The 40,447-nt window shown below is 49.2% G+C and carries 33 protein-coding genes and 1 riboswitch; of the genes, 6 read left to right on the top strand and 27 right to left on the bottom strand.

Annotation, left to right across the window (positions count from 1 at the left end; all coding sequences use genetic code 11):
• Window positions 1–177: 177 nt before the first annotated feature.
• The 8 genes from ABID13_RS26315 to ABID13_RS26280 all read right to left on the bottom strand — a co-directional run bounded on the left by ABID13_RS26315 (window position 178) and on the right by ABID13_RS26280 (window position 10,767).
• A complete protein-coding gene (locus ABID13_RS26315; RefSeq protein WP_007862526.1) occupies window positions 178–1,056 on the bottom strand; it encodes a branched-chain amino acid ABC transporter permease in 879 nt (292 codons plus the stop codon).
• 107 nt (window positions 1,057–1,163) lie between these two features.
• Window positions 1,164–2,435 (bottom strand): ABC transporter substrate-binding protein, encoded by a 1,272-nt coding sequence (locus tag ABID13_RS26310; protein ID WP_048929215.1) that lies wholly within the window; start codon window positions 2,433–2,435, stop codon window positions 1,164–1,166.
• A 49-nt stretch (window positions 2,436–2,484) separates the two neighbouring features.
• The gene (locus ABID13_RS26305) at window positions 2,485–3,495 is read right to left on the bottom strand and encodes an NHL repeat-containing protein (RefSeq protein WP_007862528.1); all 1,011 of its coding nucleotides are present in this window, start codon (window positions 3,493–3,495) and stop codon (window positions 2,485–2,487) included.
• Between the two features lie 32 nt (window positions 3,496–3,527).
• Window positions 3,528–4,901: an allantoinase AllB gene (gene allB / locus ABID13_RS26300; RefSeq protein ID WP_007862530.1), complete on the bottom strand. Its 1,374-nt coding sequence runs from the start codon at window positions 4,899–4,901 to the stop codon at window positions 3,528–3,530.
• Window positions 4,902–5,030: 129 nt separating this feature from the next.
• On the bottom strand, window positions 5,031–5,828 hold the full coding sequence (locus ABID13_RS26295) for a DeoR/GlpR family DNA-binding transcription regulator (protein ID WP_007862531.1): 798 nt from the start codon (window positions 5,826–5,828) through the stop codon (window positions 5,031–5,033).
• Between the two features lie 504 nt (window positions 5,829–6,332).
• The gene (gene gdhA / locus ABID13_RS26290) at window positions 6,333–7,667 is read right to left on the bottom strand and encodes an NADP-specific glutamate dehydrogenase (RefSeq protein ID WP_007862532.1); all 1,335 of its coding nucleotides are present in this window, start codon (window positions 7,665–7,667) and stop codon (window positions 6,333–6,335) included.
• A gap of 174 nt (window positions 7,668–7,841) precedes the next feature.
• Window positions 7,842–8,966 (bottom strand): slipin family protein, encoded by a 1,125-nt coding sequence (locus tag ABID13_RS26285; RefSeq protein ID WP_007862533.1) that lies wholly within the window; start codon window positions 8,964–8,966, stop codon window positions 7,842–7,844.
• 565 nt (window positions 8,967–9,531) lie between these two features.
• Window positions 9,532–10,767: an RtcB family protein gene (locus ABID13_RS26280; protein ID WP_048929216.1), complete on the bottom strand. Its 1,236-nt coding sequence runs from the start codon at window positions 10,765–10,767 to the stop codon at window positions 9,532–9,534.
• 182 nt (window positions 10,768–10,949) lie between these two features.
• Here ABID13_RS26280 and ABID13_RS26275 point away from each other — a divergent pair, with 182 nt between their 5' ends.
• The gene (locus ABID13_RS26275) at window positions 10,950–12,269 is read left to right on the top strand and encodes a WYL domain-containing protein (RefSeq protein WP_045091585.1); all 1,320 of its coding nucleotides are present in this window, start codon (window positions 10,950–10,952) and stop codon (window positions 12,267–12,269) included.
• Entirely contained in the window at window positions 12,256–13,287 is a 1,032-nt protein-coding gene (locus tag ABID13_RS26270) for a WYL domain-containing protein (protein WP_048929217.1), read from the top strand. The genes ABID13_RS26275 and ABID13_RS26270 overlap by 14 nt, the downstream gene beginning before the upstream one ends.
• Window positions 13,288–13,362: 75 nt before the next feature.
• Here ABID13_RS26270 and ABID13_RS26265 read toward each other — a convergent pair whose 3' ends face one another.
• Window positions 13,363–13,620: a hypothetical protein gene (locus ABID13_RS26265; protein WP_007862537.1), complete on the bottom strand. Its 258-nt coding sequence runs from the start codon at window positions 13,618–13,620 to the stop codon at window positions 13,363–13,365.
• A 132-nt stretch (window positions 13,621–13,752) separates the two neighbouring features.
• Here ABID13_RS26265 and ABID13_RS26260 point away from each other — a divergent pair, with 132 nt between their 5' ends.
• Complete coding sequence (locus ABID13_RS26260) at window positions 13,753–14,010, top strand: helix-turn-helix domain-containing protein (protein ID WP_007862538.1); 258 nt, start codon at window positions 13,753–13,755, stop codon at window positions 14,008–14,010.
• Window positions 14,011–14,102: 92 nt separating this feature from the next.
• Here ABID13_RS26260 and adhE read toward each other — a convergent pair whose 3' ends face one another.
• The 11 genes from adhE to ABID13_RS26205 all read right to left on the bottom strand — a co-directional run bounded on the left by adhE (window position 14,103) and on the right by ABID13_RS26205 (window position 28,820).
• Entirely contained in the window at window positions 14,103–16,715 is a 2,613-nt protein-coding gene (gene adhE, locus ABID13_RS26255; protein ID WP_007862540.1) for a bifunctional acetaldehyde-CoA/alcohol dehydrogenase, read from the bottom strand.
• 326 nt (window positions 16,716–17,041) lie between these two features.
• Window positions 17,042–18,529 (bottom strand): aldehyde dehydrogenase family protein, encoded by a 1,488-nt coding sequence (locus ABID13_RS26250; protein ID WP_048929218.1) that lies wholly within the window; start codon window positions 18,527–18,529, stop codon window positions 17,042–17,044.
• Between the two features lie 288 nt (window positions 18,530–18,817).
• The gene (locus ABID13_RS26245) at window positions 18,818–19,975 is read right to left on the bottom strand and encodes an iron-containing alcohol dehydrogenase (RefSeq protein ID WP_007862543.1); all 1,158 of its coding nucleotides are present in this window, start codon (window positions 19,973–19,975) and stop codon (window positions 18,818–18,820) included.
• A gap of 588 nt (window positions 19,976–20,563) precedes the next feature.
• Entirely contained in the window at window positions 20,564–21,931 is a 1,368-nt protein-coding gene (locus tag ABID13_RS26240; RefSeq protein WP_242849218.1) for an AGE family epimerase/isomerase, read from the bottom strand.
• A gap of 5 nt (window positions 21,932–21,936) precedes the next feature.
• The gene (gene nagA, locus ABID13_RS26235) at window positions 21,937–23,133 is read right to left on the bottom strand and encodes an N-acetylglucosamine-6-phosphate deacetylase (RefSeq protein ID WP_048929220.1); all 1,197 of its coding nucleotides are present in this window, start codon (window positions 23,131–23,133) and stop codon (window positions 21,937–21,939) included.
• A 24-nt stretch (window positions 23,134–23,157) separates the two neighbouring features.
• Entirely contained in the window at window positions 23,158–23,928 is a 771-nt protein-coding gene (locus ABID13_RS26230; protein WP_048929221.1) for a glucosamine-6-phosphate deaminase, read from the bottom strand.
• A 15-nt stretch (window positions 23,929–23,943) separates the two neighbouring features.
• Window positions 23,944–25,218 (bottom strand): nickel-dependent lactate racemase family protein, encoded by a 1,275-nt coding sequence (locus tag ABID13_RS26225; RefSeq protein ID WP_007862553.1) that lies wholly within the window; start codon window positions 25,216–25,218, stop codon window positions 23,944–23,946.
• Window positions 25,215–25,670: an HIT family protein gene (locus tag ABID13_RS26220; protein WP_048929222.1), complete on the bottom strand. Its 456-nt coding sequence runs from the start codon at window positions 25,668–25,670 to the stop codon at window positions 25,215–25,217. Before ABID13_RS26220 ends, ABID13_RS26225 begins: the two co-directional genes overlap by 4 nt.
• 17 nt (window positions 25,671–25,687) lie before the next feature.
• The gene (locus tag ABID13_RS26215) at window positions 25,688–26,536 is read right to left on the bottom strand and encodes a carbohydrate ABC transporter permease (RefSeq protein WP_048929223.1); all 849 of its coding nucleotides are present in this window, start codon (window positions 26,534–26,536) and stop codon (window positions 25,688–25,690) included.
• A complete protein-coding gene (locus tag ABID13_RS26210; protein WP_227884317.1) occupies window positions 26,529–27,272 on the bottom strand; it encodes a carbohydrate ABC transporter permease in 744 nt (247 codons plus the stop codon). The genes ABID13_RS26215 and ABID13_RS26210 overlap by 8 nt, the downstream gene beginning before the upstream one ends.
• 210 nt (window positions 27,273–27,482) lie before the next feature.
• Window positions 27,483–28,820, bottom strand: a complete 1,338-nt coding sequence (locus ABID13_RS26205; RefSeq protein WP_007862561.1) for an ABC transporter substrate-binding protein — start codon at window positions 28,818–28,820, stop codon at window positions 27,483–27,485.
• 232 nt (window positions 28,821–29,052) lie between these two features.
• On the opposite strand from ABID13_RS26205, the gene ABID13_RS26200 reads away from it, so the two are divergent.
• Window positions 29,053–29,769 carry a FadR/GntR family transcriptional regulator gene (locus ABID13_RS26200; RefSeq protein WP_007862563.1) on the top strand — a complete coding sequence of 239 codons (717 nt, stop codon included), beginning with the start codon at window positions 29,053–29,055 and terminating at the stop codon, window positions 29,767–29,769.
• Window positions 29,766–30,566 (top strand): helix-turn-helix transcriptional regulator, encoded by an 801-nt coding sequence (locus ABID13_RS26195; protein ID WP_007862564.1) that lies wholly within the window; start codon window positions 29,766–29,768, stop codon window positions 30,564–30,566. The genes ABID13_RS26200 and ABID13_RS26195 overlap by 4 nt, the downstream gene beginning before the upstream one ends.
• A 134-nt stretch (window positions 30,567–30,700) precedes the next feature.
• Here ABID13_RS26195 and metK read toward each other — a convergent pair whose 3' ends face one another.
• The 7 genes from metK to ABID13_RS26160 all read right to left on the bottom strand — a co-directional run bounded on the left by metK (window position 30,701) and on the right by ABID13_RS26160 (window position 39,210).
• Window positions 30,701–31,888, bottom strand: a complete 1,188-nt coding sequence (metK, locus tag ABID13_RS26190; RefSeq protein ID WP_007862565.1) for a methionine adenosyltransferase — start codon at window positions 31,886–31,888, stop codon at window positions 30,701–30,703.
• A gap of 132 nt (window positions 31,889–32,020) precedes the next feature.
• A riboswitch (SAM riboswitch) is annotated at window positions 32,021–32,177 on the bottom strand.
• 110 nt (window positions 32,178–32,287) lie between these two features.
• Window positions 32,288–33,637, bottom strand: coding sequence for an amidohydrolase family protein (locus ABID13_RS26185; RefSeq protein WP_048929224.1), 1,350 nt, complete (start codon window positions 33,635–33,637; stop codon window positions 32,288–32,290).
• Between the two features lie 12 nt (window positions 33,638–33,649).
• Window positions 33,650–35,407 (bottom strand): adenine deaminase C-terminal domain-containing protein, encoded by a 1,758-nt coding sequence (locus ABID13_RS26180; protein ID WP_007862567.1) that lies wholly within the window; start codon window positions 35,405–35,407, stop codon window positions 33,650–33,652.
• A gap of 17 nt (window positions 35,408–35,424) precedes the next feature.
• On the bottom strand, window positions 35,425–36,483 hold the full coding sequence (locus tag ABID13_RS26175; RefSeq protein ID WP_330376598.1) for an ABC transporter substrate-binding protein: 1,059 nt from the start codon (window positions 36,481–36,483) through the stop codon (window positions 35,425–35,427).
• A 64-nt stretch (window positions 36,484–36,547) separates the two neighbouring features.
• The gene (locus ABID13_RS26170; protein ID WP_007862570.1) at window positions 36,548–37,588 is read right to left on the bottom strand and encodes an ABC transporter ATP-binding protein; all 1,041 of its coding nucleotides are present in this window, start codon (window positions 37,586–37,588) and stop codon (window positions 36,548–36,550) included.
• 13 nt (window positions 37,589–37,601) lie between these two features.
• Window positions 37,602–38,384 carry an ABC transporter permease gene (locus tag ABID13_RS26165; RefSeq protein ID WP_045091578.1) on the bottom strand — a complete coding sequence of 261 codons (783 nt, stop codon included), beginning with the start codon at window positions 38,382–38,384 and terminating at the stop codon, window positions 37,602–37,604.
• Window positions 38,377–39,210, bottom strand: coding sequence for an ABC transporter permease (locus tag ABID13_RS26160; protein WP_045091577.1), 834 nt, complete (start codon window positions 39,208–39,210; stop codon window positions 38,377–38,379). The genes ABID13_RS26165 and ABID13_RS26160 overlap by 8 nt, the downstream gene beginning before the upstream one ends.
• Before the next feature lie 195 nt (window positions 39,211–39,405).
• Here ABID13_RS26160 and ABID13_RS26155 point away from each other — a divergent pair, with 195 nt between their 5' ends.
• On the top strand, window positions 39,406–40,332 hold the full coding sequence (locus ABID13_RS26155) for a LysR family transcriptional regulator (RefSeq protein WP_048929225.1): 927 nt from the start codon (window positions 39,406–39,408) through the stop codon (window positions 40,330–40,332).
• The last annotated feature ends 115 nt before the right edge of the window (window positions 40,333–40,447 follow it).

Here is a 40,447-nt window from a genome sequence, read left to right as displayed (position 1 = left end):
TTTTTTTCTTTTTAGTGGATAAATTTCAGGGGCAGGCGTGACTCGCATGAGTCACGCCTGCCCCTGTTCGGAACCATCTATTTCCCGACAGCCCCAGGATGACCAGACCGCAGACACACACAATGTTAATACATGTACTAATGGTAATGCCTTCTATATATCCCACATCTTCACCCCCTAAATTTTATCATGCATGCCCTTGCCGAGAATTCCATTGGGCATAAAGATCAAAACAATGACCAGCATTGCATAAGCAATCAGATCGCGGTACGTGGATGACACATAGCCGGCTATCATGGTTTCCAAAAATCCCAGCAGCAGGCCGGAGATCACAGCGCCTGTAAGACTTCCCAGGCCACCGATGGTGGCTGCCACAAATCCCTTATTTGCAATGGCTCCCATGCTGGGAAATACGGAGTACTTCATGCCGTAGAAACAGCCGGCAAGGCCAGCGGCAGCACCGGACAAAAGGAATACGATCATTGCCACAAAGTTAACATTAATGCCCATCAGACTGGCTGTATTGGTGTCAAAGGAACTGGCCCTGATTCCCAGCCCCATGCGGGTATTGTAAAGGAACATCCAGAGTCCTGCCAGCATCAGTATGGACAGTACTGCCGCAAGGATATCGGATCTTGGAACCGCAACACCGCCCATCTGAATGGTAACACGCGCCCAATCCGATGGAAAGGCGTGTACCCCGCCGCCAAAAATCTGGATCGCAGCATTAGGCACAAACGTATTGATCCCAAGTCCGGCAATCATCAGATACAGCTTCAGCGTCTTTTTCTGGCGCATGGGGCGGTATACCGTAAGTTCCATGATAAAAGACACAATGCCTGCCACCACCATGGCCAGCAGGATGGATGGAAATAATGGAAGATTCAGTGCCGGAATGGCATAAAATGCTGCAAAGGCCCCCAACATCATAACAGGTCCGAAACCAAAGTTGGAAAAGTTAAATACGCTGAATACCAGCGCATAACCTACAGCCAACAACGCATAAACACTGCCGATCGAGATGCCAGTGACCAGCTGCTGTAAAAACATATTCATAAGTCATCTACCTCGCTCACTTTGTAATAAGCACAGCCGTCTGTGCCACATGATCCATTCCATGACAACAGACGGCCTACGTTTGCACCAGATATAAGAATCTTTTGTTACTTTACAGGAGTGGCATAAGCGCCCAGACTGACGAACTCCCCGTTCTGGACCGTAACAACATTATACTCAAACCCTACCAGATTATGGTGTTCATCATATCCCTGTACCGGGCATGTGATCAGATCAATGTAATCCGCCTCCTCAAGGGCCTTACGCATGGCTTCAGGATCCGTAGAGCCTGCCGTATTAATGGCGTATTCCACCAGCTTGGCCTCATTAAAGGAAACCAGTCCGTCCACATGCAGGGACATTCCGCTGGCGCCATGGTTTTCATAATACTGCTTGGTGATCTCTGTAAAGCGGTCGCTGCTCATGTCTGCTGTGGTATTAAATATGCATCCCTCCAGGGCAGGACCGGCCAGTGTCAATAGATCGGCATTGTCTGCTGTTGAAATGGTCATAAGCTTGATCTCATCCGCATATCCCAGTTCCTTAAGCTGGTTGGCCACATACCCGATTTCCTTGTAACCCATGGCAGGCATAAAGATATAGTCAGGATCCTTCTCAGCCAGATTTCTCAGCTGCGCGCGGAACTCCTGGTCGTCAATCTGATAAGTTGCCTCTCCCACAAAGGTGCCTCCAAGTCCTTCCAGGGTATCTACATATGTGTCACGCATATTAACACAGTCAATCTGAGTGGTCTCATAGAGTACGGCAACCTTTGGATTATTCAGCTCATGGTATGTATAATTGGCAATGTTGATCAGAAAATCGCTGTTCTCGGGACCTGCGCGGAAGGTCCATGGACGGGTCTCTCCCTTCTCATCCACTGTTACGATCGCTGAGGAACCTGACGGAATGTGCAGAACGCCTTCACGGTTGCATATTTCAGCAACAGCTGTACTCTGCGTAGAGTTGGAAGGCCCAATAATGACGTCCACGCCGGCCTGTATCAGCTTATTGGTGGCATTAACAGCCTCAGAGAAATCACCGCCTAAGCCGGAAACATCATAGGTCCGGAAATCAATCTCCCGGCCCAGCCAGCCTCCATTTAGATTAACCTCCTTAAAATAGTCAGTTAACAGGTACTGCGGGACAAGGCCATACAGGGAATCGGGGCCTGATGACCACCCCAGAAAACCAATTACGATCGGTTCATCGGTATTAGCAGGTGCTGCTGCCGCTCCATCCTGGGACTTATCTGCACTTGCCTGTGTCTGGGCGGCAGTGTCCCCACTGGATGACGGTGCAGGGGACTTGCCTCCGGAACATGCAGTTAAACCAAGTGTTAATGCACATACTAAAACTAAGGATACGACTTTTTTCATTCTACTCTTCCTTTCTAAACATGAATTTTAATATTTTAAGTACCAACTCTTACTTTACTGGCACAAGTTTCATCAAAAAGTGACGGTCATAGGTGGACAGGGGCATCAGGAACAGCTCTCCCTTTGAGTTGCCGCACATGCCATGGGCGCGGATCGGGGAATTATAAAAGCCCAGCTGGGCCACAATCTCCATATCCATATCAGCAATGGTAAGGCCGCCTCCCCGCTCAGCAATATAGACATAGGTATCATCTGCCCAGATTCCAGTTGGCTGGTACAGGTTTTCACTCATATATGCCAGTACTTCGCCGTTTTCATCAAATACATGTACGCTGTTGGCTTCCCGGTCCCCTACCCAGACCCGGTTGAACCTGTCTACCCACAGGCTGTGGGGTATGTAGAACCTGCCGGGCTCATCCCCCGGGCCGCCCCATGTCCTTAGCAGGGTACCGTCCTTGGAAAAACGGTGGACCGCAGCATTGCCGTAACCGTCACTGACAAAGATATCTCCCTTTGGCCCCATACATACGCCTGTGGGCCTGTTAAATGGAGGCGCCGCCCTTCTGATGGTCTGCACCCCGGCCCAAAAGGACCATCCCTTGTCAAAGGCCACGTCCGTGGGTACGATCTTCCCCCTTCGCTGCATCCTGCGCCACACATCTTTTTCAAAACCACTGTCACTGGGAACTCCCAGATTGCCCAGGTCCCTGATCCACTCACCGTCCTTTGTCAGTTCCCGCACCACATGGAGTCCTGTATCCACGCACAAAAGCGTGTCCTCCTCTGTTACACACAGGCTGTGCACCTCCTGGAACAGCCCCTTTCCAAAGCTCTTCACATAGTTTCCCCTGGCGTCCAGCATTACCACCGGATGTTCCGTGTCGCGGCACATCATAAACAGGTTGTCCTCTTTGTCACAGCAGCCGCCGGAATACATGGAAAACTCAAATTCATCCGGGAAATTCCCGTATTCCGGAATCAGCTCATATGACAGGCCGTTATGACTGAAAACCGAACGCCCACAGCGGTCCCTCTCCTCAAACCCTTCGATCAGCTTCATCTTTTCCTCCCTCCGCTTTGAATTCTTTATGTTTATGCCTCGCATTTAACAAAGGCTCCATATCCTGCCTGACATAGGATCTTTCCATCCCCGTAAACACGCTCGCCGCGCACATAGGTGTCCGTTACCCGGCCCTTAAGCTCCATTCCCTGATACGGTCCCTTAACACTCTTTGTCTTTGAGAAGGATTTGCTTCCGTCATAAACCCAGTTCTCATTGGGATCAATAAAAATAAAGTCCGCATCAGCTCCTGGCAGCAGGTTTCCCTTCCTGGGATACAGTCCCAGCATCCTGGCTGCATTTGCAGATGTAAGGTCCGCAAGCTTTTCCCATGACAGGCCTCTGCGGTTCACACCCTCGGATATCATGGCTGCCAGCATCACGTCATTGCATCCGAATCCACAGAACTCCTTCCAGAAATCATTGGCTCTCACCTTTTCTTCATCCGTGTATGGCCCATGGTCCGAACCGATTACATCAATGGTCCCGTCCATCACATACTCCCACATCTTCTCAACATTCTCCCTGCTGCGGAACGGAGGCGTACATTTAGCAAATGATTTTTTCTCTCTCAGCACATCCCTGTCAAAAATGAGATAATGGGGACATGTCTCCACATATACGCGCGTCCCTTCCTTTTTGGCATTGCGAAGGAATTCCGCTCCCTGGCTGATGGTGGTATGGCAGATCTCCAATCTGGCACCTGTCATTTTTGCAAACAGAACCGCCCTCTGGATCGCATCATACTCTGTCCACCACGGGCGGGCATCATCAAAGCAGGCTTCGTCCTCACACCGGATCCGGGAATAATGCTGGCATCCAAAATCCGCTGCCTCCGCATTCTCAGCATGAAGTGCGATCAGACCATCAAAGGAAGCAGCCGTCCGCATCCCGTCCACCAGATAACCATCCGTAATACGTGGATAGGCGTCTGTTGCAAAGCACATAAACCCCTTAAATCCAATACAGCCAAGATCATGCATTTCCTTCATATCCTTAATGCTGGAGGGGATCAATCCTCCCCACAGGGCAAAATCCACAACGGAGCGCTGCTCTGCAATGCCCTTTTTCAGTTCAAACCCCGGCCGGTCAATGGTGGCCGGTTCTGAGGGAAGGGGCATGTCACATATGGTAGTGATACCGCCCGAGGCAGCGCTGCAGGATCCGCAGTACCAGTCCTCCCTGAAATTATAGGGCCCCGGATCCGCCATGTGATTGTGGCTGTCAATCATACCCGGCATCACGGTCTTTCCCAGTGCATCAATCACCTCACAGTCTGCCGGAACATCCATTCCCTCGTCCAGCAGCGCCTTGATCTTCCCGTTTTCCACTAACAGTGAGACCTGGGATACATGGCCGGGGAGTACCACGTTCCCATTTACTATCAACTTTTTTTCATGTTTCATTGTGCAATCTCCACATTTTTTTGAATTTTCGATAATATTATCTTAACAAAATGAACAAAAGCTGTCAATTCAACCAATCGACAGCTTTCTGTGGATATTATTCGTATTTTGCAACATAAATTTGTTGTTTTACTGACAATTCCAAGACTTCTCCACACTTCCCTGGGATGCGGCCACCACCTTTACATTAATGTCAGCCCAGGCCTTTACCTCCTTTGAAGAAATATTCCAGTCTGTAAACACATAATCGATCTGTTCCGCGGAACAAACTTTATTGAAGGCCACCTCGCTGAATTTGCTGAACTCGCACAGGACCATACGGGTATGTCCGATTTCCAGCATCTTCTTTAACACGGCCGCCTCCTCTGTGTTATATTCCGTAACCCCGTCCTGAATGGAGATCCCGTCAATGCTCACAATGGCCTTATCCACCCTAAAGTTGCCCAGCGTGTCACTGCTCATACTGCCTACCAGGCTCCGGTTGTGCTTGCGCAGGTATCCTGATGTCAGATATACGCTGCTGCTCTTATTTTCATTTAAGACAATGGCCACATCAGGTGAATTGGTGATAACAGTGAGCTGGTTCTTGCGTTCTGCCAAACATCTGGCCAGCGCCAGGGAGGTGGTCCCATTGCTCATGGCAATGGCATCCCCGTCATTGATGTATTCGGAAGCCAGCCTGGCTATGGCCTGTTTTTCCATCTGGTGCTTTTCCATCTTCCGCTCAAACTCCATCTCCTGGGCCCTCAGGTTATTGTACACAGCGCCTCCCCTGACCCGCTTGATGGAAGATTCCTTTTCCAGCTCCAACAGATCCCGGCGGATGGTTTCTATGGAAACCTGGAACACCTCTGCCAGCTGCTCAATCTTAGAAAACTTTACCTCAGACAAATACCGTACGATCTCACCCTGTCTCTTATTCTGCATGACCCACGCCCTCCCACGTTTTGTTTTCCCCCAAATTCCACATTTATTCCACATGATTTCACCGAAAAAGGGTTTTTAAAACTTTTTTTATTAAGTCTTATGGCTGAAATTTCCTGTATGTTACCCATGTTTACTTTGTTTTCTAAATCAAAAAACACAGATTTTTCTGTCTTGTGGAAATGATTTGGAAAAATCACTTAGAAAACCATATTTTCTACCGCTATTTTAGCATGATAAAGTTTGGGATTCAATGACAACTTAGAAGTAGTTTTGACTATAAGCAAGGAGAGGGGGATATTTACAGGAAAATTCTACTCATTTGGCATTAATATTTGACATAATATGTAATTGAGGTTTGTGGAATCCAAAAATCCGGGAGGCGCTTTCAACATCCAAATACTCCCCGAAATAACCAGAAAAAGGGGGCAAGACCGAACACCAAATTTCGGTCTTGCCCCTTCTGATCCATAATACTTACATTCTTATCCGCCGGACTGCTTTATATTACACGATCCCCTGGCCCAGCATGGCTTCTACTACTTTCTCAAATCCCGCGATATTAGCGCCTGCCACATAGTTGCCGGCCACTCCGTATCTCTCAGCCGCATCAGCAGCCTTTGCAAAGATATTGACCATGATCGTATGAAGCTTCTCATCCACTTCCTCAAAGGACCAGGACATTCTCAGCGCGTTCTGGCTCTGCTCCAGACCGGAGGTTGCCACGCCGCCTGCATTTGCTGCCTTTCCAGGCATGAAAAGGATCTTCTTCTCAACAAACAGCTCTGTTGCCTCCAGGGTGGACGGCATGTTAGCGCCCTCTGCCACTGCAAAGCAGCCGTTTGCCAGAAGTGTCCTGGCATCCTCCAGGTTCAGCTCGTTCTGGGTAGCGCATGGAAGAGCGATATCGCATGGAATGGTCCAGATTCCCTTGCCCTCTGTGTAAACAGCGGTTGGAACAGCATCCACATACTCCTTGATGCGTGCCCTGCGGACTTCCTTGATCTCCTTAACAATATCCAGCTTAATGCCGTCCTCGTCATAGATATAGCCATTGGAGTCGCTTAAGGCAACTACCTTGGCACCCAGCTGCTGTGCCTTCTCGGTTGCGTAGATGGCAACATTTCCTGAACCGGACACAAGTACGGTCTTTCCCGCCAGTTCCTTGCCGTTGTGCTTTAACATCTCATCCAGTATATACACCAGGCCGTAGCCGGTTGCCTGTGTCCTTGCCAGAGAGCCGCCAAAGGTCAGGCCCTTGCCGGTGAGAACGCCCTCGTATAAACCGGTGATCCTCTTGTACTGGCCGAACAGGTATCCTACCTCTCTGCCGCCCACACCGATGTCGCCTGCGGGGATATCCGTATCCTTTCCAATATGACGGTACAACTCTGTCATAAAGCTCTGGCAGAACGCCATAACTTCCCTGTCGGACTTGCCCTTGGGATCAAAATTGGAGCCGCCTTTTCCACCGCCCATGGGGAGGCCGGTTAAGGAATTCTTTAAGGTCTGCTCAAATCCAAGGAATTTAAGAATGCTCTGGTTTACAGATGGGTGGAAACGAAGGCCGCCTTTGTAGGAGCCGATCGCGCTGTTAAACTGCACTCTGTATCCCTTGTTTACCTGAACCTTGCCGCTGTCATCCACCCACGGTACTCTGAATGAAACAATGCGTTCCGGTTCTGTAAAACGTTCCAGGATTCCTGCCTTGCGATACTTTTCCTCGTTGGCATCAATTACCAGTCTCAGGGAATCCAGAACTTCCTTTACTGCCTGATGGAATTCTGGTTCTCCCGGATTCTGCGATACCACTCTCTCGTAAATCTCATCAACATATGACATTTCTTTCGCCCTCCTAGGTTTATGTATGAAGTGTAGGGATGCCGTCATTTTCGCAGGGTGTCTGAAAATTACTCAAACCCCCTCCAAGACACACACTTTAGAAAAAGTATAACAAGTTAATTTGTTAAAGTCAAGAACGTTGTATTTCAATTTTTTTACAGGAATTCCCATATTTTATTCGTTAATGCCCGCCAGCTCTGCCAGCTGGGCCAAAACTCCCCTGCCTCCGTTTAATGATATGGATCCTACCTTGTCGCAGATCCGCTCCAGATATTCCATTTCCTTCAGTTTAAACAGGGTCTGGTTCTCATCCATCAGTCTGGCTGTGTTTAACAGGCTCCTGGTGGACGCCACTTCCTCCCTTCGCATGATCACATTGGCCTGGGCCTTTTTTTCAGCAATGAGCACCGTGTTCATGATCTCCCTGATCTCTCCCGGCAGGATAATGTCCTTGATGCCGGCACCGGTCATCTCCACGCAGTACTCCTCCTGGCGTTCCTTCAGTTTCTCCAGCACATAGGAGCTGATCTCCTCCTTTTGGGCCAGCAATTCATCCAGCCGGTATTTCCCCACGTACTCCCTGAGCTTCAGCTGGGCATAGGTATAGAGCTGGGAAGCCACCCCCTCCACCTGCTGCACCAGACGTTCGGGGTTCACGATCCTGTAATTACAGATCACGTTCAGCCGCACGGCCACCTTGTCCGCGGTCAATATTTCCTGGCCCGAAATATCCAGCTGCTGGATCTTCATATTAAATATCTTGCAGGATACCTCCCTGCCATAGTTCCAGAAATAATAGGTTCCTGTGTCCAGCCGCTTCTCATACCGGTTGTCAAAATACAAAAGTCCGGTCTCCCCGTCTTTAATTGTGATCTTCTTATAATACTTCGCGGGCATCAGGTCCATATAGTGCCTTGGCAGGCTGTCCTCCATCCAGGGCTTTGTAATATCAATGGCCTGGAATTCATTTTTCTCAAACACGTTCCAGAACAGCACCTCCGGCCTGGTTATGACCTCCCTGTATGCTTTATTGACAAACCGGATGGCAATACACTCGTCCGGCAGCACGTTTTTTATTACCCTGGATGCAAATTCCTGATCCCTCATCAGGATCTCCTCCGGAATCCCGCAGGTCTTTACCTCCCCTGTCATGGGTACTACATCCACCTGGTATCCCTGCATTTTGAGAAATGTGTATTTCCCTGCTGTCAAAAGCCTTATGAACCTTCCGCCCTTTGACAGGTAACCACATTCCTGGTCTTTGATAATATATTGTTCAACAAGGCAGTTGTTTTTCATTTCCTGAATCCTCCATTCTTACGATCTCAATTCCACATTGAGTTATACTCTTAATGCACTTTCATTTGCCAGGAAAAGTACCATGTCCGGCTTTATCCGTATCCTGGGGGCCATCCCTTTAGCAGGTGCAGTCAGGCAAAACGTCTGGCAGCTATATATATCTTTCTAGTAAATCTTCCTTGTAAATCTTTCATATATATAAGCCCGGTTTTCCCGAGATTCCCTGCGGTATCCGGTACGGCGCTGACCGGATACGGACTGCCTTTTTCAGGCCTTTCCATGTAAAATGCACATGGCGTCCTGATCAGGCCAAAGCACGGACATTACTTTTCCATCCTGGTGAAGAAACACTTTGGTTGTGTTTTTCTAATGATTGCTATACCACTTAGCTACATGGCAAATGCCTGCAGGCACTGGCCAGGTGGGATTTGAACCCACGACACATCATCCTATCTATCGATCACGGCAGACAACGGTATACCCCCTGCCATAGGCCGGGGCACCGGGGAGTCCCAGGAGGAAAACTCCGCCATCAGTCAGACTGCCTGTTAACTTACATCCATCCCTATCCTTTTACAACCCCGATGGTCCTGAGCCGTTTGACGGGCACAACAAGGTCCAGCTGGTTATTCATTACTTCCTGGATATCCTTATAGGCAAACCGGCTCTCCTCCGCAACATCCGCCTTTCCCTTCTTTCCCAGGATTACACCCTGTTTCTGAAGATCCACCATCACTTCCTCACAGGAAAATGCCGCCATGGCGCCTTTTCTGGAATAGCGGCGTCCTGCTCCGTGGGAGGAGGAGCAAAAGCTCTCCGGATTTCCCTTTCCCATGACCACGTAGCTGTATGAGCCCATTGCCCCGGGAATCACTGCAAGTTCCCCGTTTCCGGCCCTCACAGCGCCTTTTCTGTGCACCCATACGTCCTTGTCATAGTGGTGCTCCAAAGCCGCATAATTGTGGTGGCAGTTGATATCATGGGAAAACTTAAGCTCAAGATCCGTATATTTTCCTATATATTTTTCCAACACGGATTTTGTGGCAAGCATCATCTTTTCCCTGTTTTCCTTTGCAAAATCCATGGATAGCTGCATCCAGTTTAGGTACTGTCTTCCCTCCCCGGTATCCACGGGCAGGAATGCCAGCCGGTATTCATCCGGCACATCGCTGTACCATCTCCTGTTTAACTCCCTTGCCTTAAAATGGAAGTAATCGCACACCGACTTTCCGATATGGCGGCTTCCGGAGTGGATCATCACGCACAGATATCCCTCGTCATCTGCCTGAAGCTCAATAAAATGATTGCCTCCGCCCAGGGTTCCGATCTGGTAAAATCCTGCTTCCAGCTGCCCTAACAGCTCTGCGTCCTCCTCGTATTTTTCCAGTTCATTAAAGGCATTTTCCATGGTATAACAGGGCATCTCCGTTTTGTGATGGGCAAATCCCACCGGTACATTCCTCATAATATCCCCTACCATGGCCTGGATAAGGGATCCGTTCCCTGTCATGATCTCCCTGATATCATCCACCTTGATATTGGTCTCAGTGTAAGCCATGCCGCAGCCAATATCCACTCCCACTGCATTAGGTATGATCACGCCGTCTGTGGCTATGACCCCTCCGATGGGCATTCCCATTCCCGCATGTGTATCCGGCATGAGGCAGACCCATTTATGAAGAAACGGCAGCTGTGACAGATGATATGCCTGCTCCTGACAGCTTTTTTCCAAGTCCTTGCGTTCCTCCAGCCATACCCTGACCGGGAATCTCATCTCTTCTTTTTCATACATCACAAACATATATCTCACATCCTTCCATGTATTTGTTTTGCTTTGGCGGACCAGCGCCATTACTTTTTATGTTTGTTCCTGATCACAGCCATATCATAACGTATTTTATATGGCAAATCATTTAAGAAAAGTTGCGAACTTCCATTTCTTCCATATATAATCATATTAATATTGCTTATGAGGTGGGTGCCATGGCTGAATTTCAGGAACTAATAAAGAATTTTGACAGAATCCGGGACTATATGCGCCAATTTTACATCTATGGCTTTAAGGTGAGAAATGATTTCCAGGACAAAAGCCCCAGGACCTATGACAATGAACGCAGACGAATTGAGAGCTGGCTCTCCGACTATACCCGGTCCGATTACACATCCAAGGGAAAGCATGTATATATCAATGTGGACAGCAAGTCCATTTCCCAGAATCCCCTGTATGCCGCCTGGAAGTCCAAAAGCTTTACGGATAATGACCTGATGCTCCACTTTTTTATCCTGGACCAGCTTGTTGACGCTCCTCAGGGCATGACTGCCTCCGCCCTCTGTGATGAGATATCCCGGGACTACGGCGTTGTCTTTGACATCCAGACCCTGAGACTTAAGCTGAAGGAATACGAAAGCCTCGGCATCCTCTGCTCTGAGAAATCCGGTCGGAACCTGGTCTACCGGCTGGTGCCGCTGCCACATAATCTGGCAGCTGATCCGCCGCATGGCCTGCCACATGATCTGCCCCCCGGCTTTACATCTGGGCTGTGGCCCGATCTCATAACCGCCGTGGAATTTTTCCAGGGCGCTGCCCCCTTTGGCTTTATCGGCAGTACGGTGCTGGACCGGGAGGACATGGGCAACCGCATGTTCCAATTTAAACATCAGTTTATTGTCCATACACTGGAGGACGGCATACTGGCCCAGCTCCTGGATGCCATCCATAGGCAGTGCTCCATTACATATGAAAATAAAAGCAGCCGCAGCAACGGGATCAGCACCCACAGCGGAATACCCCTTAAAATCTTTGTCAGCACCCAGACCGGCCGCAGGTATCTGTGCATGTATTTACCGGAAAACCGCAGGTTCAGCTGTGCCCGCCTGGATTCCATCCAGAAGGTAAATGTCCTGGAGCCATATGAAGCTTATGATAAGGTTCTGGCTGATCTGAACCAGAACATGGGGAAATGCTGGGGAGTGTCCTTTGGAAGCGGCAGAAGCCGCCTGGAAGAGATCTGCATCAAGCTTTATATTGATGAGGAAAAGGAACCTTACATCCTGAACCGCCTTTACAGGGAGGGACGCGGGGGAGAAGTCATGCGGATCCGTGAAAACCAGTACCTTTACACCGGCGTCTTTTTTGATACCAATGAAATGCTGTCCTGGGTCAAGACATTTACGGGAAGGATTCTGGACATACAGGGAACCAGCCAGTTTGCCATTGCAAAGATTACCCATGACTGGGAAAAGATGTATGAGATGTACTGCACAGAAGAGACAAAGGCAGGTGAAGAACATGGAACTGTTTGATAAAGTATACGGCTGCTACTACAACATTTTAAGGCATATGCTCACGGAAGCGGCATCCCGCCCCATTACCCGCAGGGAGATGGAGGATATCTGCAAAACCTACAGTTTTCAGGAGAGTTCCCTGGCCATTCTGCCAAGGATCGAGGATCATACCTGGCCTCTGTTCCAGGAGGAAACTCCCGGTATCTTCACCTCCCGGCTGCACGGAGCGCCTCCTTCCCTGCCCCTGACAACACTGCAGAAATCCTGGCTGAAATCGCTGATCTCAGATCCCCGTCTCTCCCTTTTTCTGGATGACAAACAGCAGCGGGAACTGGAGCGCTGCCTGGAGCATGTCCCTCCCTTATATGACAACAGTGACTTCTATTATTTCGACCAATATAAAGACGGGGACCCTTACCACACGCCTGAGTACAGGGAACATTTCCATACCATACTCACGGCCATCAGGGAAAACAGGGTCCTGCTGGTTGCCTATGAGGGCAAAAAAATGCGCACCCACACCTATGAAGTGGCCCCTTATCAGCTCCAGTACTCCTCAAAGGACGACAAGTTCCGTCTGTGCTGCCTTATGCATTACCGGGGACATTTCTGTAAAGGAACTCTCTTAAACCTGGGTCGTATAAAAGACTGCCGCTTGTCCCCATCTTCCATACCGGATCATTCCAGGGACCTGCGGTTTAAGCCCGTACAAAAGGCTGCCGAGCCCGTCCTGCTGGAGATCAGCGGTGAGCGCAACTCTTTGGACCGGTGTATGCTCCACTTTGCCAACTATGAAAAACACACGGAATATGATGAGGAACAAAAATGCTGGCTCTGCTCCATCTATTACGACATGGCGGATGAAACCGAGCTGCTCATAGAGATTCTGTCCTTTGGACCCGTGGTCCGTGTTCTGGGACCCGGATCATTTGTACAGCAGATACAAAGACGTGTAAAAAGACAACATGAACTATTTTATGATACATTGGGTGACGAGAGTCATGCAGAAGCTTCCATATACAAATGCGGCTTCTGAAATATTGATAAAACAGGCAGCTGCTTACGGATCAGGCAGCTGCCGCTTTTTATGTCCAGATCAATGATACGTTCCCTATTCATTCCCGGCCTTCAGCCAGCGGACCATTTCATCCGCCAACATTTCCTTTGAAGTACTTTCAGGTTTATCTCCAGTAATATATCGATATGCTTCCACCCATTCTTCCATGGAATAGGAAGCTATATTTATTTTGCGAAGTGCATATAAAATATCTTCTGTGTAAAAGCTATTATGCAGGTCTGATAAATACTGGCAGCCAGATAAATATTGCAGTCTGGGCAACAGCCCCCCCTGGTTTTTATTTGACTCCATAAAAACTCCTATTCTGCTTTTCAGCATCTATATTTTCAAATTCCCCGGTGCAACCTATACATTGCAATTATATACGACATTTATCGTAAAATCAAGGAAATGCAACCTATTTATTGCACTATGGAGGGTGACATGGAACAAAAACTAAAGCAGGATCTAAGATTGGGACCCAACATCCGTAAATACCGCCTGCAATCTCACATGACCCAGGAGCAGGTAACCGCAAAAATGCAGCTCATGGGCATCAACATTTCACGCAGCATATACTCACAGATCGAAGGTGGGACTTATAATATCCGTGTATCCGAGCTTGCCGCAATGAAGGAAATATTTAAAGTAAATTATGATTCATTCTTTGAGGGGATCACCCTGAACACCAAAGAGAAATAGAGCCAAGATGCGTGCGAACAGGCCGCCTGTCAAATGACAGGCGGCCTGCTCCAAACACAAAGGATAAAGGTATTACCCACAATGGGTACGAATTATTTACCGTAGTATGCTTTCAGATACATTTCTTTGATCTCGCTCATCAGAGGATATCTTGGGTTGGCGCCGGTACACTGGTCATCAAATGCCTGTTCTACCATGTCATCCAGCCTGTCTAAGAAGTCCTTCTCGTCAATGCCGTAATCTTTGATGCAGGCCTTGATCCCGACCGTCTTCTTAAGTTCCTCAATCTTAAGGATCAGCTTCTTAACTGCTTCCGCATCATCCTTGGCCTGGATTCCGCAGAATCTTGCACACTCTGCATATCTTGCCTGGGTATGTGGATACTGGTACTGTGAGAAAGTACCCATCTTGCGTGGATTCTCAGCAGCGTTAAAATCCACTACCAGGGAAAGGAGCAGTGCGTTTGCAACGCCGTGTGGCAGGTGGTGGAATGCGCCCAGCTTATGTGCCATGGAGTGGCATACGCCCAGGAACGCGTTGGCAAATGCCATACCAGCCATACAGGAGGCATCGGCCATCTTCTGACGGGCCTCTACATTAGTTGGTTCATTGTAAGCAGTGGGCAGGTAATCAAACACGTTCTTCATTGCTTTCAGGGCAAGGCCGTCCGTGTAATCAGTAGCCATAACGGAAGCGTATGCCTCCAGTGAGTGCACCAGAACGTCCACGCCGGATGCGCTTGTCAGTCCTCTTGGCTGGCTCATCATATTATCCGTATCCACAATTGCCATGTTTGGCAGAAGTGCATAGTCTGCCAGCGGATACTTGATACCTGTCTCCTGATCTGTGATAACGGCAAATGGTGTAACCTCGGAACCAGTACCGGAGGAAGTCGGAACAGCGATAAAATATGCTTTCTCGCCCATTTTCGGGAATGTATATACACGTTTCCTGATATCGATGAAACGCATTGCCATGTCCATGAAGTCCACTTCCGGATGCTCATACAGAACCCACATGATCTTGGCAGCATCCATTGCGGAACCGCCGCCCATTGCGATGATCACATCAGGCTCAAAGTCTCTCATAAGCTTTGCGCCGGCCTGTGCATTGGCCAGGGTCGGATCCGGCTGTACATCGGAGAATACAGTATAGGTAAGTCCCATCTCATTAAGACGGTCTGTAATCACATGCGTATATCCATTCTTATACAGGAAGGAGTCTGTTACGATAAATGCCCTCTTCTTGCCCATTACATCCTTAAGCTCATTTAATGCCACAGGCAGACAGCCCTTCTTAAAGTATACCTTCTCAGGCGCACGGAACCACAGCATGTTCTCTCTCCTTTCAGCAACGGTCTTTATATTCAGTAAATGCTTTACCCCAACGTTCTCAGATACGGAGTTTCCGCCCCAGGAGCCGCAGCCCAGTGTTAAGGAAGGAGCCAGCTTAAAGTTGTACAGGTCACCGATGCCGCCGTGGGAAGATGGAGTGTTGATGACAATACGGCAGGTCTTCATCCTTGAAGCATGCTTCATGATCTTCTCTTCCTCGTTCACATTCACGTACAGGGAAGCGGTATGACCGTATCCGCCGTCTGCTACCAGACGCTCTGCCTTATCCAGCGCCTCGTCAAATGTCTTTGCCTTGTACATAGCCAGTACAGGAGACAGCTTCTCATGAGCAAACTCCTCGCTGATATCCACGGACTCAACCTCACCGATGAGGATCTTGGTATCTTCCGGTACCTCCACTCCTGCCAGCTTGGCAATGGTTGCTGCCTTCTGTCCAACGATCTTGGCATTGAGGGCGCCGTTTACAAGAATGGTCTTGCGGACCTTCTCGATCTCACCCGGCTTTAAGAAATAGCAGCCTCTGTATTCAAATTCGTTTCTTACATCATTATAGATGGACTCCAGAACAGTTACAGACTGCTCGGAAGCACAGATCATACCATTGTCAAATGTCTTGGAGTGGATAATGGAGTTAACCGCCATCCTGATATCAGCCGTGTCATCAATGATAACTGGTGTATTGCCTGCGCCAACGCCCAATGCAGGTTTTCCTGAGGAGTAAGCGGCCTTAACCATTCCAGGTCCTCCTGTTGCCAGGATCAGGTCAGCATCCCTCATAACCTCGTTGGTCAGTTCCAGTGAAGGCACATCGATCCATCCAATAATACCCTCCGGCGCACCGGCCTTGACTGCTGCGTCCAGAACCACCTTAGCTGCCGCAATGGTGCATCCCTTTGCGCGGGGATGTGGGGAAATAATGATCGCGTTACGTGTCTTAAGAGCGATCAGGGTTTTAAAAATAGCGGTGGATGTGGGGTTGGTCGTGGGGATAACTGCTGCAATCAGACCGATCGGCTCAGCGATCTTCTTGATCCCGTACTCCTTATCTTCCTCGATCACACCAACTGTCTTGGTATCCTTATAAGCGTTGTAAATGTACTCTGCCGCGTAGTTGTTCTTAATAACCTTGTCTTCCACAATGCCCATGCCAGTCTCTGCAACTGCCATCTTGGCCAGAGGAAGACGCATCTTGTCTGCCGCGCTTGCTGCTGCAAAGAAGATCTTATCTACCTGCTCCTGTGTATAGGTAGAAAAAACTTTCTGCGCTTCACGCATAGCGTTCATTTTTGCGTTCAGTCCGTCCACGCTGTCGATGATTTCCGGAACAACCTGATCGATTTTTTTTGCCATTTCCTTTTCCTCCATTTTTCCTTGTGTTTGTGGTACACTTAGGCTGTACCTGCCTGTTAGGTCTAGGTAATTTTCACTATTGATAATTAATTAACAATCTCACTGTTTGCATTATAAACCTTCGTTAAAATTATGTCAATATATATTTTAAATATTTTTGACTTTTAATTATTTCACACCGGATCATCCTATATATCACTCTATGTATCGTTAAAATTAAATCAAAAAAACGGCAAGAAAAAAGAGAAACAGCCCCGGATCTTCCCAATCCAAAACTGTTCCCCTTCTATATAAAGAATCCACATAAAAAATACTTCTATTGCATTTTATTTTACAGGATAAAATCCTGTGGGCGCCTCACTGAGGTTGATCATAATATTTTTCATCTGGGTATAGTGCTCCAGCATCACCTTGTGGGTTTCGCGTCCAATGCCTGATGCCTTATATCCTCCAAAGGGCGCCCCCTCCGGGATGGCATTATAGGTATTTACCCACATACGCCCTGTCTCGATTGCCCTGGATACCCGCAGGGCCCTGTTGATATCCCTGGTCCATACAGCCCCTCCAAGGCCGTATTCACTGTCATTGGCCATTTGGACCACTTCATCCTCTGTCCGGAATTTCAGGATGCAGGCAACAGGTCCGAAGATTTCTTCCTGAGCCACCCTCATATGGTTTGTGACATTTCCAAGAAGGGTTGGTTTGAGGAAGCAGCCGTTTTCCAATCCCTCAGTCTTTAGATGCTGTCCTCCGCAGAGCACGCTGGCTCCTTCTGATTCTCCCACTTCTATGTACTTAAGGATCTTTTCCATCTGGGCCTTGCTGATCTGGCTTCCCATCTGGGTATCCGCTTCCCATGGAAGACCTACCTTGACCTGGTCAAAGCGCTTTACAGCCTCTTCCACAAACCGGTCATATATGCTTTCCTGGACAAAGACCCTGGAACCCGCGCAGCAGACCTGGCCCTGGTTAAAGAGGATTCCCATCTGCAGGCCGTCCATTGCCATTTCCCAATTGCAGTCCTCAAAGAAAATATTAGCCGACTTTCCCCCTAATTCCAGTGTGGAGGGGATCAGCCTCTGGGCAGCTGCCAGGGCAACGTTCCTGCCCACTTCCGTGGAGCCTGTAAATGCCAGCTTTCTAAAGCCCTTGTGCTCCAGCATATACTGGCCGGACTTGGACCCTGAACCGGTGATCACATTAAACACGCCTGCGGGCAGCACATCCTGGATCAGTTTTGCAAACTCCAGGACGCTTAAGGGCGTGGCGCTGGATGACTTAAACACGGTACAGCACCCGCATGCAAGCACGGGAGCCAGTTTCCAGGCCGCCATAAGAAACGGGAAGTTCCACGGCACGATCTGTCCCACCACACCGATGGGTTCCCTGAGGATCAGGCTTAAGGTGCTCTCCCCAAGCATGTTGGCGCTGCCCTCATCTGCCATGATGCAGCCGGCAAAATACCGGAAATGCTGGGCGGACATAGGGATATCCACAGCCATGGTCTCCCTGATGGGCTTTCCGTTATCCAGCGATTCAACCATTGCCAGGTGTTCCTGGTTCGCGTCAATGATATCCGCAATCTTGTTTAGGATCACAGCCCTCTCATTGACCGTTACATGCTTCCAGGATTCAAACGCCTTCCAGGCCGCCTTTACTGCCTCATCCACATCCTCCCTGGTAGCTTCCGCGCACTCTGCCAGGACACTTCCGTCCGCCGGGCAGATGGTCTTAAATGTTTTTTTGTCGGAAGCATCCTTCCACTGGCCCCCGATCAACAGCTGGTATCTCTCCTGCAGCCCTACATTATGCATAATAAATTCTCCTCTCAACACTTGGTACAGTATTCAGGCGGGCTTTTTGGGCACAAAAAAAACATGTATCTTAAAGCCAGCCTAAAACCGCCCTAAAACACCATGTTTCCAGAAAAACCTTCCTTGCCGGAAGATTAATACGGTTGTGTTACCCCTCTGGCCACTATGATATATCATGGGACAGGTAATAGTCAACAAAAATCTTTTATTTAACAAACTTTTATTGTTAACATTGCCTTAACACCAGGGCGCGCCTGATGGTCTTCCTCCGGCACGCCCTGACAGAGCCTATTCCCCAACGTAGGCCTGGCGGTAAATTTCAATGACCTGTTCCCTGGTTGCAGTCCTTGGATTGGTCAGCTGGCATACGTCCTTTTTAGCGTTATCCGCCATGATGCCAAAGTCCTCTTCCCTTACTCCCAGCTGCTTTAGATCCGATGGGATCTCCAGCTGCCTGCTCAGCTTCTTAATGGCTTCAATGGCCTTTTCCGCCGCACATGTAACGGAAATCCCCTCCACCTGAACACCCATTGCCTGGGCCACATCCCTGAAGCGGTTCATGTTGCCGATCAGGTTATAGCTCTCAACATAGGGCAGAAGAATGGCGTTGCAGACACCGTGGGGCAGATTATAAAAGCCGCCCAGCTGATGAGCCATGGCATGGACATAACCCAATGACGCATTGTTAAATGCAATGCCCGCCAGGTACTGGGCATACGCCATCTTATCCCTGGCCTTCATGTAATTTCCATTGGCCACCGCCTTGGGAAGGTAATGGGCGATCATCTTGATGGACATAATGGCTGCAGCATCTGTCAGAGGGTTGGCGTCCGTGGACACATATGCCTCAATGGCGTGGGTCAATGCATCCATTCCCGTGGAGGCAGTCAGAGCCGGCGGCATACCTTTCATAAGCTCCGGGTCATTGATGGCGATTTGTGGTGTAACCCTCCAGTCCACAATGGCCATCTTCACCTTGCGTGAGGTATCCGTGATAATACAGAACCTGGTAATCTCTGATGCGGTTCCCGCAGTGGTGTTGACCGCCATAAGAGGAACCATGGGGTTGGAGGATTTATCAACGCCTTCAAAATCAGCAATCTTTCCACCGTTGGCAGCCACCAGGCCGATTCCCTTTGCACAGTCGTGGGAGGAACCGCCTCCCAGGGAAATGATGGAATCGCATTGGTTTTCCTGGTAAAATACAGCTCCTGCCTCCACGTTTTTATCCGTTGGATTGGGCTCGGCTCCTGCAAAAATGCTGGCTTCCACCCCTGCCTTTTTAAGGATCTCCTGTACCCGGTCGGCCATTCCGATCTTTCCCAGATATTTGTCCGTGACAATCAGACATTTTTTTGCCCCTAAACTCTTAACTAACTCTCCTGCCTCCTGAACCGCTCCCTCACCAAAAACATTCCGTGTTGGTAAAAAATAATATGTAGACACACTGCTACCCCCTTATGGTTATAATTGCATCCCATCTCATCTGCCATCAGCAGAACGGGTGCTCTAATGCTGATTATAGCCAGGGAATTTATTCTGTCAATTAAAATATATATTTAACATTTATTTGATAATTATTAGATTTATCTCGATTTATAATTAACATTTTTTATATAATTTTGCTTGTTAAGATTTTTTAACATGTTGTCTGTGATTATCCTGTGTTTAAAAAATTGCTACATTATTAGTTGGAAAAATGTGACGGCGAACTTCCCGTAAGATCGCTCCATGTGCCTGTGATGCCACCCAATGTATTGAGAGTCTCACAGCGCCAGATATGTTATAGTTTTAACATATTGAAGACAAATTTTTTTAGAATATAAAAATAATATTTTTTAAAAGCCGTAAAACTTTGAATATATTTTAACAATATTTCAAAATTCTACAGCTTTTTTTCAAGCATACAGGGTGGTATTTACCTTGTACCCCTTAAATAAAATTAGAAAATTGATAAAAAACACTTATATGTGAATGAATTAACACATCTAAGTCACCTGATCTTTTTCTGTTTTTGTGAACATCCATCTTCGGCTATATGCCCGGATCCATTACCATGGTATCCAACAACTCCAAAATTAAGATCAGATCCCTTGCAATGTGGAACGGATCTTTGACCGGAAGTGCTACCACCTTGTCCTGAGGGCTTCCGTCCCGCTTGCAGATCTGTTTCCACTCCCTCACCTCAGGGTCTTGATTGGGAAATGTCCGGAAGGTGTAAGAAAATACTTTTTCATGCCACTCCAGAAACTGCGTTTTTCCAGTACGGTGATAGCACAGCAATGTGGTGTACAGTGCTTCCGCATGGACCCACCACAGCTTATCTCCCCACCCTTCCAAAACCTGCCGCTCCACAGGTTCCGTGATAACGGTATCCGACCGCGCAAAGGTTTGGGGCTTCATTTTCCCAGGCATGTCCGTATATGTCTCCCTGGGCATACCTGTATGCATATCCCCAGGAGGGCCGCCCTCCACCGAGCTATAGTGAAGAATTCCGCCAAATTCCTTGTCCCATCCAATATTCAGCGCCTGCTCGGTGATATGAGCGATCCGTTCCACCATTTCCTCCCGCCCAAGCAAATCTGCAGCATCCATCATAAACCACATGTCCTCAATGGTATGTCCCGGATTGGCATGCTGACCCAGCACCCCCTTCACCTGGCTGTTGTCTGCGGCGATCACCTCGTGTATTACATCCTTCTCATCTGTAAAATGGTATAAAATGTCATCTACAAATACGCGCAGGTGTTCCCTCAGCGTGTCACGGTACCCCGGGTCCAAATGTTCGGCAGCCGTATACAGTTCTCTGGTCACGTTGGAGAGGATCATGGGAATACCATGGGCCCGATAGCAGCTTGACAGCGGGTACGGCAGGGTATTGAATGTTCCGGTTCCGATCCGATCCAGAATGGATTCATAGAGCTGTTTTCCAAATCCGTACGCCTCCGGGTCACCGGCAGCTGCAGCGTAACCGGCCATGGCCAGCACTACAAAACAATCCGCGTAAATACTCATATCCAGAGGCTCCCACCCCTCAACATGCTTGGGAGTACCGTCCCGCTCCATCAGATAAACACAGCGCACATCCTTTGGCCCCATCAGGCTGTGTTTGATCAAGAAATCTCTTCCCACCTTTGCCAGCCGTATAAATTCATTTCTCTGGGATTGGGAAAAAATTCTCGTTTTTGTATTGGCCAGACGTGAAAACAGCCACACAAAACGTCCCTGGCTCCAGGTATATTTGTCATAACTCAGCAGACGCTCCCCTGTATTGTCAAAGCAGTTCACATATCCGCCGTGCTCTTTATCCAGACACCTGGGCAGCCAAAAGGCTAAAATATGGTTGGTCAATTCATTTTCGTAAAAGCCTTTTAGGCGCAGCAGCTCATTCCGATTCATCATTTACCTCATTTCCCGGACTCAAAGGAGCCGTATACAACATTCCCCCGCACCATGGCAGCGCTGATACGTATGTCCTCATCAAAGCAGATCAGATTGGCGGTTTTTCCCGGCATGATGCTTCCCACCTGATCCCCTATCCCCATGATTGCAGCCGGTGTCAGACTCATCATACGTACACAGTCCCACAACGGCACCCTGGCCTGACGGTACATCACCCGTACCAGCCGGTCGTCCGTGGCAATACTTCCTGCAAACGCCATGCGGTCCGGCATTTTCGCAACATCATCCTCAATAATCACCCTCTGCCCGTTTTTTAGGCTGCCCAGCACAGACTCCTTCACATTCTGCCCGGCACAGCGCATGGAGTCACAGGTCAGCGCCATTTTGCCCGGCCCCTTGATCCGATACACCATCTCCAGTATTTCTACCGGCAAATGACATCCGTCAGCAATTACCTCCACGGTCAGATCATCAATGCAGAACGCACTTTCGATCAGGCCAGGATAGCGGAAGCCACCCTTTCTCACCATACCGGACATGGCGGAATAGAGGTGCGTCACATGGCTGATTCCATTGTGGTATGCCTCCAGGACCTGGCTGTACTCCGCATCCGTATGGCCCATGGAAGGCACAATTCCATGATCGATCAGACAGCGGGCAAACTCCATGGCTCCCGGCAGTTCCGGTGCCAGGGTCCATCGGGAGATCGCGCCTTCTCCGTAGAAGATAAACTCTTCGTACTCCTCCCGCTGGGGATTACGGATGTATCTCTCGTCAATCGCTCCCTTCTGCTTAGGATTCAGATAAGGTCCCTCCATATGAAGACCCGGCAGTTCCGGGCCGTCCGTCATAATACGCCGGGCGGATCGAAGCCCATCAATACTGTTAAAAATCTCCTCCCGTCTGGCGGCCAGGGTGGTGGGAAACAGCGTGGTGGTACCGTGCTGCAAATGGGTTCTTGCCGCTGTTATTACCGCCTCTGCCGTGCCGTCCATAAAGTCGCAGCCTCCGGCACCATGACTATGTATTTCCACAAACCCAGGGGATAAATATTTCCCCCTCAGGTCAAATACCTGATCCCCACGGTTGACCTGTGGAAATCCTGTTCCCGCTGCCTGGATCTTATGCCCCTCCACTGTGACAAATCCCTGCTCAATACGATCCGGATAGATTAATGCAGCATTAACAAAATGTACACTCATGGATAACCTCCCATCGCTCAGATACTACAACACATAGTTTGCAGACTCGCGATCCAGATACAGGACCGCATCCCTGTGGGTAGTCAGAATGCTGGCCGGGCAGCGCTCAGATACCTGCCCGTCCAGCATATTCCGCACAGCCTCAGCCTTAGTCGCTGCGGGCACGCTGCAGACCATTGATCCCGCCGCCATAAGCCCCGGGATCGTCACTGTTACAGCGTGGGTGGGCACCTGGCAAAGTTCCTTAAAGCATCCGTCATGGACTTGTTGTTCCCGGCATTTTTCCTCCAGCTTCACCACTTTAGCCATTACCGGGTCACGGAAGTCTGCTACCGGAGGATCATTAAAGGCCAGATGCCCGTTCTCTCCCACCCCCAGCAGGCAGATGTCTGCTGGATTTTTTTCCAGAAGCCTGCTGTAGCGGAGCGCCTCCGCATCAGGATTATCAGTATTCCCATTAATCAGATTGATGGAGCGAAACGGAAGGAGGTCAAATACCATGCGTTTTAAGTAATTGCAAAATCCCGCCGGATGCCCCGGGTCCAGGCCTACATATTCGTCCATATGGTAAGCGTTGACACGCGTCCAGTCAATTCCATCTGCATTTACCAGTGTTTTTAATGTCTCATTTTGAGAGGGCGCGGCTGCAAAGATCACATTGACCACTTCTTTATCTCCAAGCAGGTCCCGGATACGTCTGGCAGCCTGTTCCCCTGCCTTACGGCCCATGGCCTCACGTGTATCAAATACCATAATGTGAAGCCGGCCCGTATAATAGTCTTTTAACATTGTCATCTCGTTTCTCCTTCATCATTCATATAAAAATGCATCTGCCCCGCCGCTCATAGCCGCTACCCGGCAATCCTCGTACTCTGCCACCGCGTCATCCACTGCCTGCTGGAGAGCGGACAGGGGATAATATTTACATCCGCATTGTGCCATCTGCTCTGCAGTGACCCCTCCTCCCACTACCACCAGCTTCCGGCGGCGGCGCATCTTGGACATGCTGTTTCCAACTGCAATCGCTAACCGGTCACCGGGAATCTCTTCCCCGGCAATACAGGCCCGCACAATATCATCTCCATCGTCCCGGGACATGTATTCCGGATATTCCGGATGGGGCCCAATCCCCTCATGGTTGGGGCTGATCATGATTATGGTTCCGCCTCTATCCCCCTTTAAAGCCGGCTCTGCCCCATACATGGCTTTGGGAGACTGCCAGAAATCCTGGTCCGCGGGATGAGAACTGACGATCACTACATCTGCTTTTTCAGTAACCTTACTTCCCAGGATCGTCCTGCCGATCCTGACCCCCTCCCGGTGAGCCTTTATGTAATCGCCGGCAACCACCCTGCAAAGTTTCAGCTCCGGGGTCAGTATGGTATTGATGATAAAATCAAGACCGATACGCCTTACCCAGCCCTCCATCATATCCCGGATAGGCGTGGTATTCCGGCCAAACATATTTTCATCATACAGACTGGCCTTTAAGTGAAAATATGAGACTGTATCTTCTCCTGCCACACCGGGAAAGATGATTTTCCCTCCCCCTCCCCAGCCCATCACCGGATGGGGGACAAGGTTTCCCACCCCGATACGCACCTGCGCATCCATGATAGCGCTGGTAGCCATAAGGGGCGCCCCCTCCTCCGTGTCACCAATATAAACCAGATGTTCCGGGTCCCTGAATTCTGAATTCATGACAGGGTAGGTATCATAGATCGTATCTCCCACCCGTTCACGCATCTCTTCCTCGGTCATATAACGATGACTGCCCAGAGCGATCACAATTTTAATGTGTTCCGGCCTGGCCCCGCAATCTGTAAGCTTTTCCATGAGCACAGGCAGAATGGTGCTGATGGGTGTAGGGCGGGAACCATCGTCCACGATCACGGCAATCTTCTGATCCGGTGAAATGATGTCCTCCAGCCCTCTGCCGCCGGTCGGATGCTCAATGGCATACCGGATTTCCTGTTCCGGATATTCGGCCGGCTGTGCCTTTGGCGGATCGATCATACCGATAAAGCATTGGTCCGGTACTTCCATTTCCACCATCTCATTTCCATAAGGAAGACTGATCATCATAGCCCAATACCTCTCTTTTTCATTACTGCTTTACGGATCAGTTCCATCCGTTCCCGATACTGCTCATCCGTCAGTGTGATCTTATCCTTTTCTTCGGGGAACAGCACAAAGGGACCTCCCCAGCCCAGCCTGCCCTTATACTTGGGGCAGAGCGTGTAGTGTACATGGGTCACCTCATCGCCGTAAATTGCATAATTGATCTTGTCGGCCCCAAACAGATCTTTGATGGTCCAAGCCAAGGCACAGACATCATCCATGTACTCATCCCGCTCTGCTTTAGGAATCTCAAACAACTCGCTGTAGTGATCCCGGAACATGATGGTACAGCGGCCGGCCAGTGTCTGATCCTTACACAGAAACACACTGGAGGCCTTTAAGTCGCAGATTTTAAACAGCAGGCTGCGAAACCCTTTGTCCTGATCACAATAGTAGCATCCTTTTATATCTTCCATTACAAATACCCTCTCTTTTATTTAATTGCTCCTGCTGTGTGGTCCCCGGTAATATAATTGCGGATACAGATAAACAGGATCACCAGCGGCACGGTGGTATACATAGCTCCGGCCATCACATAATGCCAGAGGATCCCCACCGCCGGATTATTCTTTAAAATTTCATAAAGGCTGACTATGATCGGCTTTTTCTCCGTTGTTGAGATAAATGTGAATGCAAATAAAAATTCATTCCATGTCCTGGTAAAGGCAAATATAACCGCTACCGCGATTCCGGTACTGGACACCGGTAAAAATATTCTGGTCATTACCATAAAAGGACTGCATCCATCGATCTTAGCTGCCTCCACCACCTCTTTGGGCACTCCGTCAAAGGTGGCTTTCAACATAAGAACGATAAATGCCAGATTAAAGGTGGTGTTCATAAGTACCAGGCTGAACCAGCTGTCGATCAATCCCAGCCTGTTCATCATGGTGTACAGAGGAATGATGACAATGACCGGTGCAAACATCTGGCTTACCAGGACCAGATAATATATCTGCTTTTTGAAGTAAAAATCCAAGCATGAAAATGCATAGGATGCCGGTATGGCGATTACCATGATCAGGGAGATCGTCAGGCCGGTAATGATCAGGCTTGCCTTGAAGCCGTTTAAAATATGCATTTTCTCAAATACCTGCACATAATTCTCAAAGGCAAAGGTCTTGGGGATCCAGGTTACAGGCATGGTAAACACATCATTGGCCTTTTTTAAAGACACGGAGATCATGGCTGCCACCGGGAACATCAGAACCACGATAATTAAGAGCACCAGCAGGACAAACAGAAGCTTTTTGATATTTTTTTTAGTTCTGTATTTATTCATACCGCGTATCCTCCCCTTTGGAATTTACATAGAGCACTGCAAATACAGACAGGATCAAAAAGCTGACCACGCTGATTGCTGCTGAATAGCCCCGGTTATTAAATTGGAACGCATTCTGATATATAAAATTCACCATTATGGAAGATGAATTGGCCGGGCCGCCCTGGGTCATCATATAAATGACATCAAAGGTGTTAAACGCCCAGATCCCAATGAGCAGTCCCAATGTCCGCACCGAAGAAGTGATCAGCGGCAGTGTAATTGAAAAAAACTGCTGTCTGCCGTTTGCCCCGTCTATTCTGGCCGCCTCGTAGATATAGGAGGGGATCGAATACATAGTGGACAGGATATTAAGGGCGCAGAAGGGCGCTACTGCCCAGATGTTGACGATCATTACTGCAATCAGCGATGTCTTTGAGTTTCCCAGAAAGTCCATGGGCAATCCCAGAATGTGCGTGTCCATTAAGAACTGAGTAATATGTCCGAACATGGGATTATACATCAGACGCCAAATCATGCAGGAAACCGCTGCTGGCATTGCGTAGGGGATCAGCATGATCGCTGTCATCATTTTTTTACCCAAGAATTTTTTGTACAGAATCAGGGCCATGAAAAGTCCCAGAAGCAGTTTGAATGCCACCCCTACAAATACCCACAAAAATGTATTCTTAAACATGCGCGGTGTATCCGGGTTGGCAAACAGGTCCGCAAAGTTCTGCAGACCTACAAAGATCATGCTTCCATTTACCTTCCGCTCAAAAAAAGACATGTAAAATACCTGTGTGATTGGGTACAGAATAAACAGGAGAAAAATCGCGAGCATGGGAAGAACGTATAATAGATTAACCGCCCTGTCGTGCTTTTCCTTTTTCGAGAAACCATTCATTGTCCATCTCCCTCATCTAAAAAAGCGGACGGGGAAGGAAACCGCCCGCTGATTCTATTGTCATTGTTTTGCCAGTAATTCATCCACCTGATCGCCGGCCAGTTCCATAGCCTGTGCCGGGCTGATCTCTCCCATAACAGCTTTGGTAACCGCATCCGCCATGGCCTTTTGTACCTCTTCCCAGCATGTGATAGACGGCTTAAATTTTGCCATGGACTCCATTGCTGCAAATGGGGCTACCATCACATTGGCAGGATCCGTAAACTCCGGAATCTCCTTAAAGTAACTCTGCTGGTTGGGAACAAAACCGGACTGATTGATCACCTGTCCCTGGTACTTAGCAGTATGCCAGAATTCCAGCCATTTTGCCGCCGCCTCCTGGTTACCGGTATTAAACACCAGGTCTATGTCCATGACACCCAGAGAATACCTGGAACCGGAAGGTCCTGCCAACGGCTCTGTAATCTCAGCCCAGCTGTAATCCTCACCAGCCTCCTTAAGGGCTGCCAACCCCTGGGCATTGTGGAAATAAGCCGCTGCTATCTGTGTTGTAAAGTTGTTTTGGGTACTGTTGATATCCGCCTGTCCATAGTCCGGAACAGCGTATTTTGCAAGGTCCACATACATTTGCAGCGCCGCTATCCCATTTTCATTGTTAAATCCATTTGCGGTTCCATCTGCATTCATCACATCTGCATCATAAGCCCAGAGAATGGGAAGGAAGCAGTCCAGCGTATTTTTAGGATGCCCTGCCACCATGGTGTATGCGTATTTGCCTGAGGAGGGATCGGTCAGCTTTTCCCCGTCCGCCAGAAATTCCTCCCAGGTAGTCGGAATCTTTTCAATGCCGGATTCTTCCATTCTGTTTTTGTTAAACAGCATTCCGCGGATGGACATGTATGACGGCATGGCCCAAAGTTCATCACCCACAGAACACACCTCCAAGGCTGCCGGTGAAAAGTCATCATAGAGTTCCTTGCTGATCAAGTCGTTAATAGCTACCGTGTATCCAGCCTCCCGAAACTGCTGAGTCCAGGAAGAAAAGCCATACATGGCATCCGGCATATTGCCTCCCTCTGCCAAGGTCAGTATTTTCTGGTACGCATCACTGTAAGCCCAACTCTCCAGCTTTACCTCAATGCCGGTCTCGCTTTTAAACGCTTCGGCGGCCTCCTTCAGAAGTTCCATACCCGTATCCCCCAGGGTGACATAGGTAATGGTCGTGCCATCCCCTGCCTTTGGTGCTTCAGTACCCGCATCATTCCCGCTGTTTGACTGCGCTCCATTGGCAGGCGCTGCCGTATCGGCCGGAGCCGGATTTCCGGAAGAACAACCGCCCAGAGCGGACAGCATGGCTACGGAAAGTATCACAGAAACACATTTCTTTAGTTTTCTCATAGGTTACTTCCTCCCATCATTTTTAATGACTTTATTATACAGGGTTTCCCTTTCATTGTATTTACATTTTTTAGGTCAGTTTTTTACATGTTTAGAATATATTTTCTATAAGTTGTATATTTTTTAATCATATTTTCCCATATTTTATGTAATATTTGAAAAATATAACTTAATATGATATAATCATCATATGAATAAAAGCGCATAGATAATGTCTGCAGGAGGTGTTTGTATGGTTGTTCAGCGCACAAAACTTTCCGATCAGGTGGCGGATCAGCTTCGCTCCATGATTACCGGGAAACAGTACCGTCCGGGCGAAAAACTTCCAGTGGAGGCTGAGCTGGCAGCCCAGTTTGGAGTCAGCCGCATCACTGTCCGGGAGGCGATGCACAAGCTGGATATCATGGGTATTGTGGATGTGCGCCAGGGCGCCGGAACCTTTGTGCGTGAGATCACCCCCAATGCCTACATAAAAACACTGCTTCCCATGCTGTCCATGGACAACAACAGCCTAAAGGACATTTTTGAGATACGCCAGATCATTGAGTGCAAATCCGCGGAATTGGCTGCATTAAATGCCACCCCCGAGGACCTGGCCCAGGTAAAGCTGCCCTTGTCCAAGATGGCGGAGACTGCACGCACGGGAAAACTCCGGCAGTATAACGAGTTGGATGTGCAGTTTCACTATGCAGTTGCCAAATGCACCCATAACCAGATTTTGATCACCATCCAGGAGCTGTTGAGCGACCTGGTGGAGGGTTCCATCAGCATGGGGATCACACCATTAAACGCACTGGAACACTCTGTGATCTTTCACCGCAAGATTTATGAGGCCATTGCCAAACACGACAGTATCAGTGCCGCAGGCCTGATGAACGCCCACATTGAAGGCGGAGTCAATTATGCCAAGAATATCATGCAGGATAACTACGGAAAGGAGCAGCCATGATACAGGACATCCGCCTGGTAGGCTATGATTTTCTGGACAAGCCGCTTCTGCCCATGGCTATGCAACGTCAATTCCACCTGTTTTATGTATTTGATGGCAGCGGTGTTCTGATTGTGGACAGCAGCAGCTATACCTGCTCCAGGGACAGCCTATTCCTTTTTCCCTCCTTGGAGGTGGCTATACCAACCCCAGCAAGCCGCTCCTCCCTGACAATTCTTCATATAACCTTTACTTGTGCCTCCCCTGACATGGACAGGGAGTTTACGCTGCTGCCCAGGCTCCTTCCTTTTTCCGCCGAGAATCGCAGCCTGTTAATGGAAATTCTGCATGAATGCATCCTTAAGCGGCCCATATATGAAGACCTGTGTTCCCTGTATCTGGAGCAGCTTCTGATTCCCCTGGCTGCAGCCGCATATCGGGAATGTCAAACTGATTCCCACTTCCCAAGGATATCCAGACAGCCCGAAGGACCCTTGTCCGAAGCCTGTTTATACATTGATCGTCATCTAAGTGAGGACTTATCCTCGGACATACTGTGTGAAGCCTGCCGCATAAATGCACGCCAGCTCAACAGCCTTTTTAAGAAGACGTTCCATCAGTCCACTATTGAGTACATAGGGAACCGCCGTCTGGCCCGGGCCCGGGAGCTGCTGTGCTTTTCTCAGCTCTCCATCACCCAGATTGCCGAGTACACCGGCTTTAAGTCCGTCCACTACTTCAGCCGCGTTTTCAAAGAAAAGGAGGGCATTCCGCCGGGCGAATACAAAAAGCGGATTGCCCGTTCCCTCACCCTCTGACTTTCTCACCCACAGAATCATTTTATAAAGACAATAACAGGAATAAATACATAACCGAAGGAGGCATTACACTCTATTGGTGCAATGCCTCCTTATCTCGTTTATACCTATCCAGTATTATTCAATCCCACTGTTTACAGATAAGATCTCAGCAGCTCAACCTTATCCAGCTTCTCCCACGGCAGATCCAGGTCATTACGTCCAAAATGTCCGTAAGCAGCGGTCTGCTTGTAGATCGGACGGCGCAGATCCAGCATCTTAATAATGCCGGCCGGACGCAGGTCAAAGTTGGAGCGGATGATCTCCACCAGCTTCTCATTTCCCAGTTTTCCTGTTCCGTAAGTATCCACCATAACAGAGGTTGGATGTGCCACACCAATGGCATAGGACAGCTGGATCTCACACTTGTCGGCCAGTCCGGCTGCCACGATATTCTTGGCCACATACCGGGCCGCATAGGCTGCGGAACGGTCCACCTTAGTACAATCCTTGCCGGAAAACGCGCCGCCGCCGTGGCGTGCGTATCCGCCGTAAGTATCTACAATGATCTTACGTCCGGTAAGGCCGCTGTCTCCCTGCGGGCCGCCGATCACAAAACGTCCGGTGGGATTGATGAAAAACTTGGTATTCTCATCCACCATATCCTGGGGAAGGATCTGGTCAAAAATGTATTTCTTTACATCTGCGTGGATCTGCTCCTGGGTAATACTCTCGTCATGCTGGGTGGAAAGCACCACTGCATCCAGGCGCACCGGCTTATCATTCTCATCATACTCCACCGTAACCTGGGACTTTCCGTCCGGGCGGAGATAGCTGAGAGTGCCGTTCTTTCTCACCTCGGTCAGGCGTTTGGTCAGCTTGTGTGCCAGGGAAATGGCATATGGCATGTACTCTTCCGTCTCATTGGTGGCAAAACCAAACATCATGCCCTGGTCGCCTGCACCAATGGCATCCAGCTCCTCATCAGACATCCTGTTCTCCTTTGCTTCCAAGGCCTTATTCACCCCAAGTGCAATATCCTGTGACTGCTCATCAATGGCAGTGATCACGCCGCAGGTGTCGCAGTCAAATCCGTATTTTGCACGGTCATATCCAATCTCCCTGACTGTCTCACGGACAATCTTCTGGATATCCACATATGCATTGGTTGTGATCTCTCCCATGACCAGCACCAGGCCGGTTGTGGTAGCTGTCTCACATGCCACACGGCTCATGGGATCCTGGGCCATCAGCGCGTCCAGGATCGCGTCTGAGATGGCATCGCACATTTTATCCGGATGTCCTTCGGTCACGGATTCAGATGTAAAAAGTCGTCTTTCCATAATAATCGTTTCTCCTTTTCATTCAAACAAATATTAATAGGTTTTGCAACATTTCTCCCGATGATCGGAAAATTACAAAAAATAAAGTCCGCAGCAATTGCGGACTTGAAAATATCATTAAATCTTCAAATCCTCTTATTGCTCGATTAAGCTTGCGCAATGCGCACGCTCCTCGCTCAGGCTGGCACCTTCCGGCCCTTTTGCATGCCATCAGACAAACTCTGACATACTCAACCGGGGTTGCCGTGACTTCACAGGTCCTTTGTACCTCCATCACTCTGAATAAGGGATATATATTTATTTACGAACTTTTTAATTGTAAAAGATGTTACCTTCCATATAGTAATGCATTTGCACATGCATGTCAACACCTTATTGTGATATATTTTATCAGCGCCTTTAATATTGGGGGCGGGGGGCTTGCTTTCTATGGTGGATAATTTCCCCAAAAGGCGTACGGTTCATTTTCTGCCGCAGTTCTTCCCGTATCTCCCCCATATTACAAAGCACCGGTCTTTTATCTCTTACCAGGCAGCTGCCCGCCACATACACATCCCTTACATTATCTGCCCGTGCGCTGTACACAAGGGCCGCATAAGGGTCATATACGGGAAACATGTTGGGGGAATCTGTTTCCACCACCGTGATATCCGCTGCCTTTCCCGGCTCCAGGGATCCGGTCACCTCCCCCAGCCCCAAAGCATTGGCCCCCCATATGGTCGCCATAGAGACTATATCCTTTGCGGGAAAGGCGCTTCTGTCTTTTAATTCATTCTTATGGAAATTAGCACAAAACCTCATCTGTGTAAACAGATCCAGCGTATTGCCGCTGGCAGGACCATCGGTGCCCAGCCCTACGGCTATCCCCTGATCCAGCATGGAACTTACCGGTGCAACGCCTTTGGCCGCCTTGGTGTTGGAGCCGATGCAGTGGGCTGCACCGCTGCCTGCGCTGCCCATAAGACTGATATCCTGCTGTGATACCCGGATGCTGTGGGCACATACGGTGAGGGGATCCAGCACTCCCAGCCGGTCCAGATATTCTACCGGGGTACATCCAAACTGTTCCCTGAGATAGGACATCTCATAATCCATCTCAGCCACATGGAGGGTAAATGGAACCCCATATTCCTGATCCAGCTCATGTATCTTCTGAAGAGTACTGCTGCTGCAGGTTGTTGTGCCATGGGGTGAGATGCAACCCATAATCCGTGGATGGTTCCTATATCTCCTGATCAGTTCTTCCCCCCGCGCAATGGACTCCCGGGGCGTTCCCGCATCACAGGTGGCATCCTCCATCACCGTTTCCCCTGCAATTCCCCTGATGCCCATCTCATCCATAACATCTGCCACTGCATCCTCAAAATAATACATGTCCATGACCGTGGTCACACCGCTTAAAAGAAGTTCGCACACCGCAAACCTGCTTGAAAGCCGGACCAGCTCCCTGTCCATGGCCTTAAACTCCATGGGCAGGAGAAAGACCCTGAGCCTGTCTCTGCAGTCATCTCCCAGCCCTCTAAAGGGGATCATTCCCATATGACAGTGTGTATTGACCATGCCGGGCATTACAATGGCATGGCCTGCATCTATGACCATCATCCCCTGCCTGTCTCTATATGCATCATACCCTGTCATGGGACCCACCTCTGATATCCGGTCATCCTCCATGATCAAATATCCATCCGGGTACACATCCATTCTGCTGTTCATTGTCACTATGATGCCATTTTTGATCATTGTTTTCATAACAAAACTCCCCTAATCCATATAGTCCTCAATAAGAGGAAGCTGCTCCTGGCTTCTCACATCCAAAAGTCCGTAATCCGTCAGCTTCAGCTGCGGCGACACAGGCAGAGCCAAGGTGGACATGGACATGATCTCATTGTTGTTCTCATACCCCAGCCGTCTCATTGCCCTTCTCACCCCTGCCAGATCACGGGCCAGTTCCTCCACCGGCCCGTCATATATGATCCCCCCGACAGGAAGCAGGGCCTGGGCCGTCACCTTACCGCCCTCAGCCGCCACATAACCGCCCTGGAGTGTTACCACCCTGTTCTGTGCCACGGCCATGTCCTTTTCACAGGTTCCCAGCACCAAAAGGTTGTGGCTGTCATGGGACCATGTTGTGGCAATGGCTCCAGGCCTTTTTAAGGCCCCTTCCACCAGTCCGTAGGATATATTCCCGTTCTTCCCATACCGTTCAAAGATCACGGCCAGGGACAGACCTGCTTCCTTCCAGCACAGGATGCCGTCTTTTACCTCCAGCTCCCTTATGACCCTGGATGTAGCGGTCCCAAAGGCCTGGATCTTCATTACATTTACCCTGACCCTATGACAGGGCCGGGCTGCTTTCAGAAAGAAATCCTCCTCCCTGGCCATGGAACATTTCACTGAATGATAAAATGCTTCAGGTACAATGGTATTCCCCGCCCGGCCATCATCTGCCTCAGCGACCTGTTCTTTTCCGTACACGCATGTTCCGTTTTTATATACAGCCCTTGGCTGAAAATCTTCCAGATCATCCAGCAGCACAAAATCAGCCAGCTTCCCCGGCGCGATCATTCCCCTGTCATCCAGATGCATTCTTCTGGCCGGGGTCAGAGTGGCGCAGTAGATTGCCTTTTCCACCGGCATACCCATTTTGACAGCATGGCTTAGGATCCTGTTCAGCTGCCCTTTTAAAAGCTGGTCCGGCATGGTGTCGTCCGTGATCAGGGCAACATTTTCATATAACCCGAATCTGTTCACGGTCTCTACAACCTCCCGTGTCAGGGACTTGTACTGGAGTTCCATGAACATGCCCATATCTGTTTTTTCCAGAACCGACTCCGGTGTCTGCTGGGTGTGGTCCGCATCCACCCCCTCATAGATAAACCGGCAAAGATCAGTGCCGGTAATCCTTGGACAATGGCCTTCAATCCGCATTCCGGACCTGGGGCCGCTCCCTTTTCCAGATGTTTTCCCGGTTTGGGAACCATCCCTGCATATCCTTACCAGCCGTTTGATCAGTGTATCATCCTGGGACGTCAGATCCTTAAAATTCATAACCTCACCAAGGCATAGCACTCTGTTATTTTCAGCCAGGACCTTTGTCTCTTTTTCCCCAATCCTTGCCCCTGAGGTTTCCAGCCTTTCGTTGGTGGCGGGCACGCTTGATGGAATGGCATAAAATATGTCCTGATCTGTTTTCTGCCCCATAAACCATTCGATCCCCGCCATGCCGAACACATTGGCGATCTCATGGGCATCCGCCACCACAGTGGTCACGCCATAAGGCAGGGTGATGCGGGAAAACTCAGCCGGATAGGTCATGGAGCTTTCAATATGCATATGGATGTCAATAAGGCCTGGGATCATATATCTGCCCCTGCCGTCTATGACCTTTGCTCCCGGATAGCAAAGCGCAGGGGAAACCTCAAAAAACCTTTCCCCTGCAACTGCTACATCCCTTTTTTCAAAACACTGCCTGTAAGTCATAAAGACCAAGGCATCTTTTACCACGAAATCAATTTTCATAAATTCTCTCCAGGGATCTAATTGTTGATGATCCTGTTCCACTGGTCGATCCAGGCATTTAACTGCGGATTTACAAAGGAGTAGTCCAGAACCTTGGCATTGGCCGCATTTTCACCGTAGGTCATGTTCTTTGATTCCTCCTCAGTGAATTCCACTTTGCTGTTGGTAGGCGCCTCATTCAGGGCTTTGCCTGTCTTGGCCTGAAGCTGCGGGCTTAAGCGGTAGTTCAGGTACTCATAGGCCAGTTCTTTATTCTTACAGTTCTTTGTAATGCTGATGGTGTTAAAGTTGGCGTATGTGGTATCAGGCGTCATATAAACCAGATCAGGATTTGCGGCCTGGATGGTGGGCACGCCGAAATCCCCCACAACAGCCACCGCCACCTCACCTGAGGTAAACATATTGATCAGGTCGGAAGACTTGGTGTAAGTCTTTACCAGGTTTGGCTTCAGCTGTTCCAGGGCCTGAAACGCCGCCTCTGCCTGGTCACTCTTAATGTCTGCCCCCGCATGATCGCTTGCCATATAAACCATGGCCGGTCCAAAGGTAGTGGTGATCTCCGGAATGGATACCATGCCCTGGAGCCTTTCATCCCACAGATCGTCAAAGCTCTTGATCTCAAAGTCTACTGCATTGGGATCATACATGATACCAATACTGTTAATGGTGTAGGCAACGCCCTGCCCTGCCTCTGCCATGGTCTTGGCGGCTGTGATCATATCCTTTGCGTTCTCAATCTTACTTAAGTCAATGTCCTCAAACAATCCCTCCTCAATCCCCTTTGCCGTCATGGCCTGGGAGAGCTCGATCACATCAATACTGGACTGACTGTCGGCAGCCAGTTTGGTATAGCGGTCATTGGTGCCCCCTGTCTCAGTGACGATCTCACAGTTAAACTCCTGCTCAAAGGGCGCGTATACCTCCTCTGCGGAAATGTCCTCGCTCAGCCCGTAGGTGGAAAGCACCAGTTTCTGCCGACCGCCCTCATCTGTCTTGCCATCCCCTGAAGCTGAACCGCCGCAGGCTGTCAGTGTCATTGCCGCGCAAAGTACCATTGCAATTGTCTTTTTCATCATAATCTCCTCTTTCTTCCCCCTGTGGGAGGTTTATTCATAGATTTGCTTTAAAACCGCCGGTCATTTACCGGCCAACCAATACCAGCTTGTCCTTTGGAAGATACAGCCTCAGCTCTTCCCCCTCCCTGAACACATGGGAGGTATCCATATTCACCTTTAGTACTCCTGAGGCCGTATTTACCTCATACTGATAACTCTTGCCCAAAAAGGTCCTGACACCCACTGTGCCGGTCAGCACATTCTCCTGCTGTCCAGGTTCTGCCAGACGTATATCATCCGGCCTGATGGTTCCGGCAAAGTCCGGTCCATCCCACTCCATGTCCACCTGGAACCTGCTGTTGTCCCTTGCCCGGTACTCATGGTCCCCGCTGCGCTCCAGTTCAAGGAAATTCTCAAAGCCGATAAACCTTGCCACAAATTCCGTTGCAGGCCTTGTATAGATATTCTCGGGAGAATCGTACTGCTCAATCATACCGTTGTTCATCACAGCCACCTTGTCAGAGATGGAAAAACACTCCTCCTGGTCATGAGTCACAAACAGGGTGGTGATGCCCAGCTTTTTCTGAAGGCGCTTGATCTCCACCCTCATGCTGATCCTTAGCTTGGCGTCCAGATTGCTTAAAGGCTCATCTAAAAGCAGCAGCTTCGGCTCGATTACAAGCGCCCTTGCCAGAGCTACCCTCTGGCGCTGTCCGCCTGACATCTGCTTTGGAAACCTCTGGGCAAATTCAGTAAGCCCGCAGACCTCCAGTATATCCTTAACCTTTGTATCGATCACTGCCTTGTCCATTTTCCTGGTGCGCAGCCCGAATGCCACATTGTCATACACGCTCAGGTGGGGAAACAGGGCATAGCTTTGGAATACCAGGCCAAAATTCCTCCTGTGCACGGGAACCTTTGTCATATCCTCCCCATCCAGGCTGAATGTACCGCCCTGGGGATCGATGAATCCCGCCACCACTCTCAGCGTGGTGGACTTACCGCAGCCGCTGGGCCCCAACAGGGAAACCAGTTCTCCCTTTTCCACCTTTAGATCAAGTCCCTTTAAAATCTGTCTCTTTTTATCATAACTAACATCAATCTGGTTCAGGGTCATAAATGCCATTGTTATCCTCCTCCTATTTAGCCAGGGCAGCAATGCCCAGGGTTCTGTCAACGATCACCATTATGATCACGGTCGCTGCCATGAGAAGCACGGAAACAGCTGAAACAGTGGGATCATAATTGTACTCAATGTAGTTCATAAGGGTGGAGGGAAAGGTGCTGACTCCCGGCCCTGACAGGAACATGGATACAGGAATATTGTTAAAGGAATTGATAAATGCCAGCATAAAGGCGGAGGATATCCCGGATGTCACATTGGGAAGCACCACCTTAAAAAATGCGGAACGTTTGGGGCATCCCAGACTCCAGGCCGCCTCCTCAATGGAAAAATCAAATTGTTCCATGGAGGATCCCACCACACGGATCACATAGGGAAGGGTTACCATAAAATGGCCGGCCAAAAGGCTTACAAACACCGGGATCCTCAGTGTAAGAATCAAAAACTGGTACAAAATAAAGCCAATGACAATGCCGGGTACAATGGTGGGGGACAGGAAGATGGATTTCAGCATCTGCTTTCCCTTCACCTGGGAGCGCGCCAGAGCATAGGCCGCCGGTATCCCTACCAGCAGAGCGATCAGGGTTGCCAGCAGGGCCACCTCCAGGCTGGTGAGAAAGGATCTGCGAAAGGATTTCAGTGCAAACACATTGGCAAACCATTTTAAGGAAAATGATTCAATGGGAAATGTAATGGCGCTGCCGCCTCCAAATGCCGTGACCGTGATAATGAGCAGCGGCAGTCCCAAAAAGGCAAACACCAGGACCGCATATGCGGTTAGCAGCTTATTCTTATGCATAATTCTCTCCCCTCCTGTCCAGTCTGGCGGCCAGGGCATTAAATCCCTTGATCACAGCCAGCGTGATCACGATCATGATAAATGCAATCACCGATGCCCCGGTCCAGTCACCCACGGACATGGCCCTCTGGTAGATCAGTGTGGCCATCACCATGTTGCTGTTGCCTCCAAGAAGCTGAGGCGTGGTATAAGCGGTCAAAGTACCTGTAAACACCAGGATTCCGCCCACAATGATCCCCGGAAGGCTCATGGGGAAGATCACCTTCATAAACGCTTCCATCCTGGCGGCGCCCAGACTCTGGGCCGCCTCCATCATATCGTCATCAATATTCTCCATCACGCCTGTGACCGTGACGATCATCAAGGGCAGAAACAGGTAAATGGATCCAATGATAATGGCAAAGTCCGTGTACAGCAGCTTGGCAGGTTTATCCACAAAACCCGCGGCTAAAAGAAACTTATTCACAATTCCATTGCTTCCAAGGATATTGATCCACGCAAAACTCCTGATAACGGAGTTGGTCATCATTGGAAAAATGGAAGCTGCCAAAAGAAGTCCCCTGTACTTTTTCTGACACCGGCTGATAAAGTAAGCGGTGGGAATCCCTCCCAGCATACAGACAGCGGTTGTGATCACGGCGATCTTAACCGTGCGCAGGAATATTTTCAGATAATACCCGTCCTTAAAAAAGTCCACGTAAAAGCTGAAGGGATAATCTCCCGAAAAAATACTTGGCGCCAAAACCCGCAGTAAGGGGATGGCAAGGCACACCAGCAGGATCACAAGGCCAGGTACCAGCATGATTAATGCACTGCTCTTTTTCATGATTTTCACACTCCATGCTGAATCAAAAGATTTATTAAGGTTGCTTATTTTAGGCTTTACGTTTATTATAAAAAGTAATATAATATACGTCAAATATATAAATTCTATATTTTTTATGCAGTAAAGCTATATTCACCTGTTTTTTTACAAATCATTTCCGTATCATAAAAGTAATGCCCTGTCAGGAGGAATTTTATGGATTTAAAAGAAGCACGCTACATCCTGGCCATTGCCAGACAGGGGAGCATCGGCAAGGCCGCCGAATCCCTGTTCATTTCCCAGCCCTCCTTAAGCAAGTATCTTAAAAACCTGGAAAACCAGCTGGGCGGGCCGCTCTTTTACCGCATGGACAACTGCTATACCCCAACCTATATGGGCGAACGCTATCTCCACTACGCGGAGCAGATTGCTGCTTACGGGGAGCAGTGGAACCGGGAATACGAGGATATCAGCCACAGGAAATACGGCCGCCTCAATATTGCCATCCCAATCATGATGGGAAGCACCCTCATCCAGCCCACCCTAATGGAATTCCACAACCTCTACCCCCATGTGACCATCAATGTGATGGAAGCGGTTAACTTCATAGCCGAGACAAGCTTAAAAGACCATTCCATTGACCTCACCTTTTATAATGTCCATGTATTCCCCAAATTATTGGACTATGAGGTCATGCAAAGGGAAGAAATTGTATTAATTTTATCAGCGGGACATCCACTTGTGTCCAGAGCAGTGGATAAACCTGGCTTTAAGCATCCCTGGATCGATTTAAACCTGTTTTCCGGGGAAAATTTTATCCTCCTTTATCCGGACCAGAACACGGGCGGCATTGCCCTTAAACTGTTTGAGGATTACAATATGGATCCTCCCGTACTTTTGCACACACGCAACAGCGAGATGTCCATCAAACTGGCCATGGAAGGACTTGGGATTGCATTTGCGCCGGAAAGCTACTATCACATGGCCGCTTCCCATGGCAGCCATCCGTCCCTCTGCCTGTCCATTGGAAAAAGCCCCATTGTCACAACCACCATCGCGGCTTATCCAAAGGGACGGTATCTGCCTCAGCATGCAAGGGATTACATGGAGATCATACGGGAATATTGCGCGGGGAAGCGGTAAACCGGGTTATTCTATTCCAAAGTCAAGACCACCGGCTTAGCCGGTGGCTTGTTCTGCCCCTATAAGGGGCTGTTACCTGCTTGCGCCCGGAAGGCGCACTGAAAAGTCTGCCTGC

The organism is Enterocloster citroniae, assembly GCF_040545455.1.
Taxonomy (GTDB): Bacteria; Bacillota; Clostridia; order Lachnospirales; family Lachnospiraceae; genus Enterocloster; species Enterocloster citroniae.
The sequence above is the reverse complement of the archived record's forward strand: the minus strand, read 5'-3'. Positions and strand labels throughout refer to the sequence as shown.

Coding starts and splice junctions, on each gene's coding strand:
- ABID13_RS26175 (WP_330376598.1), bottom strand. CDS start 36,483: ATGATGAAAAAGACAATTGCAATGGTACTTTGCGCGGCAATGACACTG.
- metK (WP_007862565.1), bottom strand. CDS start 31,888: ATGGAAAGACGACTTTTTACATCTGAATCCGTGACCGAAGGACATCCG.
- ABID13_RS26240 (WP_242849218.1), bottom strand. CDS start 21,931: ATGATGAATCGGAATGAGCTGCTGCGCCTAAAAGGCTTTTACGAAAAT.
- ABID13_RS26155 (WP_048929225.1), top strand. CDS start 39,406: ATGGATTTAAAAGAAGCACGCTACATCCTGGCCATTGCCAGACAGGGG.
- allB (WP_007862530.1), bottom strand. CDS start 4,901: ATGAAACATGAAAAAAAGTTGATAGTAAATGGGAACGTGGTACTCCCC.
- ABID13_RS26205 (WP_007862561.1), bottom strand. CDS start 28,820: ATGAGAAAACTAAAGAAATGTGTTTCTGTGATACTTTCCGTAGCCATG.
- ABID13_RS26310 (WP_048929215.1), bottom strand. CDS start 2,435: ATGAAAAAAGTCGTATCCTTAGTTTTAGTATGTGCATTAACACTTGGT.
- ABID13_RS26270 (WP_048929217.1), top strand. CDS start 12,256: ATGGAACTGTTTGATAAAGTATACGGCTGCTACTACAACATTTTAAGG.
- ABID13_RS26305 (WP_007862528.1), bottom strand. CDS start 3,495: ATGAAGCTGATCGAAGGGTTTGAGGAGAGGGACCGCTGTGGGCGTTCG.
- ABID13_RS26230 (WP_048929221.1), bottom strand. CDS start 23,928: ATGACAATGTTAAAAGACTATTATACGGGCCGGCTTCACATTATGGTA.
- ABID13_RS26260 (WP_007862538.1), top strand. CDS start 13,753: ATGGAACAAAAACTAAAGCAGGATCTAAGATTGGGACCCAACATCCGT.
- ABID13_RS26265 (WP_007862537.1), bottom strand. CDS start 13,620: ATGGAGTCAAATAAAAACCAGGGGGGGCTGTTGCCCAGACTGCAATAT.
- ABID13_RS26275 (WP_045091585.1), top strand. CDS start 10,950: ATGGCTGAATTTCAGGAACTAATAAAGAATTTTGACAGAATCCGGGAC.
- ABID13_RS26225 (WP_007862553.1), bottom strand. CDS start 25,218: ATGATGATCAGTCTTCCTTATGGAAATGAGATGGTGGAAATGGAAGTA.
- ABID13_RS26200 (WP_007862563.1), top strand. CDS start 29,053: ATGGTTGTTCAGCGCACAAAACTTTCCGATCAGGTGGCGGATCAGCTT.
- ABID13_RS26170 (WP_007862570.1), bottom strand. CDS start 37,588: ATGGCATTTATGACCCTGAACCAGATTGATGTTAGTTATGATAAAAAG.
- ABID13_RS26180 (WP_007862567.1), bottom strand. CDS start 35,407: ATGAAAATTGATTTCGTGGTAAAAGATGCCTTGGTCTTTATGACTTAC.
- ABID13_RS26215 (WP_048929223.1), bottom strand. CDS start 26,536: ATGAATAAATACAGAACTAAAAAAAATATCAAAAAGCTTCTGTTTGTC.
- ABID13_RS26295 (WP_007862531.1), bottom strand. CDS start 5,828: ATGCAGAATAAGAGACAGGGTGAGATCGTACGGTATTTGTCTGAGGTA.
- ABID13_RS26165 (WP_045091578.1), bottom strand. CDS start 38,384: ATGCATAAGAATAAGCTGCTAACCGCATATGCGGTCCTGGTGTTTGCC.
- ABID13_RS26220 (WP_048929222.1), bottom strand. CDS start 25,670: ATGGAAGATATAAAAGGATGCTACTATTGTGATCAGGACAAAGGGTTT.
- ABID13_RS26250 (WP_048929218.1), bottom strand. CDS start 18,529: ATGCATAATGTAGGGCTGCAGGAGAGATACCAGCTGTTGATCGGGGGC.
- ABID13_RS26195 (WP_007862564.1), top strand. CDS start 29,766: ATGATACAGGACATCCGCCTGGTAGGCTATGATTTTCTGGACAAGCCG.
- adhE (WP_007862540.1), bottom strand. CDS start 16,715: ATGGCAAAAAAAATCGATCAGGTTGTTCCGGAAATCATCGACAGCGTG.
- ABID13_RS26280 (WP_048929216.1), bottom strand. CDS start 10,767: ATGTTTGTGATGTATGAAAAAGAAGAGATGAGATTCCCGGTCAGGGTA.
- nagA (WP_048929220.1), bottom strand. CDS start 23,133: ATGAGTGTACATTTTGTTAATGCTGCATTAATCTATCCGGATCGTATT.
- ABID13_RS26160 (WP_045091577.1), bottom strand. CDS start 39,210: ATGAAAAAGAGCAGTGCATTAATCATGCTGGTACCTGGCCTTGTGATC.
- ABID13_RS26210 (WP_227884317.1), bottom strand. CDS start 27,272: ATGATCTTTGTAGGTCTGCAGAACTTTGCGGACCTGTTTGCCAACCCG.
- ABID13_RS26315 (WP_007862526.1), bottom strand. CDS start 1,056: ATGAATATGTTTTTACAGCAGCTGGTCACTGGCATCTCGATCGGCAGT.
- ABID13_RS26185 (WP_048929224.1), bottom strand. CDS start 33,637: ATGAAAACAATGATCAAAAATGGCATCATAGTGACAATGAACAGCAGA.
- ABID13_RS26285 (WP_007862533.1), bottom strand. CDS start 8,966: ATGAAAAACAACTGCCTTGTTGAACAATATATTATCAAAGACCAGGAA.
- gdhA (WP_007862532.1), bottom strand. CDS start 7,667: ATGTCATATGTTGATGAGATTTACGAGAGAGTGGTATCGCAGAATCCG.